Consider the following 55,865-nt stretch of genomic DNA (forward strand, 5'->3'; position numbering starts at 1 on the left):
GACCGCCTTCAGCAGCGAGCCGCTGGCGAGCACCACGGCGCTGATGAGGCCGAGCACCATCATCGAGAAATAGTCGGTCGGTCCGACGCTGAGCGCCACCTTCGACAGCAGCGGGGCGAACAGGAACATGACCAGAGCCGCCACGCAGCCGGCGAAGAAAGAGCCGATGGCGGAGATGCCGAGAGCCGGCCCGGCCCGTCCCTGTCGCGCCATCTGGTAGCCGTCGATGCAGGTGACGACCGAGGTGGATTCGCCGGGAAGGTTGACCAGGATGGCCGAGACCGAGCCGCCATACTGGGCGCCGTAATAGATGCCCGCCAGCATGATGAGCGAGGTTTCCGGCGGCAGGTTGAAGGTCAGCGGCAGCAGCATCGCGATGGTTGGCACCGGGCCGAGGCCGGGCAGCACGCCGATCAGCGTGCCGAGCAGGCAGCCGACGAAGCAGTAGGCGATGTTCATCGGCGTGAGCGCGACGGTCATGCCGAGAACGAGGTGGGAGAGCGCGTCCATCACGTCACCACGCCGGCCAGAGCGGCAGGTGCATGCCGAGCGCCCAGTCGAAGACGGCGACCGAGAACACCGCCAGGGCGAGGGTGAGGGCGGCGACCTCGTGCAGGCGGAACTCGTGGCCGGCGCAGGCGCCCACGACCGTGAGGACGACGATGGCGGGCACCAGCCCGCCGCTCGTCACCGCGAGCGCGAACAGGGCGACGGCGACGAGCACGAGGAACGGGCGCAGCGCGGTGCCGGTGATCTTCTCGCCGTCGGCGATCAGCCCGCGCAGGGTGACCAGCGCGCCGATGCCGCACAGCAGGAAGCTCAGCAGGTCCGGGAAGAATCCCGGGCCCATCGACGTGGCGGTGCCGGTCGGATAGTCCCGCCCGATCCACAGGGCGGCGATGCCGACGCCGAGGAACATCAGCCCGGCCCAGGTATCCTGCCTTCTGAAAGCGCGTTGCAACATTCGTCCACCTCTGGTTCTCGGTGCTGTCCGCCGGGTCCGCGCATCGCTGACGGATGCTTTGTGCGGGGCGGTCCGGTTGTCGAAAAGCTTCCTCGCTAGCCCGCGTCCCCCGCGAGCAGGATGCGCGCGTCGACGACGGCGCAGCCCTCGGCATTGACGATGACCGGGTTGAGATCGATCTCGACGAAGTCCGGCGCGGACATCGCCAGTGCCGACACCTCAAGCAAGAGTTCGACCAGTCCCTCCCGGTCGACCGGCGCCATGCCGCGCGCACCCTCGAGCAGCGCCCGGCCGCGGATCTGGTCCAGCATCTCGCGGGCGTCGGAACGGCTGACGGGAAGGGTGCGGAACACCACGTCCTTCATGATCTCGACGAACACGCCGCCGAGGCCGAACATCAGCAGGCGGCCGAACTGGGGATCCTCGGTCACGCCGATCACCACCTCGACCCCCTTGCCCGCCATCGGGGTGACGAGCACGCCGGCGATGTCGGCACCGGGGCAGGTGGCGCCGATATGGGCGAGCAGCGCGGCGCTCTCGGCCTCGATCGCAGCTGCGCCGGAAATGCCGAGCCGCACGCCGCCGACGTCGGATTTGTGCAGGATGTCGCGCGAGACGATCTTGAGCGCGACCGGACCGGCGAGGAGCTCAGCCGGCAGGCGCGCGGCGTCCGCGGGCGCGCGCAGCAGCGCGAAGGGCGGGATGGCGACGCCGGCGCCGGCGAGGGCCTGCATCGCCTCCGGCTCCAGCAGCGCGCTGCGGCCCTCGGTGCGGGCGGCGGCGGCAAGCTGCGCCGCCTCTGCGCTCGCCGGCGTGGGCGCGCTCGCCTCGTCCATCGGCGCCGTCGAGACCTCGTGGAAGCGCTGCGCGGCGGCGAGGGCGGCGGCGGCGATCTCGATCGAGCGGACGACGACGATGCCCCCTTCGCGCAGGATCGCGATCGCCTCGGTCGGGAACTCGGCATAGTGGCACTGCACCACGACCGGCTTGCCGTGCTCCCGGGCGAGCGCGACGAGCTGGTGGGCCGCCTCGTTCTCGATCTCGCGCAGCGAGGCGCCGTAGCGCACCTGGTAGCCGCCGAAATAGCCGACGATAAGCAACGCATCGACGGCTAGGTCGGCGAGGATCTCTCGGGCGCAGGCGGGCATGTAGCGCGGATGGGGATCGGTGCCGCCGCCGGCGTCGATCGGGTTGGAGAGCTGAGAGGCGTTGGGCGTGATCGTCTGCAGCGCCGCCACCGTCGCTTCCGCCAGCGGCGGCAGGTCGAGGCCGCGCTCGGCCAGCGCGTCGGCCGCCTGCGAGATCGGGCCGCCGCCTTCCGACAGTACGGCGACGCCTCGGGTCGGGCGCCCGCCGGTGCGCGAGACGAGGTCGGCGACGACGAACATCTCGTCGGAGCGCTCGACCTGGATCACGCCGGCCTGCCGCAGCGCGGCGCTGGCGGCGACATAGTTGCCGGCGAGCGAGCCCGAATGCGAGCGTGCCGCACCCTCGCCCTGGTCGGTGCGCCCCGCCTTGTAGAGGACGACCGGCTTGCGGCGGGCGACCTCGCGCGCCGCCTCGAGGAAGGCGCGCCCGTCCTTGAAGCCCTCGGCATAGACGATGACCGCCTTGGTGTTGGGGTCGTCGCCGAAGAAGCGCAGATATTCGTGGAACCGGATGTCACCCTCATTGCCGACGCCGACGAAGGTGCTGAAGCCGGCATGGCCGTTCTGGTGGCTCTGGGCGAGCAGCGACAGCGCGACATTGCCCGACTGCGACAGCACGCCGAGCCCGCCGGCGTAGACGCTGGGCCAGCCGGTCAGGTTGAGGCCGGTATGGCCGTCGAACATGCCGTTGGTGTTGGGCCCGATCAGCCGGACATTGCCCTTGCGGGCGGCGGCGAGCGTGCGGGCCTCGAGCTCGGCACCGGCCGGACCCGCCTCGCTGAAGCCGCCTGCGAGCACCAGCGCGCCGTGCACGTCGCGCTCGCCGCACAGGGCGATCACCTCGGGGGCGACGCGCGCGGGCGTGCACACCATGGCGAGGTCGATCTCCCCCGGCGCGGAGGCAAGGTCGGGGTAGCAGGGGAGGCCGAGGATCTCGGTCTCCTTCGGATTGATCGGCAGGATGGTGCCGGCATAGCCGCAGTCGAGCAGGGTCTGGATCGCCCGGTTGCCGCGCTTGGAGGGATCGCGCGAGGCGCCGATGATGGCGACCGAGCGCGGCTTGAGGAAGTCGAGGGCGGCGGGCATGTCGGCTCCGGCTTGGGTAACGATCGAGGGGGCCTTCGCGAGCGCCGTGCTCATGTCATCGTCCTCGTGAAACGCACCGTCTGGGCGCGGGCGTCGTGGTCGGTGACGACGTTGACGAGGGCGGTGCGCCCCTGCGCGACGGCGGCGGCGGCGCGCTCCAGCGCCGGGCGGATGTCCTCGGGGCGCTCGACATATTCACCGACGCAGTCGAGCGCCTTGGCGAAGTCGTGGAAGCGGGTGTAGCCGAGGTCGCGGCCGGGCTTGATGCGCTCGGGGTCGGCGGTCCAGCCGCCATTGAGGCTGATGACCACGATCACCGGCAGCTTGTGGCGCACCGCGGTGTCGAGCTCCATGCCGTTCATGCCGAACGAGCCGTCGCCGTGCAGCACCAGCACCGGCGCGTCCGGCTTGGCCGCCTTGGCGCCGAGGCCGAAGGGCAGGCCGACGCCCATGGTGCCGAAGGTCCCCGAATTGAGGCGGTGGCGGGCGACATAGGTCGGGATCGACTGGCGGCCGTAATTGAGGATCTCCTGGCCGTCCACGGCGAGGATGGCGTCGCGGGGCAGGAAGTCGCGGATCTCCTTGCACAGGCGCAGCGGGTGGATCGGCACTTGGTCGGTCGCGAGCTGGGTCTCGAACTTCGCGGCCTTCTCCTCCTCGACGGCGGACAGGCGTCCGATCCAGGCGCCGTAGCGCGCGGCGGCGACCCGCTCGCCGGCGCCGTCGATGAGCTGGCCGAGCACGGTGTGCGCATCGCCGACGATGCCGAGCTCCACCTGCGGGGTGGAGGCGATCTCGCCGGGATCGATGTCGATGCGGATCAGCTTGGCGCTGCGGGCGAAGCGCGGCGCCTGGCCCTGGCCGAACACGTAGTTCAGCCGCGTGCCGACCACCAGCACCACGTCGGCCTCGCGCAGCGCGGTCGAGCGGGCATTGGGGAACAGGCCGGGGTGATCCTCCGGCACCACGCCGCGCCCCTGCGGGGTGGTGTAGAGCGGCATGCCGGTATGGGCCACCCATTCGGCGAGCCTCTCCGACGCGTCCGACCAGAGCACGCCGCTGCCGGAGATGACGACCGGGCGCTGCGCCCCGGCGAGAAGGTCGAGCGCCTGTGCCACCAGCGCCGGATCGCCGGCCGGGCGGCTGCGATGGCCGTCGGGCGGGATCTTCGGCCACACCACCTTCGCCTCGTCGACCTCGGCGTAGAGGATGTCGCTCGGGAAATCGAGATAGACCGGGCCGGGCTTGCCGCTCAGCGCCTGGCGGAAGGCGAGGTTCACGATCTCGGGGATGCGGTGCGCCTCGTAGACCCGGTCGGCCCATTTCACCAGCGGGCGCATGGCGGCGAGCTGGTCGAACTCCTGGAACGCGCCGCGGCCATATTCGCCGATCGGGCTCGAGCCGCCGAGGGCCACCACCGGCACGCCGTCGACCAGCGCGGTGGCGAGGCCGGTGCCGAAATTGAGCGTGCCGGGCCCGGAGCAGGCCATGCACACGCCGGGGCGGTTGGCGACGCGGGCATAGGCATGGGCCATCATCGCCGCCGCCTGCTCGTGGCGCACGTCGATGCCGCGAATGCCGAGATTGATCGCCGCCTTCTCGCCGGACGACATCGGCGCGCCCATGATGAAGAAGAAGGTGTCGACGCCCTGCTGCTTGAGGGCCTGCCCGAGCAGGTCGTGTCCCATCACGCCCATGAGGAGACCTCCCGGGCCGATGCCGTGGACGGGTCGAGATTTACCGAAGGGGGCACGATGGACACTCCATTTCACTGGGCAGGTCGGGCACGGCCCGCGCGGCGGACGGGGCCGCCCGGCGCGGCTCGGCCGGCGGCGCCGCGGATCCGGCGCGGGATGCGAAGCTTCATGCTGAATTGTTCAACTATCGATATTTTCATACATTTTTCGCATTAATCGAAGGCATTCCCGCCTGTCACTCTGCCGATCGGGGCGCCGGCCGGACCTGGCGGCGCCCCGGCCGGGCGTCACAGGGCCGCGGCGATCGCGGCTCCGACCTCCTGCGTCGAGGCGCTGCCGTGAAGGTCCGGCGTTCGCGGACCCTCGGCGAGCACGGCCTCGATGGCGGCGACGATGGCGGCGGCGGCGTCGGGCTCGCCCAGATGCTCGAGCATCATCGCCCCGGACCAGATCTGGCCGATCGGGTTGGCGATGTTGCGCCCGAAGATGTCCGGCGCGGAGCCGTGCACTGGCTCGAACATGGAGGGATGCAGCCGCTCCGGATTGATGTTGGCCGAGGGCGCGATGGCGATGGTGCCGGTGCAGGCCGGGCCGAGATCGGACAGGATGTCGCCGAACAGGTTCGAGGCGACGACGACGTCGAACCATTGCGGGTTGCGCACGAAATGCGCGGCCAGGATATCGATGTGGAACTGCGCCGTGGTGATGCCGGGATACTGCGCCGCCATCTCCGCGAACCGCTCGTCCCAATAGGGCATGGTGATCGCGATGCCGTTGGACTTGGTGGCGGAAGTGACGCTGGAGCGCCGCTTGCCGGCGGCCTCGAAGGCGTATCTGAGGACGCGGTCGACGCCCTTGCGGGTGAAGATGCTCTGCTGGACCGCGCGTTCCTCCGGCGTGCCGACATTCTCGCGCCCGCCCACGGCGGAATATTCGCCCTCCGTGTTCTCGCGCACGATCAGCATGTCGATGTCGCCCGGCTTGCGGTCGGCGAGCGGGGAGCGCACGCCGGGCATCAGGCGCACCGGGCGGACATTGGCGTACTGGTCGAAATTGCGGCGGATCGGGATCAGCAGGCCCCAGAGCGAGACGTGGTCCGGCACGCCGGGATAGCCCACGGCGCCGAGATAGATGGCGTCGTGGCCGGCGATCTCATCGAGGCCGTTCTCGGGCATCATCTGCCCGGTGCGGTGGAAGCGCTCGCACGACCAGTCGCGTTCGTCCCAGGTGAGGGTGAAGCCGAAGCGCCGGGCGGCGGCCTCCAGCACGCGCATGCCCTCGGGCATGACCTCGTGGCCGATTCCGTCGCCCGGAATGGTGGCGATGCGATACGTCTTCATGCTGCTGACTCTCTGTGGCACGGGGGGCGAGCGACCGGCCGCAGCCGGCCGCTGCGCGTCACTCGACCGTCAGTTTAGCGTGATGTGCGCTTCGGTGATCAGGGTGTGGAAGCTCGCGATCTCCGAATCGAGGAAGCTCGCGAACTCGGCCGGGCTGGTGCCCTGCACGACGAGGCCGAGCTCGGTCAGGCGCTTCGCCACCGCCGGCTCGGCCAGCGCCTTGACCACGGCGGCGTTGAGCTTGTCGATGATCGGCTGCGGGGTGCCGGCGGGCGCCGCCATGCCGAGCCAGCCGCGGGCGACGAAGTCGGTGACGCCGGCCTCGGCCATGGTCGGCACGTCCGGGAGCTGGGCCGAGCGCTTGTCGACCGTCACAGCGAGCGGGCGGAGCTGGCCGGAGCTGATGTAGGGCATCGCGCTCGGGATGGTCTCGAACATCAGCTGGATGCGGCCGGCCACCAGGTCCGTCATGGCCGGGCCGCCGCCGCGATAGGCGACGTGCACCATGTCGACGCCGGTGCGGCGCTTGAACAGCTCGCCGGCGAGATGCTGGGAGGCGCCGAGGCCCGAGGAGCCGAAGTTCAGCTTGCCGGGATTGGCCTTGGCGTAGGCGATCAGCTCGGCGACGCTCTTCACCGGCAGCTCGGGATTGACCACCAGCACGTTCGGCTGCAGCGCGACCAGCGAGATCGGCGCGAAGCTCTTCACGGGGTCGTAGCCGAGCTTCTTGTAGAGGCTGACATTCACCGCCAGCGGCGAGGAGGCCATGAGCAGGGTGTAGCCGTCGGGTGCCGCCGCGGCGACCGCCTCGAAGCCGATATTGCCGCCGGCGCCGGCGCGGTTCTCGACCACGATCGACTGGCCGAGCTCCTTGGTGAGCTCCTGGCCGACGATGCGCGACACCGTGTCGACGCTGCCGCCGGGGGCGAAGGGAACCACCAGCTTGATCGGCTGGGTCGGGTAGTCGGCAGCGTGCACGGGCGCGGCGAACAGGCATAGGGACGCGCCGAGCGCGCAGATCATCTTCCGCATAGTTTCGTCCTCTGGATTGTTTGTTCGGCCTTGTCCTTGCCCGAGCCGGCGCTTCTTCGACGCCTGACAGCGGGCAATCAGTCTCGCGGCCGTCGGGGCATGCCGCCCGACGGCAAGATCCGTGTTTGCCGGCGGCGTCCCGCCGGGCCGGCGCCGCTCTCAGAGGCGGCCGGCGTAGGGGGCGATGATCGCCTGCACGCTCTTCACCGCCTCGTCGAGGGCGGCGGTGTCGGCGGCGCTCCAGTCGCGCGCGCCCTTGCTGTAATGGACCGAGATCCAGCCCTGCAGCGCGTCCTTGACGATGATCGGCGCCAGCATCTGGGCGCGCGCGCCGTAGATCTCGATCAGCGCCTGCGGGGCGGGCACGTCGGTATTGGACAGGTCGCCCTGGATCAGCGGGCGGCGCTCGCGGTCGAGCCACTTCACGGTCTCGACGGCGCGCTGGTCGATGCCGGTCTCGCCGCGCAGCGACTTCTCCTCCGGCCGCCGCGCCTCGCCGGCGACGTCGTTCACGTGGAAGCCGAACTCGGGCAGGTCGATCCGCAACGTGGTGCGGCTGCCGGCGGTGCCGTCGAGCAGGGCGGAGAGGACCGCGTCGAACCGTCCGCCAATATCCTGCGCCGCTTTCATCGTCCCTCCACCCGCATCCCCGGAACCGTTCCAGGGATGCTAGGTGGCGGTGTTCTTCATATCAAATAATTTCTGATACCGTTTACTGATGCGATTTTCGCATATATCTCTCGGATCTCGCCGCTCCCGCTCCGACGGACCGCCGCCATGTCAGACATCCCGGACCTGTCCATCCGCCAGCTCAAGGCGATCACGGCGGTGGCGAAGTATTCGAGCTTCATCGCCGCCGCCTCGGAGCTGCAGCTCTCGCAGCCGGGCCTGTCGCGCATGATCCGCTCGGCGGAGGAGGAGCTCGGCATCGCGCTGTTCGACCGCACCACGCGCCATGTCGCGCTGACGACGGCCGGCGCCGAGTTCGTGCCGCTGGCGGAGCGGATCCTGCACGATCTCGAGCTCGGCTCGGAGGCGATACGCGAGCTGCGCGACCAGACGCGCGGTCATCTGGCGATCTCGTGCCCGATGTCGTTCGCCACCAACATGCTCTCCAACATGGTGATCGAGTACAAGCGCGCGAACCCGAACGTCATCATCCAGATCTTCGAGGGCATCCAGAGCAACACGATGGGGATGATCCGCTCGGGGCAGGTCGACTTCGGCATCGGCACGCTGAGCGAGCCCTATGAGGACCTGTTCGTCGACAAGCTGTGCCAGCACCACTACCACGTGGTGTTCGCCAGGGGCCACCGCTTCTCGCGCTATGAGCGGGTGAGCCTGCAGGACCTGAAGGATGAGCCGCTGGTGTCGATGCCGCCCTCCTCGAACCTGCGGCGCATCTTCGACGGCGCGGCGGCGAGCGCGGGGTTCCGGCTGAACTACACCATCACCGTCAACACCTACAGCGCGGTGTCCCAGTTCGTGCGCGCAGGCGTCGGCGTCACCATCCTGTCGAGCACCTCGCTGCCCGAGGACGACCGGCTGGAGACGCGGCCGGTGGACCCGGCCGTGTTCGGCGGCACGCTGGCGATCATGCGCCTGCGGGGGCGGCCGATGTCCTCCGCCGCGACCGGTTTCCAGTCGCTGATCCGGCGCCATTTCGCCGAGGCGTCGGGCCTGCCGGGCGGCGCCTAGCGGCGCCCGCCGACCCTGCCGGAGGGAGCCGGACACCTCTTTGCAGCAATACTTTACCGCCGGCCGATTAACCGGACGTTAACCAAGATTAACCGAATCTATCCCTCCAAGAGGGGGGAGATTCGAGCCGTGAACGCAGTGAGCCAGACCGGACCGTCGATCCGCTTCCGTGGGCGCTCCTTCATGGCGCTGACGCTGGTGGCCGACACCCCGCTTCAGCCCTGGCTGGCCGATTTCGACGTCTGGGTGCAGCGCTCGCCCGGCTTCTTCACCGGCCGCACCGTGGTCCTCGATTTCGCCGACACCGCGCAGAGCAAGGCGGATGTGGAGCGCTGGATCGGCGAGCTCGCCGCCCGCGGCGTCCGCCTGACCGGCCTCGAGGGCGTGCGCCCCAGCCTGGTCGACGCCTCGATGCCGCCGGTGCTGCGCGGCGGGCGCGATTCCTCCATTCCCGTCGCCGAGGCCGCGGCGGCCGCCGAGGTCGCGACGCCGGCCCCGGCCGAGCCGCGCAAGCCGGCGACCCCGGTCAACATGCTGGTCGAGCGGCGCATCCGCTCCGGCCAGTCGCTCATGTGCCTCGAGGGCGATGTCACCATCATCGGCTCGGTCGGCGCGGGCGCCGAGATCATCGCCGGCGGATCGATCCACGTTTACGGGACCCTCGCCGGCCGGGCGATCGCGGGCGCGACCTTCGGCGCCGAGTCCCAGATCTTCTGCACCCGGCTGGAAGCCGAATTGCTCGCCGTCGACGGCATCTACCGGACGGCGGAAGACATCGACGACGCCTTCAGGGGGAAGGCCGTGCGGGTATGGACTGCCGACGACACATTGCGGATGGCCGCACTTTAGGAGCGAAGCGAGGCATGGCTAAGATCATCACAGTCACGTCGGGAAAGGGCGGCGTCGGCAAGACCACGACGACGGCCGCCATCGGTGCCGCACTGGCCCGGACCGGCGACAAAGTGGTCGTCGTCGACTTCGACGTCGGTCTGCGCAACCTCGACCTGATCATGGGGGCGGAGCGGCGCGTGGTCTATGACTTCGTGAACGTCATCCAGGGCGACGCCCGGCTGCCGCAGGCGCTGATCAAGGACAAGCGGCTGGACTCGCTGTTCCTGCTGCCGGCCTCGCAGACCCGCGACAAGGACGCCCTGACCGAGGAGGGCGTCGACAAGGTGATCGGCGATCTCTCCCGCCATTTCGACTGGGTGGTCTGCGACAGCCCGGCCGGGATCGAGCGCGGGGCGACGCTCGCCATGCGCCATGCCGACATTGCCATCGTCGTCACCAACCCGGAAGTCTCGTCGGTCCGCGACAGCGACCGCATCGTTGGCATCCTCGACGCGAAGACGCTCAAGGCCGAGCGCGGCGAGACCGTCGACAAGCGCCTGCTGCTGACACGCTACGATGCCGTCCGCGCGGCGCGCGGCGACATGCTGAAGACCGAGGACGTGCTGGAGATTCTCTCCCTGCCGCTGCTCGGCATCGTGCCGGAGAGCTCGGACGTGCTCAAGGCCTCCAACATGGGCGTTCCGGTTTCCATCCACGAGCCGAACAGCGCGCCGGCGCGGGCCTATCACGACGCGGCGCTGCGCCTCAAAGGCGAGGAGATCGCCATGGAGGCGCCGAAGCAGCGCCTCGGGCTGTTCGGCAAGTTCCTGCGGAGGGCGGCATGACGTTGTGGAAGCGCCTGTTTTCAAACACCAGCGCGCCCCAGGCGCGTGAGCGGCTGCAGATCCTGCTCTCGCATGAGCGCCAGGTGCTCGGCGGCAACGACCTGCTGTCGAGCCTTCGCGAGGACATCCTCGCCGTGGTCGCCAAGCACGTGCCCTGCGAGCGGGACAATGTGAAGGTGCGGCTCGAGCGCGGCACGCCGATGTCGGTGCTCGAGATCGAGGTCGAGGTGCGCGGCAACATCGAGCTCGGGATCAGCCAGGCGGCCTAGCCGCACATTTGGCCGCACGCTTGGCCACACATCAGACGGCGGCGGCGGGCCGCCCGCTTCCGGCCCGTCCGCCGCCGCCGTCCCTAGGCGCGCACGCCGCGTCTCCCGCTTCCGCCGCCCACGAATGCTGTGCCGGCTGGCCATTCGCCGGAACGGCGAAGCGATCCGACCGATCCCGCGATGCGTAGAGGGTACAGCCCCTAGCGTCCCGTCGGGAGGATCGTCATGCATCGCCGCCTCGCGCCTGTCCTGGCGCTTGCCCTCGCCCCAGCCCTCGCCACCACCCTCGTCCCGGCCCCGGCCCGCGCGGGCTCGCCCGATCCCTTCGGCGTGTGGAACCGTGGCGACGGCAATGCGCGGGTGCGCATCGCCCCGTGCGACGACAAGATCTGCGCGGTCAATCTGTGGATCGGCGACACGTCCGGCGGGGAAGCCGTGGGCGACCGGCTGGTGCTCGCCCTCCAGCCGCAGGACGCCGACACGCTGACGGGCACGGCCTACGACCCCCAGCGCGACCTGACCTATTCGATGCGGATGACGGTCGGCAAGGACCAGCTCGAGACCCGCGGCTGCATTCTCGGCGGCCTGATCTGCCGGTCGGTCTCCTGGTCGCGGGTCGAGTGAGGGCCTAGCCCTTCAGCCGGTAGAGCCCGACATCGATGGCGCCGGCGCGGAAGCCCCCCTCGCAATAGCCGAGGTAGTAGTCCCACAGGCGGTGGAACTCGGGATCGAAGCCGAGCTCGTCGATCTGCGCCCGCGCGGCGACGTAGCGGGTGCGCCACTGCTCCAGCGTCTGCGCATAGCCGGACCCGAAGAACTGCGTCTCGATCAGCTCCAGCCCCGCCGCCGCGGCATGGCGGGCGATGTGGGCCTTGGTCGGCAGCATCCCGCCCGGGAAGATGTGGCGCTGGATGAAGTCGGTGTTGCGCCGGTAGCCCTCGAACCGGGATTCGTCGATGGTGATTACCTGCAGCACCGCCGTCCCGCCGCTTGCGAGGCACTCGCGCAGCTTGGCGAAATAGACCGGCCAGTAGGCTTCGCCCACCGCTTCCAGCATCTCGATCGAGACGATGCGGTCGTAGCGCCCGGTCACCTCGCGATAGTCCTGCAGGCGGAACTGGGCATGGGCCGCGAGATGCGGATCGGCGGCGACGAGCGCGTTCGCATGGGCGAGTTGGGCGCGCGAGAGGGTGATGCCGGTGACGTCGACCCCGCGCCCCGCCAGCGTGGCGGCGAGCGTGCCCCAGCCGCAGCCGATCTCCAGCACGCGCTGGCCGGGCGCGACGTCCAGCATCGCGACGATGCGCTCCAGCCGCGCTAGCTGCGCCGCCTCCAGGCTCTGGCCCGGGGCGATGGCGATGGCCGAGGAGTAGCTCATGCCGGCGTCGAGCCAGAGCCGGTAGAAATCGTTGCCGAGATCGTAGTGGAAGGCGATGTTGCGCCGGCTGCCGGCCCTCGAATTGCGCCGGAACAGGTGGCGCAGCCGGTTCCACAGCCTTATCGGCGGCAGGGCGGCGATGCGGTCGGCGATCGCGGGAAGGTTGTGCGCCGCGAGCTCGATGAAGGTCGGCAGGTCCGGGCTCGACCAGTCGCCGGCGACATACGCTTCGGCGAAGGCGACGTCGCCGCCGACGATCAGCCGGCGAAGCGCGCGCCAGCGGTGCAGCACCAGCGTCGCCTCCGGCCCCGGACGGCGTCCCTGTCCGCACAGGCTGCGCCCGTCCGGCGTCACCACGGTGAGCGCGCCCATGGCGAGGTGCCCCAGCACGCGCGCCAGCACGGCCTCGCGCAGGCGCAGCGGCGGGGCGGCCGGCGCTTCGCGATGGCGGGCAAATTGGGTGGCGCGATTGGCGTCCATGCGCATCGGCATCTGTCCTCAGGAACGGTGCGTGGGCGAAACGGTGACGGGGTGCTCGGGCGCCGGCGGGCGCGGGCGCAGCCGGATGCCTTTCAGCCAGATCCGCAGCGCCTCCCAGTGAATGCCGGCGATCACTTTCAGCGTCAGCAGCGGCTGGCCGAGCAGCACGCGGGCGAGCCCGGCATCATCCAGCGGGCGGCGGCGGGCGGTGTGGACCGCGCTCAGCACCGGCCCCTGCGCGTCGCTGGCGAGGATGGCGATGCGCAGCGCCTCGCCCGGCGGGTCGACGCGGAAGGCATAGGAGAGGTCCATGTCCATGAAGGGCGAGACGTAGAAGCGCTTCTCCGCCTTCTGGCGCAGCGGCGCCTCTTCTCCCCGGGCGACCGGGATCAGATAGGCGTGGCGCTGGCCGAACGTGTTGTTCACCTCGTAGAGCAGCGCCAGCAGCGAGCCGTCGCGACGGTGGCAGAAATAGACGCTCAGCGGATTGAAGGCGTAGCCGAACAGGCGCGGCATGGTGAGCAGCCGCACCGGTCCGCCATCCGCCTCCAGCCCGGCCTCGCCGAGCAGGCGCTCGACATGGGCCTTGAGCGAGCGGCCGTCGCCGTTCCCATAATCGCGCTCGAAGAGGCTGAAGACGTTGAAGCGGTTGAGCGAGAACAGGCGCAGCTCGCGGTCGAGCGCGCCGAGCTCGTCGAGGTCGAGCAGCAGCGAGAACAGGCGGTAGGCCAGCCGGTGACGCTTCGGCCGCACCCGCACATGCATCACCGAGCCGACATAGAGGGCGGAGTGCCAGAGGGCGGAGTGCCGCGCGCTCATCAGGCGAACTCCCGCATCGGCGACAGTGCCGGGATCCCGGGCAGCGTGATGCGCCCGGATTCCTCCGCCACCGTCCACGGCCGGCGCACGCCGCCCAGCGCCTCGGCGACGGCGAGCCCGGCCTGCAGCCCGTCCTCGTGGAACCCGGCACCGAAATAGGCGCCGCAGTACCAGACCCCGCCCTCGCCCTGGAGCGACCACAGGCGCGCCTGCGCGGCCATCGCCCGCGCGTCGAACATGGGGTGCCGATAGGTGGTGCGGTAGGCGACGGCCTGCTCGGCCGGCGGCGCGACCGGGTTGAGGGTGACGAAGAGCGGACGCTCCTGCGGCAGGTGCTGGAGCCGGTTCATCCAGTAGGTGACGCAGAGCTTCCCGCCGCCGGAGACGGTCTCACCGGGTTCCGCCGCGCCGCGCCGGTCGGCGAGGTAGTTCCACGCCGACCACGCTGCGCGCCGGCGCGGCATGAGCCGGGCGTCGGAATGCAGCACCGCCTCGTTGCGGCTGTAGCGAAAAGCACCGAGCAGCTCGCGCTCGGCCGCCGTCGGCGCCTCCAGCATCGCCAGCGCCTGGTCGGCATGGGCGGCGATCACCACGTGGTCGAACGCGTGCTCGGTGCCGTCCCGCGTGCGCAGGAAGACGCCGCCCGCGAGCCGCCGGATCCACGTGACCGCGTGACCGGCGGCGACCGTGCCGCGATAGTCGTCGCGCAGCCGCGCGACATAGTTGCGGCTGCCGCCGGTAACGGTGCGCCAGGCCGGGCGGCCGGTGAGCTGCAGAAGGCCGTGATTGTCGCAGAAGCGCACGAAGGCCGCCGCCGGATAGCGGCCCACATCGGCCGCCGGCGTCGACCAGATCGCCGCCGCCATCGGGTAGAGATGGTCGTCCCGGAACGCGCGGCCGTAGCCGTTGGCGTCGAGATAGTCGTCGAGGCTGGCCAGCCCGAGCGCGGGCAGGTCGCGCGGGGCCTGCCGGTAGAAGCGCAGCAGGTCCTTCAGCATCGAGGCGAAGCGGGGCGAGGCGAGGTTGCGCGGCTGCGCGAACAGGCCGCGCAGGCCCGAGCCGGAATATTCCAGCCGCCCCCCGTCCAGCGACACGGCGAACGACATGTCGCTCGCCCGCGTCGCGACGCCGAGATGGGCGAACAGCGCGGTGAGATTGGGATAGGTCGCCTCGTTGTAGACGATGAAGCCGGTGTCGACCGGGGTGCCGTGCGCCTCCACCGTGTTGGAGTGCCCGCCGAGCCGGTGCTCGGCCTCGAACAGCGTGACCTCGTGGCGGCGCGAGAGAAGCCACGCCGCCGAGAGGCCGGAGATGCCGGCCCCGACCACGGCGATGCGGCGCGACGTGCCGGGCGCGAAGTCCTGACGAATGTTCATGGCGCGCGGTTTCCTGGCCGGTGGAGCGATCGGGCGAGCTTGTCTAGTCTGTACGCAGCGTCCCCGGCGCCGGATCACCCGTCGGATCGACCGGCGGTGAATGATCCGGCCGCGCGGGCCGTGCGTAGAAGAGGTCATGAATGCCCTGCTCGACCATGCCCGATCCGCCATGCCTACCGGCGCCCCGCCGGCGCGCCGGGGGACGGTCGTGACGCATCTCATGGAGGACGAGGCGGTGCCGGACGGCGACGAACTCGCCGGGCTGATCCGCAAGGTCGCGCAGGATCGCGACCGCCAGGCCTATGCGCGGCTGTACAGCTATTTCGCCCCGCGCGTGAACGCCTTCCTGCGCCGATCGGGCCTGCCCGCCAACACCGCGCAGGAGGTCGCGCAGGAAGCGATGCTCAATGTCTGGCGCAAGGCGTCCTATTTCGATCCGGCGCGGGCGGGCGCGTCGACCTGGATTTTCACCATCGCCCGCAACCAGCGGATCGACCATCTGCGGCGCGCCCGCGTGGCGAGTTCCGCCGAGGGCGAGGTGCCGGTGGAAGACGAGCCGGCGCCTTCCGGCGAGACGCTGCTGCTTGCCGCCGAGCGCGAGGCCAGCGTGCGGGCGGCGCTGAAGGCGCTCTCCGACGAGCAGGCGCTCGTGGTGCGGCTCGCCTTCTTCGGCGACAAGGCCCATTCGGAAATCGCCCGCGAGCTGGGCCTGCCGCTCGGCACGGTCAAGTCGCGCGTGCGTCTCGCCCTCGGGCGGCTGCGTGCGCTGCTGGAAGCCCAATCATGACGATCCATCATCACGCAACGGACGAAACCCTGATGCGCTACGCCGCCGGCGACCTCGACGCCGGCCCGGCGCGCGTGGTGGCGGTGCATCTGGCGGGCTGCCCGGCCTGCAGCGCCCGCCTCGCCCAGTTCGAGGCCGTGGGCGGCGCAGTGCTGGAGCAGATGGAACCGGTGCCGATGGCGCCGGACGCCTTCGCCGCCGCGCTCGGCATCATCGAGGCGGAAGAGGCGGGGAGGGCGGCTCCCCGCAAGCCGGCGGCCGCGCGTTCCTCGTCCGGCCGCGCGCCGTCGCTGCTGCCGGGCGGCATCCCCATTCCCGCGCCGCTCGCCGATTGCGAGTTCGGGCCGTGGCGCTGGATCGGCATCGGCGTGCGCGCCAGCGCCGTCCGGCTGCCGGAGGACCCGGAAGCCCGGCTGACGCTGCTGCGCGTCGGGCCTGGCCGCAAGCTGCCCGAGCACGGCCATGTCGGCACCGAGTTCACGCAGGTGCTGGTCGGCTCGTTCTCCGACGGCTACGGGCGCTATCTGCCCGGCGACCTGAGCGAGATGGGCCACGAGATCGAGCACCAGCCGATCGTCGATCCCGAGGGCGAGTGCATCTGCCTCGCCGCGCTGGAGGGCGGGATGCGGCTCACCGGCTTCTTCGGCCGCCTGATCCAGCCCTTCATCAAGCTCTGAGGCCGCCATGCGCGAGCTTGTGCTGGTCGCGCTCACCATGCTCGCCGGCGGCACTGCGACCGCCGTCGTCGCCCCGGTCGCCGCGCTCAATACGCTGTCGCGGCTGGAAGACGTCGTGGCGACCACGGGGCTCGCCTATGCGGACGGCCCGCGCCACGGCATCGACGTCTACGCTCCGCGTGGCGCGAGTGAGGGCGACGGCACAGGCACCGGCCGGCCGGTGGTGGTGTTCTTCTATGGCGGCGGCTGGGAGGAGGGCGAGCGTGCGCTCTACCGCTTTGTCGGCGCGGCGCTGGCGAGCCGGGGCATCGTCACCTTCATTCCCGACTACCGCGTCTACCCCGAGGTGCGCTTTCCCGATTTCCTGAAGGACGGGGCGAGGGCGGTGCGCTGGGCGCGCGACCACGCGGCCCGGTTCGGCGGCGACCCAGGACGGCTGGTGCTGGCCGGCCATTCGGCCGGCGCCCACATCGCCGCCATGCTGGCGTTCGACCCGCAATGGCTGGCCGGCGAGGGGCTCGACGCGCGGCGCGACGTCGCCGGCCTTGCCGGGATCGCCGGACCCTACGACTTCCTGCCGCTGCACAGCGCCACGCTGAAGGCGATCTTCGGCCCGGAGCCGGAGCGGGCGCTGAGCCAGCCGATCAACTTCGTCACCGGGCGCGAGGCGCCGGCCTTCCTCGCCACCGGCGCGAATGACGACACAGTCGAGCCGGCCAATACGCAGCGCCTCGCCGCCCGCATCCGCGAGCGGGGCGGGCGGGTGACGACGCGGGTCTATCCGCGCGTCGACCATCGCACCGTGCTCGGCGCCTTCGCCTGGCCGCTGCGCCTGCTGGCGCCCGTGCTCGACGATGTGAGCGTCTTCGTGCACCGCGTCACGGACGGGGAGGGGGCGACATGAGCCCGCTCGCCGCCATCCTCCTCATAGCGGCCGGGCTTTCGCTTGCCATGGCCGGCGCCTGGCTCACCGCCGAGCGCAGCGGCAATCACGGCTGGGTCGACACGGTCTGGTCCTTCGCCACCGGGGCGGGCGGGGTCGCCGCCTGCCTCCTGCCGACCGGGCCGGGCTGGCCGCCGCGCCGGATCGTGGTGGCGGCGCTGATCGCGCTGTGGGCGCTGCGCCTCGGCGGCCATATCCTTCAGCGCACGCTGCGCGGGCACGACGACCCGCGCTATGCCGAGCTGCGCCGTGAATGGGGCCCGCACGCCTCGCGGCGCCTGTTCGTGTTCCTGCAGATCCAGGCGCTGGCCTCGCTCGTGCTCGTGCTCGCGGTGATGGCCGCGGCGCATAACCCCGCGCCGTCCTGGCGCTGGGGCGACGGGCTCGGCGTCGTGCTGGCGCTGGCGGCGGTGGCGGGCGAGGCGGTCGCCGACCGCCAGCTCGCCCGGTTCCGCGCCGACCCGGCCCGGCGCGGGCAGGTGTGCGACATCGGCCTGTGGGGGCTGACGCGCCACCCCAATTATTTCTTCGAATGGCTCGGCTGGCTCGCCTATCCCGCCATCGCCATCAGCGTCACCGGCACCCATCCCTGGGGTTTCGCCGCCTTCCTCGCCCCGCTCCTCATCTATGTGCTGCTCGTCCACGTCTCCGGCATCCCGCCGACGGAGGCGCACATGCTGCGCTCGAGGGGCACGGCGTTCCGCGACTACCAGCGGCGGGTCAACGCGTTCTGGCCCGGTCCCCCGGGCCGCCAGCGGAGCTCGAGAACATGACCCTCATCGCCACGGCCGGCCGCGTCGCCGAGCGCCTGCCCCTGCCGGATTCCCTCACGCGCCTCGGCATCGACATGCTGGTCGGGCGCACCCGCCGCGCGCTCGCCGCGCAGCCGCCGGGCACGGAGCGCCGCTTTGCCGAGGAGATGGCGGCGCGGCCCATCGCCGAGCATCCCGAGCGCGCCAACGACCAGCATTACGAGCTGCCGCCGGAGTTCTTCGCGCTCACCCTCGGGCCGCACCGGAAATATTCGTGCTGCCTCTATGACAAGGGCGCCGCGACGCTGGCCGAGGCCGAGCTGCACGCGCTGGAGGAGACCTGCGCCCATGCCGGGCTCGAGGACGGCCAGCGCATCTTGGAGCTGGGCTGCGGCTGGGGCTCGCTCAGCCTGTTCATGGCCGAGCGCTTCCCGGCCGCGCGGATCGTGGCGGTCTCGAACTCGGCTCCCCAGCGCCTCCACATCGAGGGCGAGGCGCGGGCGCGCGGCCTTGCCAATCTCGAGGTGCTGACGGCGGACATGAACGCCTTCGACACCCGCGACATGTTCGAGCGCATCGTATCGGTGGAGATGTTCGAGCACATGGCCAACTGGCGCGCGCTGCTGGAGCGGGCGCGGGGCTGGCTGGCGCCGGAGGGGCGGCTGTTCCTCCACGTCTTCACCCACCGCGCCGTGCCCTACCGCTTCGACCATGCGGACGAGGAGGACTGGATCGCGCAGCACTTCTTCACCGGGGGCATCATGCCGAGCGAGGGGCTGGTGCGCTGCGTTAGCGACAGCTTCGCGGTCGAGGGCGAATGGCGCTGGAGCGGGCGCAACTATGCGCGCACCGCCGAGGACTGGCTCGCGCGTTTCGACGCCAATCGTGGGCGGATCGACGAGGTGCTGCGCGACGTCTATGGCGCGGAGGGCGGGCTGTGGCGGCGGCGCTGGCGCCTGTTCTACCTCGCCACCGCCGGGCTGTTCGGCCATCGCGGCGGCGAGGAATGGGGCGTCAGCCACTATCTGCTGCGCCCGCGCGGATGACGTGCGGGCGGGCGGCGGCGTCCGGGCGTCAGCCCGCGCCGCCGGCCAGCGCCCGCGTGACCAGCATGCCGGCAGTGGCGGAAATGCCGGTGAGCACCGCGCCCCAGGCGAGGTCGGCCACGGTGATCAGCGTCGGCCAGTTGCGCAGCGTCGCCTGGTTGGTGAGGTCGTAGGTGCCGTAGGCGACGAGGCCGAGGAAGGCGCCCAGCATCAGCGCCGTGGTCCAGCGGCCCGAGGCGAGCGCGGGCTGCACCGCGAAGACGACGACGCCCGCCACGTAGAGCAGGTAGAACAGCACGGCCGGGGCGGGGCTGATCCGGTCGGCCATCAGCTCGCCGATCATCGGCCGGTAGAGCCGGCTCGCCATCAGGCCGAGCCAGACGGCGTCGACCGCCAGCAGCACGATGCCCGTTGCCAGATAGCTGATGAGGAATGCCATGTGTCCGACCACCCGATCCGTTGCCTGAAACCTCTACGAACGGGGCCGGCCGGCGGATCAGGCGGGTGGAGGAGGCTCGCGGCGGGGGGGCGGAACTAGCCGGCCGCCTGCTCCTCCAGCGCCGCCAGCCGCTTCTTCAGCGCCTTGGTCTCCTCGAAGCGGGCGGTGACGTCGCGCACGGCGGCGACCATGCCGGTAACCTTGCCGGCGGCGTCCTTGAGCAGGACGATGGTGAACTCGATGGAGAGGCGCCGTCCGTCGCGGTGCAGGCCCGGCACGGCGAGCAGGTCGCCGGCGCCGTAGCGGCTGCTGCCCGTGGCGACGGTCTCGCGATAGCCCTCCCAGTGCCGCGCGCGGAACGGCTCGGGGATGATGATGTCGAGCGAGCGGCCGAGCGCCTCCTCCTCGGCGAAGCCGAAGATGCGCTCCGCCCCCGCGTTCCACAGCACGATGTCGCCCGCCGCGTCGCTGGCGACGATGGCGTCGCCGGCGCTGTCGAGCAGGGCGTCGCCGATGGCCTCGCGCGCGAAGCCGGCCAGCGCGCGTGCATGGCGGGGGCCGGGCGCCGCCGGCGACGGCGCGGCGGCGGGCCGGCCCTCGGAAGGCTCGCCCATGAGGTCGTCGACGGCGCCGAAGAATTCGTAGTGCACGCGCGCCGCCGGCACGCCGGCCTCGATCAGGCCCGGCACGAAGGTCCGCATGAAGTCGAGCGGGCCGCAGACGAGATAGTCCGCCTCGGCGACCGGCGTGTGGGCGGCCAGCCAGTCGAGCGACAGGCGCCCGGTGAGGTCGAAGTTGCGGCCCTCGATCTCGCCCTCCTCGGGGCGGGTGTGGAAGAAGGTCGTCGTCGCCCCGGCCTTGGCGGCGAGGTCGCGCACATGGTGCTGGAACGCCTGCGTGCGCCGGCTCCTCGTGCAGTGGACGAAGTGCAGGCCCGGCCTGCCGCCCGCCGCGCCGGCGACCTCGAGCATGGCGACCATCGGGGTGAGGCCGACGCCCGCGCTCACCATGACGACAGGGCGCGTCCCCTCCGGCAGGATGAAGCTGCCCGAGGGCGGCGCCACCTCGATCCGCGCGCCGGGCGCGGCCTTGTCGTGCAGCCATTGCGAGACCAGCCCCTGCGGCTCGCGCTTCACCGAGATGCGGTAGCCGGCGCCGTCCGGCGCGCTGGAGATGGTGAACTTGCGCTTGTGCCGGCCCGCTTCCGGCAGGTCGACCAGCAGGGTGAGGTGCTGGCCGGCGACATGGGGAAGGGGCGGGCGGCCATCGGCCGGCACCAGCACGAAGGAGGTGATGACGTCGCTCTCGGCATGGCGGCTCTCGATCACGAAGGGACGCGGCGCGCCTTCCTGCGCGAGCTCCGCGCCGCTGGCGCCGGCCACCCCCGTCCCGGTCGTGCCCCTGCTCTCAACCATCGCTTGGCCTCCGTATAAATCATGTATATGGTATACATGTTTCCATCGCCTGGAAAGCTTCCAGACAGGCCGCCCATGCAGCTCACCCTCTATTCGGACTACGCCATGCGCGTGCTGCTCTATCTCGCCGCGCATCGCGATAAGCTGTGCTCGATCTCCGAGATCGCCTCGGCCTACGGCATTTCCCACAACCACCTGATGAAGGTGCTGAACGATCTCGGCAAGGCCGGCTATGTCTCCAGCGTGCGCGGGCGCGCCGGTGGCTTCCGGCTGGCGCGGCCGGCCGGGCAGATCCGAATCGGCGCTCTGCTGCGCCACACCGAGGACGATTTCGATCTCGTCGACTGCCCGCATTGCGCGCTGTCGAGCGGGTGCGGCCTGTCCTCGGTGCTCGACCGGGCGATGGCGGCCTTCTTCGCGGTGCTGGACGGCTGCACGCTGGCCGACCTTGTCGAGCGCGAGGAGGGCTTCCGCAGCCTGATCCTGACGCTCGACCGCGCGCGGGCGCAAACGCCCGCCCAGGCCTGAGCCGGTCCATTCCTCCCTTCCCGACCACATACCGGAGATAACCTTGTCCACCACGGCGCGTTCCAAGCTGTTTCGACCCATGCTCGCGGGAGCGACGCTGCGCGACCGTCTGTTCGCCAGCCTCGGCGCGCTGTTCGGCATCGGCATGACGGCGCTGATCACCGGCCTCGCCGCGAAGGAAGGCACGCCGCTGATCTGGATCGTCCCGCCCATGGGCGCGTCGGCGGTGCTGCTGTTCGCCGTGCCGGCGAGCCCGATGGCCCAGCCCTGGGCGGCCATCGGCGGCAACATCATCTCGGCCTTCATCGGCGTCGTCATCGCGCATTACATGCCGCTGTCGGCGCTCGCCGCGGCGCTGGCCGTCGGCGGCGCCATCGCCGCCATGTCGCTGCTGCGCTGCCTGCATCCGCCGGGCGGGGCGGCCGCGCTGGTCGGGCTGTTCGCCGGCAGTTCGTCGAGCTACCTGCTGCCGCTGCTGCCGGTGGGCGCGAACGCGGTCGTGCTGGTCGCGTGCGCGTGGCTCTATCATCGCGTGTCCGGCCACGCCTATCCGCACCGGCCGCCGGCGCCGAAGCCGGCCGACACGCCGGCCTGGACCTTTGATCGCGGCGACGTCGCGCAGGCGCTAGAGGAGATGGGCGAGACCTTCGACATCAGCCCCGAGGATCTCGAGACCCTGCTGGCGGTGCTGAAGCAGCGCGCGCTGGTGCGCGCCTATCGCCAGCTCGCCTGCCGCGACCTGATGAGCGCGAACGTCGTCTCGGTGCCGGCCACCGCGACCGCCGAAGAGGCGCGCGCGCTGCTGGTGGCGAAGGATGTGCGCCGCCTGCCGGTGCTCGACGCGGGAGGGCGCGTGGTCGGTGCGGTGGGGCTGCGCGAGCTCGACCCTTCCGCGCGGACCGTCGCCGACATCATGTCGCCGGCCTCGACCGCGGCGCCGCACACGCCGGCGATCAACCTGCTGACGCGCTATGCCGAGGAGCGGGTCCATGCCGTCTTCATCGTCGATCCCGAGGGCCGGCCGGTCGGGGTGGTGACGGAGGCGGACTGGCTGGCGGTGCTGACGCGTGGCTTAAACTAAGGCGCGCTGGCGGGACGGTTGCGCGGGAGGCGTGCGGCGTCTACCCAGAAGCGTCCGCGTTCGCGGTGCGGCGCGGCCGGAAGACCATCGCGAGGGACGCATGACCGATCAGGATTCGTCGTCGGCCCGCATCGACGCGAAGCTCGCCAGCCTCGGCGACTGGCGCGGCGAGGCGCTGGTGCGGATGCGCGGGCTGATCCACGAGGCCGATCCCGAGGTGATCGAGACGGTGAAGTGGGTGAAGCCCACCAACCCCTCCGGCGTGCCGGTGTGGGAGCACGCCGGGATCGTCTGCACCGGCGAGGTCTACAAGGCCTATGTCAAGCTGACCTTCGCCCACGGCGCGGCGCTGCAGGACCCCGCCGGGCTGTTCAATGCCGGCTTCGGCGGCGGCACGCGCCGGGCGATCGACATCCGCGAGGGCGAGGCGGTCGACGCCGCCGCCTTCAAGGCGTTGTTCCAGGAAGCGGTGGCGTTCAACCTCGGGAAGAAGAAGCCCGCCGGCAAGTCCGCGCGCGGCTGACGGCGGCCTATCGCCCGGCCGCCGTCCGGCGCCGGTCGACATTCGGCAGCAGCGCGGCCAGCACGCCGATCGCCGGCAGGAAGGCGCAGGCGCGGTAGACGAAGTCGATGCTGGTCCAGTCCGCCAGCACGCCGAGCACCGCGGCACCGACGCCGCCCATGCCGAAGGCGAGCCCGAAGAACAGGCCCGACACCATGCCGACCCGCCCCGGCATCAGCTCCTGCGCATAGACCACGATGGCCGGGAAGGCGGAGGCGATCAGCAGGCCGATGACGACGCTGAGGGCGACGGTGGCCGGCAGGCTGACATAGGGCAGCGCCAGCGCGAAGGGCAGCACGCCGAGGATCGAGACCCAGATCACGGTCTTGCGGCCGATCCGGTCGCCGACCGGCCCGCCGATCAGCGTGCCCGCCGCCACCGAGGCGAGGAAGACGAAGAGATAAATCTGCGCCTGCGCGTCGCGGATGCCGAACCGGCCCACCAGGAAGAAGATGTAGTAACTGGTGAAGGTCGCGAGGTAGAACCACTTCGAGACCATCAGGCAGAACAGCACCGACAGCGCACCGCCGACCTGCCTCATGGTGAGGTCGGGGTGGATGACCGCGCCGCCGCGCGCCGCCGGCCGGGCGTGGCCGTTGCTCGTGTACCAGCGGCTGAGCGCGGTGAGGACGAGCATGCCACCCAGCGCCGCGAGCGCGAACCAGGCGAGGCTCGCCTGGCCGTGCGGGAGCACGAAGAACGCCACCAGCAGCGGCCCGAGCGCCGCGCCGAGATTGCCGCCGATCTGGAAGATCGACTGCGCGAGGCCGTGCGCACCGCCCGAGGCGAGACGCGCGAGACGCGAGGATTCCGGGTGGAAGATCGACGAGCCGATGCCGAGCAGCGCGGAGGCCGCGAGCAGCATCGGGTAGCTGGAGGCGACGGCGAGCACCAGCAGCGCGACCATGGTCACGCCCATGCCGAAGGGCAGCGAATAGGGCTGCGGGCGGCGGTCGGTATAGATGCCGATCAGCGGCTGAAGCAGCGAGGCGGTGAGCTGGTAGACCAGCGTCAGCAGGCCGATCTGCGCGAAGCTGAGATCGAAGCCGCCCTTGAAGATCGGGTAGGCCGCCGTGAACAGCGACTGGATCATGTCGTTGAGCAGGTGGCAGAAGCTGGCGCCGGCGAGCACCGGGAACACGGTGGCGCCGGCCGTCCTCGGCCGCTCCAGACTGACCTCGCTCATGGGGAATTTCCTCGCCACCATCGCGCCGGGCAGCCGGCGCCTCGGCCGCCAACATAGTGGGTGGCCGCCGGCCCGCTACTTCGTTAGGGTCAATATCTTACGCGAGTGGGCCACGAGATGGGACGGAACGAGACCACGCTTCGGGAGGACGTACCGCGCCCGGTGATCGCGTTTGGCTCGGAATATCCCGACGGCCACGTCATCGCGCCGCATCACCACCGGCGCGGCCAGCTCCTGCATGGCTCGACCGGCGTGGTGCTCGCGACCACCCGGCACGGCACCTGGATGATGCCGCCGCAGCGCGGCATGTGGATTCCGCCCGGCGTGGTGCACGAGGTGCAGATGCTGGGCGAGGTGCGGATGCGCAGCCTCTATTTCGCGCCCGAGGCGATCCACGGCATGCCGGAGCGCTGCCAGGTGGTCGGCATCTCGGCGCTGATGGCGAGCCTGCTGGCGGAGGCCGTGGCGCTGCCGGCGGAATACGAGCTGGAGGGGCGCGACGAGGCGCTGATGACGCTGATCCAGCACGAGATGCGCCATCTGCCCTCGCTGCCGCTGTCTCTTCCGCTGCCGGCCAGCCCGGCGCTGGCCGCGCGCTGCCGGCGCTTCCTGCGCAGCCCGACGCCGCACGACACCATCGATGGCTGGTGCGAGGCGCTCGGCCTCAGCCGGCGCAGCTTCACCCGCCTGTTCCGGCGCGAGACGGGCTTGAGCTTCGTCGCCTGGCGCCAGCAGGCGTGCCTGATGGCGGCGCTGCCGCGCCTCGCCGCCGGCCAGCCGGTGACGACGATCGCCATCGACCTCGGCTACGACAACCCGGCGGCGTTCACGACCATGTTCAAGAGGGTCCTCGGCGCGTCGCCCCGCGCCTATCTGCGCGTTTCCTGATCCGCGCGGCGATATCGGCGAGCCGAAATGGCGGGCGTGGCGTTCCGCCCGGGCGCCTTGCCCGCCGGGGGGACTGGGGACATAAGGGGCGTGCGCCGGTGCCGCATCCCGTCCCGAAACCACGCTCAAGGTGAAACAAGGTGACCTCGCCCGCCAGTCTTGAGGGCCCGCTCGACCGTGCCTTTGCCGTGCTGGAGTTCGTCGCGGGGCAGCTCAAGGCGGTGTCGGCCGCCGAGATCGCCAAGAATCTCGACCTGCCGCTGCCGACGGCGCACCGGCTGATCGGCAATCTGGAGGCGCGGGGCCTGCTGCAGCGCGCGGCGGGCACGCGGCGCTATGTGGTCGGCAACAAGCTGGTGGTGCTGGCGGGAAAGACCATCGGCTCCGCCTTCCGCTCGGCGCGCCGGCACGCGGTCCTGCAGAACGTCGCGGCGGAAATCGGCGAGCAGTGCGAGATCGGCATCGTGCGCAGCAATCTCGTCGTCTATGTCGACAGCGTGCGCGTCACCGCCCCGCAGGGCCTGCAGTTCGACCCCGGCAACGGCGCGCCGCTGCACTGCACCTCGACCGGCAAGATCTATATGAGCCTGCTGCCCGCCCGGGCGCGGGAGAAGCTGGTGCGCGCGCTGGCGATGGAGCGGCACACGGAGCGCACCATCGTCGACCCGGACCGCCTGCTCGCGGTGCTGGAGGAGACGCGGGCCGCCGGCTGGGCGCGCACGAACGAGGAGTTCGTGAAGGGTGTCGTCGGCTGCGCGGTGCCGATCAAGGCGCCGGACGGCACGCTGCTCGCCTGCCTCGGCGTCTCGGTCCCGGTGGCGCGGGTGAGCTTCGAGGAGCTGGAGCGCTTCCGCGAGCCGCTGCTGCGGGCCGCCCGGCTGCTGTCGGACACGATCCTGCAGGTGGACGCCGACTTCGACGGCGCCTAGCGCCGCGCGACCGTCGAGACCTTCCCGGAAAGCTTGACCACACAGGCACTTCGCCCTCATGGCCGTGCGCCCTCTTGCGTGCGGATCCCGCGGCAGAGGTCGTCGCGCATCTAATAAATTCTCATAAATCGGAATAAAAACTACTCATAAAATGACATTCATATGGACGGAACGATGCCTTCGCCTATCCTTTGATCGGCGGCACCGGGTGGTCCGTTTTTGTGCAGTGCGGCCGCTCCCCGCGAGCGCCCGCGGTGAGTGCATCGGCATCGGGAAGGCGACGCCCGCGCGGCGGGGCCGGTCCGCCGGCCGATTGGAGACGATGATGACGAAGCATTACGACGTCGAGGCCGTGAGGAAGCTGTTTCCCGCCGCGGAGAGGCTGACCTACCTCGACTCCGGCTTTCAGACCCCGATGTCGACCCCGGTCCGCCGGGCGCTCGAGACCTTCATCGACGAGGCCTACGAGACCGCGGGGCCGAAGTCGGTCTGGATCGAGCGGATGGAGGCGACGCGGGCGAAGCTCGCCGCGTTCCTCAACGCCGTACCGGAAGAGGTCGCCTTCACCAAGAACACCTCCGAGAGCATGAACATCGCCGCCAACGCGCTGCCACTGGCCGCTGGCGACAACGTGCTGATGGTCCATGGCGACCACCCCAACAACGCCTACGCCTTCCTCAACCTCGCCCGGAAGGGGGTCGAGGTCCGCTTCGTGCCGATGACGGAGACGGTGAACGCGGAGAGCTTCCGGCCGCACATCGATGCCCGCACCCGGGCGATTTCGATGTCGCAGGTCACCTTCCATGCGGGCCATCGCTTCGACGTCGAAGGCGTCGGCCGGCTGTGCGCGGAGGCGGGGCTCTACTATGTGCTCGACATCATGCAGGGCGTCGGCGTGGTGCCGATCGACGTCAGGCGGGTCGGCGCCACCTTCATCGGCTCGGGCACCCATAAGGGCCTGCTGGTGCCGCAGGGGCTCGGCCTGCTCTACTGGGACCGGACCCGCACCGAGCTCGAGCCGGCCTATCTCGCCGCCATCAGCCTCGCCCGTCCGCCGGCGGACCTGATCGCCCGGCCGGACGACCTCGAGCCGGCGCCCACGGCCGCCCGCTTCGAGATCGGCAATTTCAACCTGCCGGCGACGCACGCGCTCGGCGCCGCGCTCGATCTCATCGGCTCCATCGGCGTCGAGAACATCGCCGCCCACTGCTTCGACCTCGGCGACCGGCTGATCGAGGGCCTCGACGCGTGCGGCGTCGCGCTGGTGGGGCCGCGCGCGCGCGCCCACCGGGCGCCGCACATCTATGTCGCCGCGCTGCCGGCCGAGGAGTGGCTCGACTATTTCGCCAGCCGCGGCGTGCGCCTGTCGCCCGAGCGCGACGGCGTGCGCATCTCGTTCGGCATGTTCAACACCGCCGCCGACGTCGACCGCTTCCTCGACGTGGTCCGCGAGCGCGGCGTCCGGCCCGGACGCTCGCCGAGGGCCGCCTAGCCGCAACCGGACGCGGTCCGCCCGCTCCCGCCGTCAAGCCAATGCCCTATAACCAACCAGAGGGAACCAAACTGATGAAACTGGCCACGTTCCTTTCCGCCGCCGCCCTGTCGGTGCTGACGCTCTCGGCCGCGCAGGCCGGGCCGACGCTCGACCGCATCAAGTCCAACAAGGCGATCTCCATCGGCTATCGCGACGCCTCGATCCCGTTCTCCTATCTCGGGGCGGACCAGAAGCCCATCGGCTTCTCGCTCGACCTCTGCTCGAAGCTCGTCACCCGGCTCGAGGCCGATCTCGGCGAGAAGATCGCCGTCAATCTGGTGCCGGTGAACTCGTCCAACCGCATCCCGCTGATCCAGAACGGCACCATCGACATCGAGTGCGGCGGCACCTCCAGCAGCAAGAAGCGGCTGGAGCAGGTGAGCTTCAGCGTGTCCACCTTCGCCAGCCAGCCGTCCTGGCTCACCATGGCCGACAGCGGCATCACGTCCGCCGCCGACCTGAAGGGCAAGACCGTCGTCGTCACCCAGGGCTCGAACGCGGTCGGCATCGCCCAGGGCATTTCGCAGAAGGAGGGCCTCGGCCTCAGCATCGTCCAGGCCAAGGACCACGCCGAGTCCTTCCTGATGCTCACCTCCGGCCGCGCGGCGGCGTTCATGGAGGACGACATCCTGCTCGCCGGCCTGAAGGCCCAGTACAAGGACCCGGCGAAGCTCGCCTTCCTGTCCGACCAGTACCCCAAGACCTATTACGGGCTGATGTTCTCCAAGGACGATCCGGAGTTCAAGGCGACGGTCGACGACGTGCTGGGCAAGCTGATGGCTTCGGGCGAGTTCACCAAGCTCTACGACAAGTGGTTCGTGTCGCCGATCCCGCCCAAGGGCATGAACCTCAACTTCCCGATGAGCGAGGCTCTGAAGGAGCGCGTCGCCAAGCCGAGCGACGTCGTGGATTACTGATCCTGCCGGCGGCGCGGTCCCCCGACCGCGCCGCGCCACGGCGGGCGGAAGGAGGCGCGCGATGTTCACCGTGCTATTCGACCAGGGCTCGGACGGGCGCATGTACGGCGTCTGGCTGCTGTCCGGCCTCGGCTGGACGCTGAGCCTCGCCTTCTTCGGCTGGTGGCTCGCCTTCGCGATCGGGCTGGTGGTCGGTATCGGCCGCACGGTCGAGAACCGGACCATCGCCATCCTCTCGCGCGTCTATGTCGAGGTGTTCCGCAACATTCCGGTGCTGGTGCAGATGTTCCTCTGGTACTTCGTGGTGCCCGAGCTGCTGCCGGCGAGCCTCGGCACCTGGATCAAGCAGATGCCCCCGCCCTGGGGCGCGTTCTTCCCCGCTTTGGTGTGCCTGTCCTTCTACACCGCCGCGCGCGTCGCCGAGCAGGTGAGGGCGGGCCTCGAGGCCCTGCCGGCCGGCCAGCGCGAGGCCGCCGCGGCGCTCGGGCTCACCGAGCGCCGGACCTACTGGCTGGTGCTGGTGCCGCAGGCGCTGCGCCTGATCGTGCCGAGCCTGACCAGCGAGGTGATGGGCATCTACAAGAACACCTCGGTGGCGCTGACCATCGGCCTGCTCGAGCTCACCGCCGAGGCCCGCCAGATCAGCGAGGAGACGTTCCAGACCTTCGCCGCCTTCGGCGCGGCGACGATCATCTACCTCATGCTCGCGCTCGCCGCCTACCAGCTCATGAGCTGGATCGACGAGCGGGCGCGGATCCCCGGCACGGCGCCTCCCGCCCGCAGGAAGAGCCTGCGGCTGCTGGCGCGCCGGCTGCCGGAAGGAGCCTCCCCATGAGCCAGCTCGACTTCAGCGTCGTCTTCGACAACCTGCCCTATCTGTGGCAGGGGCTGCGCTTCTCGCTGCTGCTGACGGCGGTCGCCTTCGCCGCCGGCATGGTGCTGGGCACCGGCCTCGCGCTGCTGCAGCATCTCGAAGTGCCGGTCGGCGCCCAGCTCGCGCGCGGCTATGTGGCGCTGATCCGCTCGATCCCGCTCATCCTCGTGCTGTTCTGGTTCTTCTTCCTGGTGCCGCTGATGCTCGGCGCGCTGATGAATGGCGGGCGGCCGATGCCGATCGGCGGGGTCTGGACCGCCTTCATCACCTTCTCGCTGTTCGAGGCCGCCTATTACTCGGAGATCATCCGGGTCGGGCTGCGCTCGGTCAGCAAGGGCCAGTACGAGGCGGCGCAGGCGCTCTCGCTGTCGACCTACAAGACCTACCGCTTCGTGATCCTGCCGCAGGTGGTGCGGGTCACCAGCCCGATCATTCTCAACCAGACCATCATCCTGTTCCAGGACACCTCGCTGGTCTACGTGCTGTCGCTGACGGACCTGGTCGGCGCCGCCTCGAAGCTGGCGCAGCTCAACGGCCGGCTGGTGGAGATGTATCTCGCCGTTGCCGCCGTCTACCTCGTCATCTGCTGCACGGCCTCGCAGCTCGTCGCCTATCTGCGCCGCCGCACCCAGCTCAACCAGAACCGGTAGCCGCACCGATGAACATGCACCTGCCCACGCCGAGGCTCGCCGGCCCCGCGCAGGCCGAGCCGGCCATCGTGCTGGAAGGCGTCACCAAGTTCTATGGCGGCTTCCGGGCCCTGAACCATGTCGATCTGGAAGTGGCGCGGGGCGAGACCGTCATCATCTGCGGGCCGTCGGGCTCGGGAAAGTCGACGCTGATACGCTGCCTCAACCGCATCGAGACGCACGACAGGGGGCGGATCGTGGTTAATGGCCACGAACTCACCGACGCGCTGAAGGACATCGCCGCCGTGCGGCGCGAGGTCGGGATGGTGTTCCAGAGCTTCAACCTGTTCCCGCACCTCACCATCCTCGAGAACTGCATGCTGGCGCCGGTGCAGGCACGCGGCATCTCCCGCCGGGAGGCGCGCGAGACCGCGATGCACTTCCTGTCGAAGGTGCGGATCCCCGACCAGGCCGGCAAATATCCCGGCCAGCTTTCCGGCGGGCAGCAGCAGCGTGTGGCGATCGCCCGCGCCCTGTGCATGCGCCCGCAGGTCATGCTGTTCGACGAGCCGACCTCGGCACTCGACCCGGAGATGGTGAAGGAGGTGCTCGACACCATGGTCGGCCTCGCCGGCGAGGGCATGACCATGGTCTGCGTCACCCACGAGATGGGCTTCGCCCGCGAGGTCGCCGACCGCGTCGTGTTCATGGACAAGGGCGCGGTGGTCGAGCAGGACACGCCGGAGCGCTTCTTCTCGGCGCCGGCAAGCGAACGGGCGCGGGAATTCCTGCGGCAGGTGATCCACTAGTCGGCGCGGACGCCGTTAGCGCGCGCCCGCGCGCAGGGTGTCGGGGCGGGCGCGTTCGCCGCGAAGCTTGGCCTGCCAGGTGCCGGCGCTCACCATCTCGGCGATGACGTCGGCGAGAACCTTGGCGACGGCCTCGCTGCCGCGCGGGTTCATCGTGCGCTGGGAGACCACCACCGAGAGCCGCCAGGACGGGGTGGGGTCGATGATGGGAATAGCGACCATCTCGCCGCGCTCCATCTCGTCGCCGAACGCGAAATGCGGCATCACCGCGAGCGCGCGCCGCGCGCCGACCATGCGCGCGATCGCCGGCAGGCTGTCGCAGGCGGTGGCGTGGGGCACGACGTCGTGGCGGGCGGCGAACTGCTCGATCACCGTGCGCATCACGTTGGGCGCGCCGGGCAGCACGATCGGCAGCTTGAACATGTCGCGGAAGGCGATCTGCCCCTCGCCGGCCACCGGATGGTCGGGCGGGGCGAACAGCATGAGGTCCTCGACCATCATCTCGGTCCAGGCGACGTGCTCGAACGCCTTGTGGTCGTAAAGAAGCGCGACGTCGAGCCGGCCCATCTGGATGAAGTCGTCGAGATAGCCGGTCATGGCCTCGACGAGGTGCAGCGTGATGTTGGGCTGGCGCTCGGCCATGGCGTTGATGAGGGGCAGCGAAAGCCCCCGGCAGGCCGAGGTCGGCAGCCCCACCGAGACCTTGCCGGAGGGGTTCTGCGACTGCGAGCGCACGACCTCGCGGGTGCGCTCGACCTCCTGCAGGATGCGCCGGGCGTGGTCGTAGAACTGCTGGCCCATATCGGTCGGCGTCACGCCGCGGGCATGTCGCAGCAGCAGATCGACGCCGAGCTCGTCTTCGAGGTTCTTCATCTGCTGGCTGAGCGAGGGCTGGGCGATGCGCAGCACTTCCGCGGCCCGGGAGAAATTGCCGCTTTCGGCGATCTGGACGAAGTATTTGAGCTGACGCAAATCCATGGAGGCGGCCTTTCCCGGCCAACTCTGCCGCCGCCCGGCCGTTTGTCAAACGACTAAAAAATAGGCCATATGCACAAACTATTGACAGGTAATATGAAACTATGAAGCGAAATCAGTGGCTTGGGAAGAATTGGCGCTCATAGTCGCTGCCTATGTTTCGCTGTAATAGCTCAAACCTATATGAGCCATCGGAAATTAATCTTTGTCGATAGGCGCCACTTATATTTAGCCTGATTAGGCACCCAGAAGATCCGGGCCACGACGCTCGCCGAACCGCGAATCCTGCCGACGACAGGAGAATAAATCGTGTCTTATCAAGGTTTTGGGCGCGGCCAGCCGCTGGTCGCGACGCTGCCGCTCGGCCTCGAGAGCCCGGCGCCGGCTGCCGGGCGGGGCAGGGGAGTGGATGTCGCCCGCGCGTGCCGTGCGGTGCGTTTCCGTTCAATCGTGAAGGAGTGACCATGTCTCGCGTCATCGACCTGAGCTTGCTCATCGAAGACAACATGCCGGCGCACAAGCTCTTCCAGCGCCCGGTCATTACCACTCATCTGAGCCATGACAGCTCGAAGGCGCTCGGCCTCGGCGTGCCGGGCGACGCGATGACGTTCCAGACCAACTTCATCGCCATGCTCGACCACGTCGGCACCCATGTCGACGCCTTCCGCCATGTGAAGCCGGACGGCGCGCCGATCGACGAGATGCCGCTCGAGATGTTCATGGGCAAGGCGGTGTGCTTCGACCTCAGGCACATTCCCGATCTCGGCGACATCGGCGCCGAGGACATGAGCGAGGCCGAGGCGAAGGCCGGGGTGAAGGTCGACGGCCACATCGTGCTGCTCTGCACCGGCTTCCACCAGCGCAACTATCCGCGCCTCGATTCGGTCTGGAAGAACCCGCTGCTGACGGCCGAGGCGACCCGGTGGCTCTATGAGCGCGGCTCGCGGATGCACGGCGTCGAGGGGCCCTCGACCGACAAGCCGACCGACGACATCTTCGCCCAGCACCGGCTGTGCCGCGAGCTCGGCATCAGCCACTGGGAGTGGCTGGTCAATCTGGAAGAGCTGATCGGCAAGGGCGAATTCCAATTCTTCGGGGCGCCGCTGAAGTTCAAGGGCGGGTCGGGCTCGCCGGTGCGCGCCTTCGCCATCGTCGACTGAAAGTGCCGGCCGTATGCCGGCCTGACGGTCCGGCATACGGCACCCTTCTTGCTACGCGGTAGGCGATGATGTCCCGTTTGCTAGCACATGCTCCCTTTACCCGGCTGGGCGCGCGCGAGGCCCGCGCGCGCATCGCCCGGCGCGAGGTCTCGCCGGTGGAGCTCACCCGCGCCGCGCTCGACGCCGCGCGGGAGACGCAGGCGAGCCTCAACGCCTTCTTCCTCATCTTCGAGGAGGAGGCGATGGCGGCCGCGCGGGAGGCGGAGGCGGCGGTGATGCGGGGCGAGGCGACCGGCCCGCTGCACGGGCTGCCGTTCTCGGCCAAGGACCTGATGGCGGTGAAGGGCGCGCCCTATGCCTCCGGCTCGCGCGCCATGGCGGACAACATTGCCGGCGTCGATGCGCCGGCGGTCGAGCGCGCGAGGGCGGCCGGCGCCATCCTGATCGGCAAGACTACGACCAGCGAATTCGGCTGCAAGCCGGTCGGCGACAGCCCGTTGACCGGCATCACCCGCAATCCGTGGAACCTCGACAAGACGCCCGGCGGCTCCAGCGCCGGCGCGGCGGCCTCGGTGGCGGCGGGCGTCACCCCATTTGCGCTCGGCACCGATGGCGGCGGCTCGATCCGTATTCCCTGTGCCTTCTCCGGCCTCGCCGGCATCAAGGGGCAGTTCGGCCGGGTGCCGGTGTGGCCGACCTCGGCGACGCCGACGCTGGCCCATGTCGGCCCGATCGCGCGGGACGTCGCCGACGCGGCGATGCTGTTCGCCGCGATCGCGGGCTATGACGCGCGCGATCCGTTCAGCGTCGCCGGGCCGGTGCCCGACGTCGAGGCGGCGGTGGACGCGCCGGTCGCCGGCATGCGCATCGCCTGGAGCCCGACGCTCGGCTACGCACGGCCGGACTCGGAGGTGCTGCGCGTCACGCGGGCGGCGGTGGAGCGCCTCGCCGGGCTCGGCGCCGTCGTGGAGGAGGTCGAGACCGTGTTCGGTTCCGACCCCGCCGATCTGTGGGCGGCCGAGTTCTATGCCGGCGTCGGCACGCGCCTGCGTGAGGTGGTGGAGACCCGGCGCGAGCTGCTCGACCCTGCGGTGGCCGAGGTGCTGCAGGCCGCGCTGTCGCAGGAGATGCGCGCCTATTACGAGACCGTGTTCCGCCGCTACGCGCTGCGCGAGGAGATGCGCGCCTTCTTCGAGCGCTACGACGCGCTGGTCTCGCCGGTGCTGCCGGTGACCTCGCTCGATGCCGGGCTCGACATGCCCGCGCACCTGTCCGAGCGCAACCTCCTGAGCTGGGTCTTCTACACCTACCCGTTCAACCTGACCGGCCAGCCGGCCGCCAGCGTCTGCGCCGGGCTCGACGCGGACGGCATGCCGGTCGGGCTCCAGATCGTTGGCCGCGCGCTCGGCGAGGCGCATGTGGTGCGCCTCGCGGCCGCGCTCGAGCGCGTCCGGCCCGCCTTCGATCCCGTTCCTCCCGCCTTCCGCCCCGTACCCGTCGAGGTCCTCCAATGAGCACGCCAGAAGTCTTCATGCGCCGCGCCATCGACATCAGCCGCGACAAGATGCGGGCGGACGGCTGCGCGCCGTTCGGCTGCGTCATCGTCAAGGACGGGGTGATCGTCGGCGAGGGCGTCAACAACGTCGTCAACAACCACGACGCCACCTCGCATGGCGAGATGGAGGCGATCCGCGACGCCGGCCGCAACCTCAAGACCTGGGACCTGTCCGGCTGCGAGCTCTACACCTCCTGCGAGCCCTGCGAGATGTGCGCCGCCGCGATGTTCTGGGCCAAGATTTCGAAGATGTACTACGCCAACACGCTCGGCGACTGCGAGCAGATCGGCCTCGACTGCGCGCCGCTGCGCACCATGGTCCGCTCCGATGTCGAGGAGCGCGCGCTGCCCGCGCGGCGCCTGCTGGGCCCCGAGGCCCGCGAGGTGCTCGACGAGTGGGCCGCCATGCCGAGCTTCGACCCGTTTCTGTGACGTGCCGCGCCTTCCGCCCGCGTCGACCGGAAAAAGCGTCGGCACGGTTTCAAACAAACAACCTTCCCGATGGAGCCTTCGTCCATGACTGAGTTCGACGGAAAGATCACGGATTTCCGCGGCCTGCTTCACCCGCTCAACCGCCGCCGCTTCCTGCAGGGCGCCAGTGCGCTGGCCGGTGCCGCCGCGGTCGGCGCCGCGAACGCGCCCGCGCCGGCCTATGCCGACGACAAGGTGCTGAACCTTTTGAGCTGGCCGGGCCACGGCGATCCGGCCTTCGTAAAGCCGTTCGAGGACAAGTACGGCGTCAAGGTCGTCGCCAAGGAATATGTCGGCGGCGAGCCGATGCTGGCGCTGATGAACCAGTCGCCGCCCGGCTCGTTCGACGTGGTGCTGGCCGACGCCGAGTACATCCACATGCTCCAGGAGGGCGGCTTCATCGACAAGATGAACCCCGCCGACTACCCGCTCGCCGACTACTGGCCGGAATTCCAGCACTTCCCGCCGCACTGGGTGGGCGAGGACCTCTATTCGGTGATGATCCGCTTCGGCTATCTCGGCATCGCCTACCGCACCGACGTGCTGAGCGCGCAGGACGTCGAATCCTACAAGGTGCTGTGGGACGAGAAGATCAAGGGCAAGGTCGGCTTCTTCGACTGGTACCTGCCGACCATGGGCTGCCTCAGCCTCTATGACGGCAACAGCAAGCCCTTCGACATCTCCGCCGACGCCTTCGACAAGCTGAAGAAGACGATGTTCTCGCTGAAGCCGCAGGCGTCGGGCTTCTACTCGATGGCCGACCAGTTCTCGATGCTCACCAACGGTACCGCCGCCGCCATCCCCGGCATCGGCGACTGGGTGGTTCTGCTCCTGCAGAAGAACGGCGTGCCGGTCTCCGCCACCGTCCCCAAGGAGGGCGGCATCCAGTGGACCGAGTCGATGTCGATCGTCTCCTCCTCCACCAAGAAGGACCTCGCCAAGGCGTTCATCCAGTACGCCTCCTCGCCGGAAGGCCAGGCGCGCTCGGCCATCCTGCCGGCTTACTGGGCCTCGATCCCCAACAAGAAGGGGTGGGAGGTGCTGAACAAGGAGCACCCGGCCGACGCCAAGGCGCTGCGCCTCACCTTCGACGAGCGCAACGTCATGGACGAGTACAAGGACGGCAAGATCCACATCCGCCAGACGCCGGTGCAGCAGTCGATCGAGGACTGGAACGACGCCTGGTCCGAATTCAAGGCGATGTGAGGCGACGGCATGAAAGCCGCGCCGGACGGCCCCCCGGGCCGCCCGGCGCGGCGCTGTCAGCCGCCGCTCCCCATCCGTCACCCCCCACGCTTGCACAGGCCGCCGCGACCCTTCATGTCCGATCAAAGCGCCCCTCCGGCCCCCGCGCCGGCCTCTCCGGCGAGAACGACCTCCTCGGCCAGGGCGACCCGCATGCGCTTCGCGGCGGTGTGGGGGCTGCCGCCGCTGCTGTGGCAGCTCGCCTTCTTCGTGACGCCGCTCGGCTTCCTGGTGGCGATGACCTTCTGGTCGGTGAAGAACTTCCGCCTGATCCCGGACGCGACGCTCGCCAACTGGCGGTTCATCCTCAATGCCGGCTTCTTCCGCAGCGCCTACGTCTACACCTTCTGGCTGGCGGCGCTGACGGCCCTGATCGCGAGCCTCGTCGCCTTTCCCGCCGCCTACACGCTCGCCTACCGGCTGAAGCCGGCGACCCGCCGCTTCCTCATCTTCATGCTGGTGGTGCCGTTCTTCACCTCCTACCCGGTGCGCATCTACTCGACGCAGATCTTCTTCAGCCCGGAAGGCATCATCAACGCGCTGATCGCGCCGCTCGGCTTCGGCCCGGTCTCGGTGCTGAACACGCCGACCGGCACCGTGGTCGGCTATCTGGTGCTCACCCTGCCGCTGGTCGTGCTGCTGCAGACCTTCGCGCTGATGAACGTGCCGAAGACGCTGATCGAGGCCGCGCACAATCTCGGCTGCGGACGCCTGCGCACCATCCTCACGGTGATCGTCCCCTCGGCCCGCGTCGGGCTGATCGTCGCCGCCACCTTCACCTTCGTGCTGGCCTTCGGCGACTATGTGGCGCCGCTCTATCTCGGCGGCTCCAAGCCGCCCACCCTGTCGATCCTGATCGCCGATCAGGTGAAGTCCGGCAATCACTGGCCGCGCGCCTCGGTGGTGGCGGCGATCATGATCCTCACCCTGATCGTGGTGATGACCGGCATGCTCGGCCTCGCCTATGGCCGCAGGGGAGGCCGGCGATGAGCGCCAACCTGCTGCGCCGCGCGGCGCTCATCGCCTGGACAGCACTGGTCTTCGCCTTCATCTTCGCGCCGATCGTGTCGACGGTGGTGTTCTCCTTCAACGCCGACCGCTTCCCGAGCCTGCCCTGGGCCGGGTTCAGCCTGCGCTGGTACGAGGCGATCTTCGCCGATGCCAGCATCCAGCGCGGGCTGACCAACAGCCTGATCGTGGCCGGCGCGACCTCGGTGCTCGCCACCTTCCTCGGCTTCGCCGCCGCCTATGTCGACTATCGCTACCGCTTCGTCGGCAAGATCGCCTACACCGCGCTGGTGGCGCTGCCGCCGACCGTGCCGGTGGTGATCCTCGGCGTCGCCATGCTCACCTTCGAGGGGCGCGTCGGCCTGTCGGGTACGCTCACCGGCGTCACCGTCGGCCATGTGGTGCTGGCGGCGCCCTTCGCCATGGCGCTGGTGCGCATGCGCCTCGCCGACCTTGATCCCGACATCGAGGGCGCCTCCGCCAATCTCGGCGCCACGCCGTGGCGCACCATGACCGGGGTGGTGATCCCCTTCTGCCTGCCGGCCATTCTCGCCTCGCTGTTCCTCACCGCCGCCGTCTCCTTCGACGAGTTCATGATCGCCTGGTTCGTGTCGGGCGTGAACGAGACGCTGCCGGTGCGGGTGCTCGCCATGCTGCAGGGGCAGGTGAGCCCGCGCATCAACGCCATCGGCGCCATCGTGTTCATCGTTTCGATGACGCTGGTCGTCCTCGCCCAGATCCTGATCGGCCGGCTGCTCGGCCGCCGCAGCAAGGAAGCCTGACATGACCGGAAGCAAAGCCGGCCCGATGCTGGAGATCGACCGCCTGGCCAAGCGCTACGGCGACACGGTCGCGGTGGCGGACGTCTCGTTCGGGATCGAGAAGGGCGAGTTCATCGCGCTGATGGGCCCGTCCGGCTGCGGCAAGACCACCACGCTGCGCATGATCGCCGGGCTCGACACGCCGAGCGGGGGCGAGATCCGCCTGTGGGGCCGGCGCATCAACGAGGACGCGCCGTGGGAGCGCGAGGCGCCGCTGGTGTGGCAGCACTACGCGCTGTTCCCCTTCCTGTCGGTGGCGAAGAACGTCGAGTTCGGGCTGAAGCAGCGCGGCCTGCCGGCGGCCGAGCGGCGCCGCAAGGCGATGGAATGGATGGAGCGGCTGGGCATTGCCGGCTTTGCCGAGCGCGGTGTCGACCAGCTCTCCGGCGGCCAGCGCCAGCGGGTCGCGCTCGCCCGTGCGCTGGCGCTCGAGCCCGAGATGCTGCTGCTCGACGAGCCGCTCTCCGCGCTCGACCCGCATCTGAGGGTGCGCATGCAGTCCGAGCTGGTGCGGCTGCACCGCGAGCTCGGCATCACCTTCGTCTGCGTGACGCACAGCCATTCGGAGGCCTTCGCCATGGCCGACCGGGTCGTCATCATGAGCGAGGGGCGGGTGCAGCAGATCGGCGCGCCGCGCGAGATCTATCGCCGCGCCGCCAACCGCTTCGTCGCCGAGTTCGTCGGCGGCAACAACCTGTTCTCCGGCACCGCCGCGGCGGCAGGCGAGGGGCTGCTGCGGGTCGAGGGCCCGTTCGGCACCGCTCTCGCCCCGCGCCCCGCCGACGTCGCGCTGCGCGAGGGCGGCGAGGTGACGCTGGTGGTGGCGGCCGACCGGATCGACCTCGGCGCCGCGCGCTCGGGCGCGGGCAACGAGATCGAGGCGAAGGTGGTGACGCTCGAATTCGTCGGCTCCTCGGTCACGGTGTTTTTGGAGACCGCCGGCGGGGCCGAGCTGCGCATCCAGCGCTCGCTGCGCCAGATCGAGAACACCCCGCTCAGCCCGGGCGACGCCGTCATCGCCCGCTGGCCGCAGGACGAAGGCTTCTTCCTGCCGGCCTGACCGCGCTTTCCAGCTTGCATCCAGTCATGGAGTGATCCGATGTCGACCTTTATCCGCGGCGCCACCGTACTCGCCATGGGCGGGGCGTCCGGCAGCACGCCCTTCACCGGCGACGTCCTCATCGAGGGGGACCGCATCGCGGCGATCGGTCCCGACCTGCCGGTGCCCGAAGGCGCGACCATCATCGAGGGCGCCGGCAAGCTGGTGATGCCCGGCCTCGTCAACTCGCACCTGCATTCCGGCGAGGCGCTGTTCAAGGGCCGCTACGACAACCTGCCGCTCGAACTGTGGATGCTCTATTCCTACCCGATCCTCGGGGCCAAGGCGCTGGCGGAGCGGATGATCTATCTGCGCTCCATGGTGGTCGCCATCGAGTCGCTGAAGACCGGCGTGACCTGCCTCACCGACGACATCTTCGAGGCCCCGCGCCAGTCGCTCTCCCAGCTCGGCGCGGCGGTGCAGGCCTATGACGACGCGGGCATCCGCGCCACCGTCTCCGGCCATGTGATGGACAAGGACTTCCTCGATTCCATCCCCTTCTCGCGCGAGCACGTTCCCGCCGAGCTGCAGGCCGAGGTCGCCAGGCTCGGCGTGCCGACCACCGCCGAATATGTCGATTTCGCCAGGCAGGCCTACGCCGAGTTCCATGGCCGCTCGGGGCGCATCCGCTTCATGCTCGCCCCTTCGGCGCCGCAGCGCTGCACCGCCGAGCTGATGCAGGCGGCGAACGAGCTGGCGCTCGAATGGAAGGTGCCGTTCCACACCCACATCGTCGAGACCAAGGTGCAGGGCGTCACCGGGCCGGTGCTCTACGGCAAGACGCTGATGCGCTACATGGCCGATCTCGGCCTGATGCACCGCGGAACCACCATCGCCCATTCGGTCTGGGTGACGCCGGACGACATCGCGCTGATGGGCGAGGCGGGGGTGTCGATCGTGCACAACACGATCTCGAACCAGAAGCTCGGCGCGGGCATCGCGCCGGTGCGCCAGCTCCTCGACGCCGGGGTCAACGTGGCGCTGGGCTCCGACGGCATCTGCTCCAACGACACGCCGCGCATGTTCGACGTGATGCATGCCTGCGGCCTGATCCACAAGGTGACGACGCCGGATTACAGCCAGTGGGTGAGCGCGCCCGAGGTGCTGCACGCCTGCACGCTCGCCGGCGCCCGCAGCGCGCTGATCGAGCACGAGACCGGCTCGCTGGAGGCGGGCAAGAAGGCGGACCTGCTGGTCATCAACCTCGACACGGTGAGCTTCACGCCGCGCAACGACATCCTCAACCACCTCGTCTATTGCGAGAACGGCTCCTCGATCGAGAAGGTGATGGTGAACGGCGAGATCGTGGTCGAGAACGGCCGCCTGACCAAGGTCGACGAGGAAGCGCTGCTCGCCGAGCTGAGGGCGGCGATGCCGGGCTTCAACGAGTACCATTCGGGCGTGGAGCGGGCGAACAAGGCGTTCGAGCCCTATTTCGACGCCATCCACCGGCGCTGCAACCAGATCGACATCGGCGTGCACCGGCTGATCGGCAACAGCGACATGTGGCCCGCCACGCCGTCGGGAAACTTCTGACATGGCCGCGTCCCCGACCCAGATCGCCGACCTCACCTGGTACGACTTCGTAGAGCGGGTGAAGGCGAACCCGATCGTGTTCCTGCCGATCGGATCGGTGGAGCAGCACGGCCCGCACCTGCCGCTCGCCACCGACACGCTGCTGCCGCAGGCCCTCGCCACTGCGGTCGCCGAGCGGGTCGGCGGCCTCGTCGCGCCGCCGGTCGCCTATGGCTACAAGTCGCAGCCGAAATCGGGCGGCGGCAACCATTTCCCCGGAACGCTCAGCCTCGACGCCAATGTTCTGATCGGCCTCGTGCGCAACATCGTCAACGAGCTGGTGCGCCATGGCGTGCGCCGGATCGTGCTGTTCGACGGCCATATGGAGAACCAGTGGTTCCTCGTCGAGGCCGCCGACCTCGCCCTGCGCGACCAGGCGATGCTGGGGCGCGACGACGTGAAGATCATCAAGCTCGGCTATTGGGAGTTCATCACCAAGGCGACCGAGCAGGTGCTGTTCCCGGACGGCTTCCCGAGCTGGGAGCTGGAGCACGCGGCGGTGATGGAGACCTCCGTCATGCTGCATGTCCGGCCCGATCTCGTGCGCAGCGCGCTCATTCCCGATGGGCCGGCGGCGGCGTTCCCGCCCTATGACGTCTATCCCTTCGATACCGGCCCGATCCCGGACACCGGCGTGCTGTCCTCGGCGGCCGCCGCCTCGGCGCAGAAGGGCGAGGTGGTGCTGGCGCAGGTGGTGCCCGACATCGCCGCCGCGCTGCGGGAGGCATTCGGCCCTGAATGAGGCTGCCAGGTCGCCACCGGCGCGCAAAAAGGGCCCCGGTGCGTCACCGGAGCCCTTGTGGTCGGAGCTCTTGCGTTCGGAGCCCTGCGCCTCAGACCTGCGCCAGGCCGCCGTCGACGAACACCTCGCCGCCGGTCATGAAGCTGCTGTCCGAGGAGGCGAGGAAGGCGGCCACCGCCCCGGTCTCGGACGGGTCGCCCACGCGCCCGAGCGGCGTCGTGGCGCCGAGCGCCTCCAGCACGTCCTGGCCCACCACTTCCATCGCCAGCTCGGTGCGGGTCGGCCCGGGCGAGAGCACGTTGACGCGGATGCCGGTGTCGCGCAGGTCCAGCGCCCAGCTTCGCGCCAGGTTGCGGACCGCCGCCTTGGTGGCGCTGTAGATGCTGAACTGCGGCGTCCCCATCACCCCCGTGGTCGAGCCGGTGAGGATGATCGACCCGCCCGACGACATCAGCGGCAGCGCCTTCTGCACGGTGAACAGAAGCCCCTTCACATTGACGTCGAAGGTCTGGTCGTAATGCTCGGGCGTGATCTCGCCGAGCGGGGCGATGATGCCGGTGCCGGCATTGGCGAACAGGATGTCGAGCCCGCCGCGTTCGTCCTTCACCACCTGATAGAGCCGGTCGAGATCGGCGAGATCGGTCACCGAGCCCCGTACCGCCCGCGCCGACGTCCCGAGCTCCGCGAGCGCGGCGTCGAGCGCTTCCTGCCGGCGGCCGAAGATGTAGACGAACGCGCCTTCCTCGACGAACCTCTTGGCGGCACCGAGGCCGATGCCGCTGCCGCCGCCGGTCACCACCGCGGTCTTGCCTTGTAGCCTGCTCATGATGTGCTCCTTGTTTAAGGTTGCACTGAGTTGGCCGGGTGCCTACCTATCTACAAGTATGCACCTTTTGGTAAGTACCTGAAAATGTCATCCGATCGCACAGACCCGACCGTGCCGGCATCGACCACTCCCCCGTCGACGGTTCCCCCGTCGACCCTTGCCTGCACGCCCACGCTGCCGGGCTTCACCTGCGGGCTCGACGCCACGCTGCGGGTCATCTCGGGCAAGTGGAAGCCGCTGATCCTGTACTTCCTCGCCCAGGGCGGCCCGACCCGCTACGGCGAGCTGCGACGCTCCGTGCGCGACGTCAGCGACAAGATGCTGATCCAGCAGCTCAAGGAGCTCGAGGCCGACGGGATGGTGAAGCGGACCGACTACAAGGAGGTCCCCCCGCGCGTCGACTACAGCCTCACCCCGCTCGGCGTCAGCCTCGCCGGCGCCCTCGTGCCGCTGTGCACATGGGGCACGGAGAACATGGCCGAGGTCGCCCGCGTCTTCGCCCAGCGCGAAGCCTGGAACGGCCGCGCGCGCTAGCTTTCCCGGCCCCGCGGGGACGAAAATACCCGCTCGCTCCCCCCCGATCCCGGCTTCCGCCCCGGAATAAAGCCGCTGCGAAAATCGCGAGCGGGCTTGGCAGCCGACGCGTGTGGTTTCAGGTTATGGCCCGGCCACGACGAAGATCGGCGGCCCAATGATGTGGGGGAAACCATCCATGAACGAGGACAACGCCATCACGCCGCCGGGCGGGCCGGGCGGCCCGGCGCGCTGGACGTCGAGCGCCAAGGTGGGCGTCGGCACCGCCCGCACCGCCGCGAGCCGGCTGTGGTTCACGCTCAGCCACGGCATTCTCAACGAGATCTACTATCCGCGCGTCGACGCCGCCTGCACGCGCGACTTCGGCTTTCTCGTCACCTCGTCGGACGGCTATTTCGCCGAGGAGAAGCGCGACGCCGACCACGAGGTCGGCGTGCTCGAGCACGGCGTGCCGGCCTATCACCTGCTCAACACCGCGCAGGACGGGCGCTGGCGCATCCAGAAGCAGATCATCACCGACACCCGCCGCGAAGCACTGCTGCAACAGGTCACCTTCGAGGCGCTGATCGGCGACATCTCGGACTACCGGCTGTTCGCGCTGCTCGCCCCGCACCTCGTCAATGCGGGCGCGGACAACACCGCCTGGGTCGGCGAGTACAAGGGCACGCCGATGCTGTTCGGCTCCGGCCGGCAGGGCGTCTCGCTCGCGCTCGCCTGCTCGGTGCCGTGGAAGGCGCGCTCGGTCGGCTATGTCGGCGCGTCGGACGGCTGGCGGCAGCTGCGCAACGACGGCTGCCTCGACGAGCGCTACCAGCGCGCTGAGCACGGCAATGTCGCGCTCAGCGCCGAGATTGACCTCGCCGCCTGCGACGGCACGATGCTGATCGCGCTCGGCTTCGGGGTGCGCCCGGAGGAGGCGGGCTTTCGCGCCGTCTCCAGCCTGCTCGACGGCTTCGAGGAGTTGCGCCGGGACTATGTGCAGGGCTGGCGCGCCTGGCAGGGCACGCTGCTGCCGCTCGACCATCCGCAGAACCGCTCCAACATCAACACCTACCGCGCCAGCACCATCGTGCTCGCCACCCACCAGCCGCGCTCGGTCGCCGGCGCCATCATCGCCAGCCTGTCGATCCCGTGGGGCTTCAACAAGGGCGACGAGGACCTCGGCGGCTACCATCTCGTCTGGCCGCGCGACCTGGTGGAGAACGCGGGCGGGCTGCTCGCCGCCGGCGCGGTCGACGAGGCGAAGTCCGTGCTCGGCTATCTGCGGGCGATCCAGGAGGAGGACGGCCACTGGTCGCAGAACGTCTGGCTGGACGGCTCCGCCTATTGGGGCGGCGTGCAGATGGACGAGTGCGCCTTCCCCATATTGCTGACCGACATGATCCGGCGCGGCGGCCATTTCGGCCATGGCGAGCTCGCCTCCTACATGGACATGGTGGCGCGCGCCGCCGCCTTCATCCTGCGCAACGGCCCGGTCACCGGGCAGGACCGCTGGGAGGAGGATGCGGGCTATTCGCCCTTCACGCTGGCGGTCGAGATCGCCGCCCTGCTCGCCGCCGCCGACATGATGGAGATCGCCGGCCGTCGCGACGAGGCACGCTATCTGCGCGAGACCGCCGACGCCTGGAACGACTGCGTCGAGCACTGGACCTTCGCCACCAATACCGAGCTCGCCGAGAAGCTCGGCGTCGAGGGCTACTATGTGCGCATCGCGCCGGTCGAGACGGCCGACGCGGCCTCGCCGCTCGACGGCTTCGTGCCGGTGAAGAACCGGCCGCCCGCCGACACCGACAAGCCGGCGGCGCAGCTCATCAGCCCCGATGCGCTGGCGCTGGTGCGCTTCGGCCTGCGCGCGCCGGACGACCCGCGCATACTCGGCACCATCAAGGCCATCGACGCGCTGCTGAAGGTGGAGCTGCCGCAGGGCCCGCTCTGGTACCGCTACAACAGCGACGGCTATGGCGAGCACGAGGACGGCGCGCCCTTCGACGGCACCGGCATCGGCCGCGCCTGGCCGCTGCTGACCGGCGAGCGCGCGCATTACGAGATCGCAGCCGGCAATCTGGTGCGCGCCGCGCAGCTTCTCGTCACGCTGGAGGATTCGGCCGGGCCCGGCGGGCTCCTGCCCGAACAGGTCTGGGACAGCGAGGACATCCCCGAGCGCGAGCTGTTCAAGGGCCGGCCTTCGGGCAGCGCCATGCCGCTGGTATGGGCGCATTCGGAGCACATCAAGCTGATGCGCTCGCTGCGCGACGGGCGGGTGTTCGACATGCCGCCGCAGACCGTGCAGCGCTATCTGGTGGACAAGGTGACCTCGCCGCGCCGGACCTGGCGCTTCAACGAGAAGCTCCGCTCGATCCCGACCGGCCTGATCCTGCGCATCGAGCTTCCCGCGCCGGCGGTGATCCACTGGTCGGCCGACGGCTGGGCCACCACCCACGACACGCCGACCGCCGCCAACGCCTTCGGCCTCCACATCGCCGACCTGCCCACCAGTGGGGCGGCGCATGGCCGGCACCTGCGCTTCACCTTCTTCTGGACCGGGGCGGACACGTGGGAGGGCACGGATTTCGCGGTGGCCATCGACGGCGAGGGCACCATGTTCCACGGCAGCCAGGACCCGCAGGCGCCCGACGCCAGCCGGCGGGTCGCCGAACCCGCCGAAACGGCGCAGTGAGGGAGTGAAGAAGATGGCCAGCAAAGCGGCAGGCATTCTCGCCGTCGACATCGGCGGAACCGGGCTGAAGGCCGCGGTGATCGACAAGGACGGGGCGATGCTCTCCGAGCGCGAGCGCGTCGAGACGCCCCATCCCTGTCCACCGCCGGCGCTGCTCGACGCCTATGCCGGCATGGCGGGCCGGCTGCCGGCCTTCAACCGGATCTCGATCGGTTTTCCCGGCGTGGTGCGCCACGGCACGGTGCTGACCGCGCCCAATCTCGGCACCGACGCCTGGGCCGGCTTCACGCTGGCCGACAGCATGTCGAAGCAGCTCGGCGGTCACCCGACCCGGCTGATCAACGACGCCGAGATGCAGGGGATGGGCATCGTCTCCGGCAAGGGGCTGGAGATGGTGCTCACCCTCGGCACCGGTGCCGGCACGGCGCTGTTCCGCGATGGCGAGCTGATGCCGCACATGGAGCTGGCGCACCATCCGGTTCACCACAAGAAGACCTATGACGAGTATCTCGGCGTCGCGTCCTACGAGAAGCACGGCAAGAAGCACTGGAACAAGCATGTGAAGCGGGTCATCGAGCTGCTCTACGTGCTGCTCCACTACGACCGGCTCTATCTCGGCGGCGGCAACGCCAAGCATGTCGAGATCGACCTGCCGGACAACGTCACCATCGCCTCGAACGACGCCGGCCTGACCGGCGGGGCCGCGCTCTGGCGCAAGCGCTGAGCGCCGGAGCGCGGCTCCGCCGGCGCGCCCGGCTTTTCTCGGGCACCTCCCCGGTCGATACTCCCCCGGCAATCGCCGGGGGAATTTCGGGGGGCGAGATGTTCAAATTGAGCGAAACCACCCGTCCGTGGTGGGTGCTCGTGGCCGCGAGCGCGGTGCTCGGCCTCGTCGTGCTCGACGAGACCGTGGTCGGCGTGGCGCTGCCGACCATGTCGGCGGACCTCGCCATGTCGCAGGTCGAGAGCCACTGGGTCGTCAACGCGTACCTTCTCACCTTCACCTGCTTCCTCGCCGTCGGCGGCAAGCTCGGCGACATGCTGGGGCGGCGCGTCGTGTTTCCCGCCGGTGCGGGGGGCTTCCTCTTGGGCTCGCTGCTCGCGGGCCTCGCCCCCTCGGGCGGATGGCTGATTGCGGCGCGCGCGGTGCAGGGCATCGGCGCCGCCGTGACCTTCCCGGCCTCGATGGCGATCGTCACCCACACCTTCCCGCCGGAGCGGCGCGGCATGGCGTTCGCCGTGCAGACGACGCTCGCCGGCTGCTTCATGGCTTCCGGGCCGCTGGTCGGCGGCGTGTTCGCGCAGACCATCTCCTGGCGCTGGATCTTCCTCATCAACCTGCCGATCGTGCTGCTCACCGTCGGCGTCCTGTGGTTCGCCTATGTCGAGAAGCCCGTCGTCCGGCCCCCCGGGCTCTTCGCCCGCTTCGACCGGGCCGGGCTGGTGCTGCTGGTCGGCGCCCTCACCGCGATCACCATTGGGCTGATGCAGGCCACCGAATGGGGCTGGTCGTCGCCCGCGATCCTAACGCTGCTGGCGGGCGGTCTCGTGCTGCTCGCGGCCTTCGTCGGTGTCGAGCTGAAGCGCGCCGCGCCCCTCATCGAGCTCGACCTGCTGGCGATCCCGACCTTCACCGGCGGCAACATCGTCTTCGCCGTGTTCCAGTTCGAGAAGACCATCGTCTTCATTTTCGTCGCGCTCTATCTGCAGCACGTGCTCGGCCGGACGCCGATCGCGAGCGGCCTGCTGGTCTCGATCGCGATCTTGCCCACCCTGCTAACCTCGCGCCTCGCCGGGCGGATCCGCGACGCCCGGGGAGCGCGCGGGCCGCTGACGCTGGCGCTCTTCCTCACCGCGCTCTGCGTCATGGCGATCGGCATCGGCACGGTGCTGCGCAGCGAGGTGCTGATCGGCGCGGTCATGATCTTATGGGGCGCGGTGATGCCGGGCATCGCGGTCACCGCGCGCCCGGCTCTGATGAGGGCGGTAGCGCTCGACAAGCAGGGGCAGGCGAGCGGCGTGAACCTGTCGATCCAGATGCTCGGCGGCACGGTGGCGATCGCCGTCTGCGGCACGCTCTTGGTTGCTACCGGCGCCTACTGGCTGGTGTTCCTGGTCACCGGCCTGTGCACCCTCGCCGCGGCGGGGGCGGCGTGGCTGCTGGTCGAGCGGCCGGGGTAGGGAAGACGGGCCACCGTCCGGCGCGCCGAGGTAGGAGGCCGCCATCGCGGCCACCGATCCTGTGTCCGGCCGGGTCGGCTTCCCCGACCCGCCACCGTATCGGTTGCCCGCCGTTCCGGCGGCGGGCCTCGACCGTCAGAAGTTCACCTTCAGCGTCGCGTTGAGGCCATTCTGGGTGGTGCCGTCGCCATACTGGCCGGAATAGGCGACGCTGAGGTTCGCCCTTTCCGACGTCGCCAGCCGCAGCCCGGCCTCCACTACCGCCGCGTCCTCGGCGATGGGCAGTCCGCTTGTGATGAAGGAGGCGCCGCCGAGGGCGAAGTAGGACACGTCGGTCGGCGTCGTGTCGCCGAAGGCGTGCTGCCAGCCGACGCTGCCATAGAACGACATGTCGGCGCCGGCGACGGCGAGCGGCAGCGAGGTGCGGATGCCCAGCGTCGTGAAGCCGGTCTCGCTGGTCGACCCCTCGGTGACCAGCGCGGCGCTGCCGCCCTGTTCGCCGTAGCTGTCGGTGTGCAGGTTCACATAGGCGAGGTTGGCGAAGGGCTCGAAATGAGCGAGGGCGGTGTCGATGCCGTAGCCGAGCTCGCCGAAGGCCTGGAAGGTGCCGGCGTCGTAGTCGGATTTGAGCGTGTCGGTATAGCCATTGAACGCCAGCGACCGCGTCGTCTCGAGGCCCTGCCAGCTATAGGCGAGGCCGGTGCGCAGGGCGAGCGCGCCCCATTTGCGCCCGGCATAGGCGCCGCCATGCCAGTTGTCGCTGTCGCCGGAGGAGGCGCGGGCGTCGACGTCGATGCTGCCCGAGCTGTAGCCGCCGAGCACGCCGAGCCGCCAGCCCTGGAACTCGCCATCGGCGCCGATGAAGAAGCCGCCGATGGTGCTGTCGAGCCCCGCCGCGTCGCCATTGCCGTTCATCGACGACCAGTTGCCGAAGCCGCTCGCCCACAGCGTGCCGGGCGAGGCCTCGGCCGGGGCGGGGGCCGCCTTCGTCGGGAAGGGCGCGCTCGCCGCCGGGGCCGGCGCCGGCGCGCCGTAGAACAGCGGCGCGACGGCGATGTCGTTGGCGCCGCTGTTCCCGTCCATCGTGCGCAGCCGGTCGAACACGGCGCGGCGCACGAACTGGCTGTCGGTGATCATCACGCTCTTGGCCGAGGCGTTGATCTCCGGCGAGAGAGAGGAGAAGGCCGCCGGAGCGGTGCCGGCATTGAGCGAGAGCAGGGCGTCGTCGAGCGGCGTGCTGCCCGCTTGCATGGTGTCGCGCGCGGCGGCGACGGCGGTCTGGTTCGCGGTGTTCGCGAGCGCCACGAAGGGAACCTCGCTGCGCACCGTGTCCAGCGCCACGCCGTTGGCGATGTAGGACACGACGGCGTCGAGCAGGGGATAGGCGGTGCCGAACGGGTCATTGACGCCGGCAAAGGCGCCGTTGACGCCGCCCGCCGCGCCGAGGATCTCGTAATGGCGCAGGCCCATATACGGGCTGGCGAGGCTGAGCTGAAGGTTCGCGCCCGCGACCGCGACGGTGCCGCCGGCGGTGATCAGGTCGGCGGTGCCGTCCTGGGCGAATTCGGCCTGGTAGGTCGTGCCCGGCGCCAGCGTGACATTGCCGCCTACGGTGACGGTGCCGACCGAATTGCCCGGGGCGATGGTGCCGGCGGTCACCATGAGGTCGCGCTGCACCGTGCCGGTGCCGAAGAACAGGCCGCCCGTCTCGACGCTCCCGGTGACGGTGCCGTTATTGCCGAAGGCGCCGGTGCTTTTCACATTGCTGTCGACCAGCGCGTCGTTGATCAGGACGCCGTCATTGTGCACGGCCGAGCCGCCGCGCGCCGAGACCGTGCCGGCATTGTAGAAGGTGCCGGCCTGGCCGATGGAGAGCGGGCCGACGATCGAGCCGGTCAGGGCCAGCGTGCCGCCCTCGACGGTGGTGCCGCCCGTGTAGAGGCTGTTGCCGGCGAGGACGAGCGTGCCGCTGCCCCGCAGGGCCAGGCCGCCATCGCCGGTCATGTCGTTGGCCCAGACGTCGAAGGCGTTGTAGCCGCCGCGCGCGGCGTTCATCGTCACCGTCTGGATGCACCCCTGCGAGCCTTCGCCGCCGCAATTGAGCGCGCCGAAGCCGTCGGCGGCGGCGTACAGGTTCAGCCGCGCCCAGCCCATACCGTTGTCGAACACGTTGCCGGACGGCAGTTCGGTCGTCCTCAGCACCTCGCGCCGCTGGTCGGCGGTGAGGTAGGGGAAGCGGGTGGACAGCAGGACCTCCGCTCCCTCCGGCACGACGGGCGCCTCGGTGGTGGAGGTGAGGTCGGGCAGGTTGTAGGTGAGCAGATTCAGATAGTCCTGCCGGTCCTGCGCGAACCGCGCGGCGGTCGGGATGACGCCGGCGCGGATGCACCCGATGACGTTGTTCTCGCAGCTCGCGGCATAGGGCGAGCCTCCGCCCGAACCGATATAGGCCTGCAGCGACGCGCTGGCCGCCGCGAGGTCCACGGGCTGCAGGGACAGGGTTCCCGGGTCGCCGTCCGGCACGACGACGCCGTCGTAATTCACGCCGTTGAGCCACTGGGCGATGTTGTAGGTGGCGAGGATGCGGCCGCTGATGACGTCCAGCGGGTAATGCACGCCGAAGATGTTGCGGCTGAGGCCGAACTCCACGCCGGCCCTGAGGAAGTCCTTGAAGTACTCGGGGGCCATGATGCCCGTGAGCAGGGCAAGGGTGTTGCCCATGGTGGAATGGCCGCTGGGAAAGGCCGAGCTGTCGATATAGGTTCCCCAGTCCTGGGCCTTATAACCCTGCGGCACGTTCGAGGATTGCTGGATCGTCACGGCCAGCGGCGATGCCTGGTCGGTGGTCCAGGGATTGCTGTGGATCTCGGACGACACCACGAAGGGGCGGGGATCTCCGGCGGCCTCACCCGCGTATGTGGGTAGAGTCGTATATTGCTGGCCATAGCTGTTCAGGGTGGAGCTGTTGCCGAAATAGCCCTTTAGCCCGCCGGCAATGTCGACGAATGCGTTGACCGCATTGAAGGTGTTGGCGATGTAGGCCCCGTGCGTGTCGGGAAAATTCGTTCCCGGTGCGAGCAGGTTGCCCGCGTCGAACAGGTAGCTGAGCTGCGGGACCGCGTGGTTCCAGATGTTGTAGTACAGCGTCGGGGACTGGAGCTGGCTGTCGAGCGCCGCCGTCTGCTTCTGTGTCGAGGTGGAGGTGGAATAGATCTCGACCTCGGTCGCGAGGTTCTGTTTCAGGATATCGATGCCGGCGCTCGACTGGGTGAGCGTGCCGAAATTCGACAGGAGCTGGGTGTTGCAGTCCCACACGCCGCAGCCCGAAGCCTGCGCGAAGGCCGCCGAGCCGCCGATTGCCGAGAGACACATCATCGCGGCCGGAGCCACGGAAACTGCAATAATTAGCCGACCGAACGGCTGCCGGATCCCCACCACGGCTCTGTCCCTTTTCTAAAGGCGTCCCCTGCACGCCGTCCCGCCCCACCTTCAGCTAAAACGCATTTCGTGATGAGTTGAAGTCATTTGTCGCGCTCGGGGCGCTTTCTTGGAAGGTGTCATCCTACCGCAACACTGCCGTGGCCGGGGGTGCGTCAGCTTTCGGGCGCGGCGGGCGCAAGCGCGTGATCGGCGCCGTCGCGCCCGCGCGGGGGAGCGGATCGGTGCTATCCTCCCGCCGCGCCTCATGGCGGGCGCGACGGGAGTCCGCTCCGTATTCGGGATCTTCAGCATGTCGACGCATATGCCCGCACGGCGCCTCGGGCGCAGTGGCCTGACAGTCTCGCGCCTCGCGCTGGGCGCGATGAATTTCGGTGCCCGCACCGATGAAGCCGAATCCCTGCGCATGATCGCGGCGGCGGCCGAGGCGGGCGTGAACTTCATCGACACCGCCGACACCTATGCCGGCGGCCGCTCGGAAGAGATCGTGGGCAAGGCGATCGCCGCCGACCGCGACGCGTGGGTGCTGGCGACGAAGCTCGCCAATCGCAACGGGCCCGGCCTCAACGACCGCGGCCTGTCGCGCAAGTGGATCCTGCACGAGGCGCATCAGAGCCTGCGCCGGCTCGGCACCGACTACGTCGATATCCTGTATCTCCATATGGAGGATCCGCTGACGCCGATGGAGGAAACGGTGCGCGCGCTCGGCCAGCTCCAGCGCGACGGCGCGATCCGCTATTTCGGCGTGTCCAACCACAGCGCCTGGCGCATCGCGGCGCTCTGCGCCCTCTGCGACCAGGAAGGGATCGACCGTCCGGTCGTCTCCCAGCCGCTCTATCACGCGCTGGACCGCACGGCCGAGCGCGAGCTGCTGCCCGCCTGCCGGCATTTCGGCCTCGGCGTCGCCGTCTACAGCCCGACGGCCCGGGGCATCCTGTCCGGGAAGTACCGCCCCGACGCGCCGCCCCCGCCCGATAGCCGGGTCGCGGTGGCGGACAGGCGCATCCTGGAGGCCGCCTATCATCCCGATTCCGTCGTCGCCGCGATGCGCATCGCCGGCTACGCGGCCGAACGGGGCGTGCCGCCGACCGCCTTCGCGCTGGCCTGGGTGCTGGCGAACGACTACGTGACCTCGTGCATCGTCGGCCCGCGGACCTTCGAGCAATGGCAGGACTATCTGGCGGTGCTCGACGTCACCTGGACCGCCGAGGACGAGACGACCGTCGACGCCATCGTCCCGCGCGGCGCCACCGCCGCTCCCGGGCTGGTCGATCCGAAATTCGCGATCGAGGGACGCGAGGGGCCGGCGCGCACGGGGTAGCGGCGACGCAAGGTGCCTGCCCGCGAGGAGCCTGCCGGCGGGGAGCCCGCCGGCCCTTCAAGCGTCCTGCTAGGCCGGCAGGACGACCACCTTGGTGTTGACCGGCGTGCGGTCGTACAGGTCGATCATGTCCTGGCTCAGCAGCCCGACGCAGCCGCTGGTGATACCGGAGCCAATCGTCTCGGGGATGCTGGTGGCGTAGATCGTGTACAGCGTGTAGGTGCCGTTCTGGTAGAGATAGAGCGTGCGGGCGCCGAGCGGGTTGTCGAGGCCGCCCGGCATGCCGCCGGCGTACTTCGCCGCCTCGGGCTGGCGCTGGATCATCTCCTTGGGCGGCGTCCAGATCGCCCATTCCCCCTTGCGCCCGACATAGGCGTCGCCGCTCCACAGGAAGCCCTGGCGGCCGACATTGGCGCCGTAGCGCGTGGCCGAGTTTTCGCCGTCGACGCGGTAGACGTAGTAGTTGGAGGGGTCGACGATGATCGTGCCGGGCTCTTCCTTGGTCTCGTACTGCACGGTCCGCCGGTAGTACTTCGGATTGACCTTGCTGACGTCGACCGCGGGGATCGGGAACTTCTCGTCCGGCACCGGCCCGTAGACCTTCTGCGCCTCGGCGAGGGTCATGCCGCCGGACGCGCAGCCGGCGAGCCCCAGCGCGCCGAGGCTGACGGCCGAGCCGACAAGAAACGACCGGCGGCTGAAAGCGCCTGCCGGGCGTCCGAACGGGGTAAACTCGCCGAGCCCGCGGGCATCGGCATTCCCGCCGTCAATACTCATGATCCTGAACTTCCCCACTATCCCACTGGCCAGCGGGCGCGACCCGCCGGGCATCCTTCGGCGCCGGAGACTGCCGATGCACATTCGTACTGACAGGCTCGGCCTTTGGCTGAGCCGGGTTCGGCGTGCGTCGCGGCCGGCAAGGATCGGTATTCCTAGCCAGCATCATGGCGAAGATGCGTCCTGCGGTGGCGGAATTGGCCGGATTTTCGCTCCGCTTGGCATGTTCCGGGCCTGAGAGGCAACGCGAAGGGCTTTCCGGCTCCAGCCCTCGGCCGCCTTCACGGTGATCGTCAATGCGTTGCGGTATCGAGGCCAGGGCGATCGGCGGGTCCTGCTGACGCCGGCCGGGAACGCGCCGGTGCTTCGGTCATGAAAGAAGTCATCCGGCACTGGCGCCGATGGTCTTTCGATACCTAGGATCTGGCAATACTGAGAGCATGCCAGGTCCTCGCGGCGGTCGACCTGCGGTGCAACAAATCGCCGATCGGCGGCCGGTTGCGGATGCTTCAACATCAATTGGACTTGTCTTTACGTCATCCTCGCCCGATGCTGCGGCCGGCGAAAACGCCAGAGTTCCGTTCATTGATGGAATTCGATTTAAACTCGTCGCGATGTCGAAGAATTACTTGAGGCATCGCGAACGTGTTGAGGGAGGCGAAAATGCGTATTCGAGGGCTACTGGGCGCCGTCATGTTCGCAGCGACCACATCCCTGACGGCCATAACCCCAGCAAAATCGCAGCAGCCACCGGACAAGCCAAATATCCTCGTCATCTTTGGCGACGATATCGGCCAGACAAACCTGTCGACCTACAGCTTCGGCCTGATGGGATACCGGACGCCCAATATCGACCGGATCGCCGACGAGGGCCTCAAGTTCACCGATTACTACGCCGAGCAGAGCTGCACCGCCGGCCGGTCGACCTTCATCACCGGCCAGTCGACCCTGCGGACCGGGCTTTCCAAGGTCGGCCTGCCCGGCGCGGATGTCGGGCTTCAGGCCAGCGACGTGACGATGGCCTCCGCCCTGAAGGACCTCGGCTACGCCACGGGGCAGTTCGGCAAGAACCATCTCGGCGACCGCGACGAGTTCCTGCCCACCGCCCACGGGTTCGACGAGTTCTTCGGCAATCTCTATCACCTCAATGCCGAGGAGGAGCCCGAGAACTTCAACTACCCGCAGGACCCGGAATTCCGGAAGAAGTTCGGGCCGCGCGGCGTGCTCCATTCCTATGCCGACGGCAGGATCGAGGACACCGGTCCCCTGACGCGCAAGCGCATGGAGACAGTCGACGACGAGACCTCGGGGGCGGCCATCGACTTCATCGACCGCCAGGCCAAGGCCGGCAAGCCGTTCTTCGTCTGGATGAACACGACGCGGATGCATTTCCGCACCCATGTGCGGCCGGAGCATCGCAGCAAGCCGGGCCTGACCGCGCTCACCGAATATGCGGACGGGATGATCGAGACCGACAAGGTGATCGGCACCATCCTCGACAAGATCGACCAGCTTAACCTCGCCGACAACACCATCGTCATCTACACGACCGACAACGGCCCCCACCAGAATTCATGGCCGGATGCCGGCACCACGCCGTTCCGCAGCGAGAAGAACACCAACTGGGAAGGCGCCTTCCGGGTGCCGGCGATGATCCGCTGGCCGGGGCACATCAAGCCCGGCTCGGTCGCCAACGGCATCTTCTCCGGCCTCGACTGGTTCCCGACCCTCATGGCCGCCGCGGGCGAGCCCGACATCAAGGAAAAGCTGCTTCAGGGGACGACCATCGGCGGCAAGCAGTACAAGAACCATCTCGATGGCTACAACCAGCTCGACTATCTGACCGGCAAGACCGACACGAGCGCCCGCAAGGAGTTCATCTACTTCAACGATGACGGGCAGGTCGTGGCGATGCGCTACGAGAACTGGAAGCTCGTGTTCTCCGAGCAGCGCGCGACCGGCACGCTGCGGATCTGGGCGGAGCCCTTCACGCAGCTTCGCGTGCCCAAGATCTTCGACCTGCGCTCCGACCCCTATGAGCGGGCCGACCTCACATCCAACACCTATTACGACTGGATGCTGGACCGCGCCTATCTCCTCGTCCCGGCGCAGGTGGCGGTCGGCAAGTTCCTCGAGACGTTCAAGGAGTATCCGCCGGCCCAACGGGCGGCGAGCTTCTCGATCGACCAGATCCAGCAGCGCCTCGAACAGCAGTTCGAAAACGCGGGCGGCGGCCAGTAGCGCCCGCGACCTCGCAGAGGCGGTGTCCCGGCGTGGTGAGCGCGCCGGGACACCGTCCAGCTCCCCGAGCGGGAAGGGCGGGGGCCATGAGTGGCCCCGGGCTTCTTCACCTCTCATGGGTCGAGTGGCCGGCGCGTGGACCGGCGGAAAAATCGTTTGAGGCGGGTCGACATGGCGGCGATTGATGCCGTTCGCGAGATACAGCAGCGCGTGAATGCCTCGATCATCGGGCAGGAACGCGTGGTCGAGCGGCTGCTGAT

General features: G+C 69.5%; 53 protein-coding genes (2 of these 53 cut by a window edge). 36 read left to right on the forward strand and 17 right to left on the reverse strand.

The annotated features are described in order from the left end of the window. The 7 genes from NVS89_RS21665 to NVS89_RS21695 form a co-directional block, all read right to left on the reverse strand. Nucleotides 1-510, reverse strand: the beginning of a protein-coding gene (locus NVS89_RS21665) for a tripartite tricarboxylate transporter permease (RefSeq protein ID WP_258734856.1). It extends 990 nt beyond the left edge of the window; the window shows 510 of its 1,500 coding nt (coding positions 1-510); its start codon is at nt 508-510; the stop codon falls past the left edge of the window. Nucleotides 511-514: 4 nt separating this feature from the next. Beyond that, entirely contained in the window at nt 515-964 is a 450-nt protein-coding gene (locus NVS89_RS21670) for a tripartite tricarboxylate transporter TctB family protein (RefSeq protein WP_258734857.1), read from the reverse strand. Between the two features lie 95 nt (nt 965-1,059). Continuing rightward, nucleotides 1,060-3,252, reverse strand: a complete 2,193-nt coding sequence (locus NVS89_RS21675) for an acetate--CoA ligase family protein (protein ID WP_258734858.1) — start codon at nt 3,250-3,252, stop codon at nt 1,060-1,062. Beyond that, nucleotides 3,249-4,895: a thiamine pyrophosphate-binding protein gene (locus tag NVS89_RS21680; RefSeq protein WP_258734859.1), complete on the reverse strand. Its 1,647-nt coding sequence runs from the start codon at nt 4,893-4,895 to the stop codon at nt 3,249-3,251. Before NVS89_RS21680 ends, NVS89_RS21675 begins: the two co-directional genes overlap by 4 nt. 287 nt (nt 4,896-5,182) lie before the next feature. Next, a complete protein-coding gene (locus NVS89_RS21685; RefSeq protein WP_258734860.1) occupies nt 5,183-6,235 on the reverse strand; it encodes a tartrate dehydrogenase in 1,053 nt (350 codons plus the stop codon). A 69-nt stretch (nt 6,236-6,304) separates the two neighbouring features. Further along, nucleotides 6,305-7,267 (reverse strand): Bug family tripartite tricarboxylate transporter substrate binding protein, encoded by a 963-nt coding sequence (locus NVS89_RS21690; protein WP_258734861.1) that lies wholly within the window; start codon nt 7,265-7,267, stop codon nt 6,305-6,307. 159 nt (nt 7,268-7,426) lie between these two features. After that, nucleotides 7,427-7,897, reverse strand: coding sequence for a GAF domain-containing protein (locus NVS89_RS21695; RefSeq protein ID WP_258734862.1), 471 nt, complete (start codon nt 7,895-7,897; stop codon nt 7,427-7,429). A gap of 147 nt (nt 7,898-8,044) precedes the next feature. On the opposite strand from NVS89_RS21695, the gene NVS89_RS21700 reads away from it, so the two are divergent. From NVS89_RS21700 to NVS89_RS21720, 5 genes are all read left to right on the forward strand, one after another. Next, entirely contained in the window at nt 8,045-8,965 is a 921-nt protein-coding gene (locus NVS89_RS21700) for a LysR family transcriptional regulator (protein ID WP_258734863.1), read from the forward strand. A gap of 129 nt (nt 8,966-9,094) precedes the next feature. Next, nucleotides 9,095-9,814: a septum site-determining protein MinC gene (minC, locus tag NVS89_RS21705; protein WP_258734864.1), complete on the forward strand. Its 720-nt coding sequence runs from the start codon at nt 9,095-9,097 to the stop codon at nt 9,812-9,814. A 14-nt stretch (nt 9,815-9,828) separates the two neighbouring features. Then, complete coding sequence (minD, locus tag NVS89_RS21710) at nt 9,829-10,641, forward strand: septum site-determining protein MinD (RefSeq protein ID WP_258734865.1); 813 nt, start codon at nt 9,829-9,831, stop codon at nt 10,639-10,641. Continuing rightward, nucleotides 10,638-10,910 carry a cell division topological specificity factor MinE gene (gene minE, locus NVS89_RS21715; protein WP_258734866.1) on the forward strand — a complete coding sequence of 91 codons (273 nt, stop codon included), beginning with the start codon at nt 10,638-10,640 and terminating at the stop codon, nt 10,908-10,910. Before minD ends, minE begins: the two co-directional genes overlap by 4 nt. A gap of 225 nt (nt 10,911-11,135) precedes the next feature. Then, nucleotides 11,136-11,534, forward strand: coding sequence for a DUF2147 domain-containing protein (locus NVS89_RS21720; protein WP_258734867.1), 399 nt, complete (start codon nt 11,136-11,138; stop codon nt 11,532-11,534). 4 nt (nt 11,535-11,538) lie between these two features. Here the strand turns inward: NVS89_RS21720 and NVS89_RS21725 are convergent, their stop codons facing one another. The 3 genes from NVS89_RS21725 to NVS89_RS21735 are packed head-to-tail and all read right to left on the reverse strand — an operon-like array spanning nt 11,539 to nt 14,963. Next, nucleotides 11,539-12,780 (reverse strand): SAM-dependent methyltransferase, encoded by a 1,242-nt coding sequence (locus NVS89_RS21725; protein WP_258734868.1) that lies wholly within the window; start codon nt 12,778-12,780, stop codon nt 11,539-11,541. Nucleotides 12,781-12,786: 6 nt separating this feature from the next. Continuing rightward, nucleotides 12,787-13,587 carry a DUF1365 domain-containing protein gene (locus tag NVS89_RS21730; protein ID WP_258734869.1) on the reverse strand — a complete coding sequence of 267 codons (801 nt, stop codon included), beginning with the start codon at nt 13,585-13,587 and terminating at the stop codon, nt 12,787-12,789. After that, a complete protein-coding gene (locus tag NVS89_RS21735; protein ID WP_258734871.1) occupies nt 13,587-14,963 on the reverse strand; it encodes an NAD(P)/FAD-dependent oxidoreductase in 1,377 nt (458 codons plus the stop codon). Before NVS89_RS21735 ends, NVS89_RS21730 begins: the two co-directional genes overlap by 1 nt. 220 nt (nt 14,964-15,183) lie before the next feature. Between NVS89_RS21735 and NVS89_RS21740 the strand changes: the two genes are divergently transcribed. The 5 genes from NVS89_RS21740 to NVS89_RS21760 are packed head-to-tail and all read left to right on the forward strand — an operon-like array spanning nt 15,184 to nt 19,168. Beyond that, on the forward strand, nt 15,184-15,750 hold the full coding sequence (locus tag NVS89_RS21740; RefSeq protein WP_374114624.1) for a sigma-70 family RNA polymerase sigma factor: 567 nt from the start codon (nt 15,184-15,186) through the stop codon (nt 15,748-15,750). Continuing rightward, nucleotides 15,747-16,427 carry a ChrR family anti-sigma-E factor gene (locus tag NVS89_RS21745; RefSeq protein ID WP_258734873.1) on the forward strand — a complete coding sequence of 227 codons (681 nt, stop codon included), beginning with the start codon at nt 15,747-15,749 and terminating at the stop codon, nt 16,425-16,427. Before NVS89_RS21740 ends, NVS89_RS21745 begins: the two co-directional genes overlap by 4 nt. 7 nt (nt 16,428-16,434) lie before the next feature. After that, the gene (locus NVS89_RS21750; RefSeq protein WP_258734874.1) at nt 16,435-17,331 is read left to right on the forward strand and encodes an alpha/beta hydrolase; all 897 of its coding nucleotides are present in this window, start codon (nt 16,435-16,437) and stop codon (nt 17,329-17,331) included. Continuing rightward, a complete protein-coding gene (locus NVS89_RS21755) occupies nt 17,328-18,143 on the forward strand; it encodes a DUF1295 domain-containing protein (RefSeq protein ID WP_258734875.1) in 816 nt (271 codons plus the stop codon). Before NVS89_RS21750 ends, NVS89_RS21755 begins: the two co-directional genes overlap by 4 nt. After that, nucleotides 18,140-19,168, forward strand: coding sequence for a cyclopropane-fatty-acyl-phospholipid synthase family protein (locus tag NVS89_RS21760; RefSeq protein WP_258734876.1), 1,029 nt, complete (start codon nt 18,140-18,142; stop codon nt 19,166-19,168). The genes NVS89_RS21755 and NVS89_RS21760 overlap by 4 nt, the downstream gene beginning before the upstream one ends. A 28-nt stretch (nt 19,169-19,196) precedes the next feature. On the opposite strand, the gene NVS89_RS21765 is transcribed toward NVS89_RS21760, so the two are convergent. Beyond that, nucleotides 19,197-19,607 carry a DUF2177 family protein gene (locus tag NVS89_RS21765; RefSeq protein WP_258734878.1) on the reverse strand — a complete coding sequence of 137 codons (411 nt, stop codon included), beginning with the start codon at nt 19,605-19,607 and terminating at the stop codon, nt 19,197-19,199. 95 nt (nt 19,608-19,702) lie between these two features. After that, nucleotides 19,703-21,022, reverse strand: a complete 1,320-nt coding sequence (locus tag NVS89_RS22965) for a PAS domain S-box protein (protein WP_309486577.1) — start codon at nt 21,020-21,022, stop codon at nt 19,703-19,705. Nucleotides 21,023-21,097: 75 nt separating this feature from the next. Between NVS89_RS22965 and NVS89_RS21780 the strand changes: the two genes are divergently transcribed. The 3 genes from NVS89_RS21780 to NVS89_RS21790 all read left to right on the forward strand — a co-directional run bounded on the left by NVS89_RS21780 (nt 21,098) and on the right by NVS89_RS21790 (nt 23,154). After that, complete coding sequence (locus NVS89_RS21780; RefSeq protein ID WP_258734879.1) at nt 21,098-21,550, forward strand: RrF2 family transcriptional regulator; 453 nt, start codon at nt 21,098-21,100, stop codon at nt 21,548-21,550. Nucleotides 21,551-21,593: 43 nt separating this feature from the next. Continuing rightward, on the forward strand, nt 21,594-22,631 hold the full coding sequence (locus NVS89_RS21785) for an HPP family protein (RefSeq protein WP_258734880.1): 1,038 nt from the start codon (nt 21,594-21,596) through the stop codon (nt 22,629-22,631). A 100-nt stretch (nt 22,632-22,731) separates the two neighbouring features. After that, entirely contained in the window at nt 22,732-23,154 is a 423-nt protein-coding gene (locus tag NVS89_RS21790; protein WP_258734882.1) for a DUF1801 domain-containing protein, read from the forward strand. Between the two features lie 7 nt (nt 23,155-23,161). Here NVS89_RS21790 and NVS89_RS21795 read toward each other — a convergent pair whose 3' ends face one another. After that, a complete protein-coding gene (locus tag NVS89_RS21795) occupies nt 23,162-24,379 on the reverse strand; it encodes an MFS transporter (protein WP_258734883.1) in 1,218 nt (405 codons plus the stop codon). A 117-nt stretch (nt 24,380-24,496) separates the two neighbouring features. Between NVS89_RS21795 and NVS89_RS21800 the strand changes: the two genes are divergently transcribed. The 7 genes from NVS89_RS21800 to NVS89_RS21830 all read left to right on the forward strand — a co-directional run bounded on the left by NVS89_RS21800 (nt 24,497) and on the right by NVS89_RS21830 (nt 30,959). Beyond that, entirely contained in the window at nt 24,497-25,267 is a 771-nt protein-coding gene (locus NVS89_RS21800; protein ID WP_258734884.1) for an AraC family transcriptional regulator, read from the forward strand. A gap of 140 nt (nt 25,268-25,407) precedes the next feature. Continuing rightward, on the forward strand, nt 25,408-26,196 hold the full coding sequence (locus NVS89_RS21805; protein ID WP_258734885.1) for an IclR family transcriptional regulator: 789 nt from the start codon (nt 25,408-25,410) through the stop codon (nt 26,194-26,196). 325 nt (nt 26,197-26,521) lie between these two features. Further along, a complete protein-coding gene (locus NVS89_RS21810) occupies nt 26,522-27,688 on the forward strand; it encodes an aminotransferase class V-fold PLP-dependent enzyme (protein ID WP_258734886.1) in 1,167 nt (388 codons plus the stop codon). 74 nt (nt 27,689-27,762) lie between these two features. Further along, complete coding sequence (locus tag NVS89_RS21815; RefSeq protein WP_258734887.1) at nt 27,763-28,647, forward strand: amino acid ABC transporter substrate-binding protein; 885 nt, start codon at nt 27,763-27,765, stop codon at nt 28,645-28,647. 61 nt (nt 28,648-28,708) lie between these two features. Next, nucleotides 28,709-29,482, forward strand: a complete 774-nt coding sequence (locus NVS89_RS21820; protein ID WP_258734888.1) for an amino acid ABC transporter permease — start codon at nt 28,709-28,711, stop codon at nt 29,480-29,482. Beyond that, a complete protein-coding gene (locus tag NVS89_RS21825) occupies nt 29,479-30,171 on the forward strand; it encodes an amino acid ABC transporter permease (RefSeq protein ID WP_258734889.1) in 693 nt (230 codons plus the stop codon). The genes NVS89_RS21820 and NVS89_RS21825 overlap by 4 nt, the downstream gene beginning before the upstream one ends. A gap of 14 nt (nt 30,172-30,185) precedes the next feature. Then, nucleotides 30,186-30,959, forward strand: a complete 774-nt coding sequence (locus NVS89_RS21830; RefSeq protein WP_258734951.1) for an amino acid ABC transporter ATP-binding protein — start codon at nt 30,186-30,188, stop codon at nt 30,957-30,959. Nucleotides 30,960-30,974: 15 nt separating this feature from the next. On the opposite strand, the gene NVS89_RS21835 is transcribed toward NVS89_RS21830, so the two are convergent. Further along, nucleotides 30,975-31,937, reverse strand: a complete 963-nt coding sequence (locus NVS89_RS21835) for a LysR family transcriptional regulator (protein ID WP_258734890.1) — start codon at nt 31,935-31,937, stop codon at nt 30,975-30,977. A gap of 461 nt (nt 31,938-32,398) precedes the next feature. Here NVS89_RS21835 and NVS89_RS21840 point away from each other — a divergent pair, with 461 nt between their 5' ends. From NVS89_RS21840 to NVS89_RS21880, 9 genes are all read left to right on the forward strand, one after another. Then, on the forward strand, nt 32,399-33,094 hold the full coding sequence (locus tag NVS89_RS21840) for a cyclase family protein (protein ID WP_258734891.1): 696 nt from the start codon (nt 32,399-32,401) through the stop codon (nt 33,092-33,094). A gap of 77 nt (nt 33,095-33,171) precedes the next feature. Beyond that, a complete protein-coding gene (locus NVS89_RS21845; RefSeq protein WP_258734892.1) occupies nt 33,172-34,608 on the forward strand; it encodes an amidase family protein in 1,437 nt (478 codons plus the stop codon). Continuing rightward, entirely contained in the window at nt 34,605-35,081 is a 477-nt protein-coding gene (locus tag NVS89_RS21850) for a nucleoside deaminase (protein ID WP_258734893.1), read from the forward strand. Before NVS89_RS21845 ends, NVS89_RS21850 begins: the two co-directional genes overlap by 4 nt. A gap of 84 nt (nt 35,082-35,165) precedes the next feature. Next, on the forward strand, nt 35,166-36,326 hold the full coding sequence (locus tag NVS89_RS21855) for an ABC transporter substrate-binding protein (protein ID WP_258734894.1): 1,161 nt from the start codon (nt 35,166-35,168) through the stop codon (nt 36,324-36,326). Between the two features lie 192 nt (nt 36,327-36,518). Continuing rightward, nucleotides 36,519-37,355, forward strand: coding sequence for an ABC transporter permease (locus tag NVS89_RS21860; RefSeq protein WP_258734895.1), 837 nt, complete (start codon nt 36,519-36,521; stop codon nt 37,353-37,355). Further along, complete coding sequence (locus NVS89_RS21865) at nt 37,352-38,155, forward strand: ABC transporter permease (RefSeq protein ID WP_258734896.1); 804 nt, start codon at nt 37,352-37,354, stop codon at nt 38,153-38,155. The genes NVS89_RS21860 and NVS89_RS21865 overlap by 4 nt, the downstream gene beginning before the upstream one ends. Before the next feature lies 1 nt (nt 38,156). Next, nucleotides 38,157-39,254: an ABC transporter ATP-binding protein gene (locus tag NVS89_RS21870; RefSeq protein WP_258734897.1), complete on the forward strand. Its 1,098-nt coding sequence runs from the start codon at nt 38,157-38,159 to the stop codon at nt 39,252-39,254. 39 nt (nt 39,255-39,293) lie between these two features. After that, nucleotides 39,294-40,829, forward strand: a complete 1,536-nt coding sequence (locus NVS89_RS21875; RefSeq protein WP_258734898.1) for an amidohydrolase family protein — start codon at nt 39,294-39,296, stop codon at nt 40,827-40,829. A gap of 1 nt (nt 40,830) precedes the next feature. Next, a complete protein-coding gene (locus tag NVS89_RS21880) occupies nt 40,831-41,610 on the forward strand; it encodes a creatininase (RefSeq protein ID WP_258734899.1) in 780 nt (259 codons plus the stop codon). 91 nt (nt 41,611-41,701) lie between these two features. Here NVS89_RS21880 and NVS89_RS21885 read toward each other — a convergent pair whose 3' ends face one another. Next, entirely contained in the window at nt 41,702-42,436 is a 735-nt protein-coding gene (locus tag NVS89_RS21885; RefSeq protein WP_258734900.1) for an SDR family NAD(P)-dependent oxidoreductase, read from the reverse strand. Nucleotides 42,437-42,520: 84 nt separating this feature from the next. On the opposite strand from NVS89_RS21885, the gene NVS89_RS21890 reads away from it, so the two are divergent. From NVS89_RS21890 to NVS89_RS21905, 4 genes are all read left to right on the forward strand, one after another. After that, nucleotides 42,521-42,970, forward strand: a complete 450-nt coding sequence (locus NVS89_RS21890) for a winged helix-turn-helix transcriptional regulator (protein WP_374114621.1) — start codon at nt 42,521-42,523, stop codon at nt 42,968-42,970. A 178-nt stretch (nt 42,971-43,148) separates the two neighbouring features. After that, nucleotides 43,149-45,647: a glucan 1,4-alpha-glucosidase gene (locus NVS89_RS21895; RefSeq protein WP_258734901.1), complete on the forward strand. Its 2,499-nt coding sequence runs from the start codon at nt 43,149-43,151 to the stop codon at nt 45,645-45,647. A gap of 13 nt (nt 45,648-45,660) precedes the next feature. Beyond that, entirely contained in the window at nt 45,661-46,371 is a 711-nt protein-coding gene (locus NVS89_RS21900) for an ROK family protein (RefSeq protein ID WP_258734902.1), read from the forward strand. A 107-nt stretch (nt 46,372-46,478) separates the two neighbouring features. After that, complete coding sequence (locus NVS89_RS21905; protein WP_258734903.1) at nt 46,479-47,828, forward strand: MFS transporter; 1,350 nt, start codon at nt 46,479-46,481, stop codon at nt 47,826-47,828. Nucleotides 47,829-47,963: 135 nt separating this feature from the next. Here the strand turns inward: NVS89_RS21905 and NVS89_RS21910 are convergent, their stop codons facing one another. Then, nucleotides 47,964-51,200, reverse strand: coding sequence for an autotransporter domain-containing protein (locus NVS89_RS21910; protein WP_258734904.1), 3,237 nt, complete (start codon nt 51,198-51,200; stop codon nt 47,964-47,966). 370 nt (nt 51,201-51,570) lie between these two features. Here NVS89_RS21910 and NVS89_RS21915 point away from each other — a divergent pair, with 370 nt between their 5' ends. Beyond that, nucleotides 51,571-52,587, forward strand: coding sequence for an aldo/keto reductase (locus NVS89_RS21915; RefSeq protein WP_374114625.1), 1,017 nt, complete (start codon nt 51,571-51,573; stop codon nt 52,585-52,587). 69 nt (nt 52,588-52,656) lie between these two features. On the opposite strand, the gene NVS89_RS21920 is transcribed toward NVS89_RS21915, so the two are convergent. Further along, nucleotides 52,657-53,364: a L,D-transpeptidase family protein gene (locus NVS89_RS21920; RefSeq protein ID WP_258734906.1), complete on the reverse strand. Its 708-nt coding sequence runs from the start codon at nt 53,362-53,364 to the stop codon at nt 52,657-52,659. 693 nt (nt 53,365-54,057) lie between these two features. On the opposite strand from NVS89_RS21920, the gene NVS89_RS21925 reads away from it, so the two are divergent. Both NVS89_RS21925 and NVS89_RS21930 read left to right on the forward strand, forming a co-directional pair. Further along, the gene (locus tag NVS89_RS21925) at nt 54,058-55,605 is read left to right on the forward strand and encodes an arylsulfatase (RefSeq protein WP_258734907.1); all 1,548 of its coding nucleotides are present in this window, start codon (nt 54,058-54,060) and stop codon (nt 55,603-55,605) included. Nucleotides 55,606-55,776: 171 nt separating this feature from the next. After that, nucleotides 55,777-55,865 carry the 5' end (the start) of an AAA family ATPase gene (locus NVS89_RS21930; RefSeq protein WP_258734908.1) on the forward strand. Its footprint extends 883 nt past the window's final position, so only the first 89 of its 972 coding nucleotides appear in the window; the start codon lies at nt 55,777-55,779; its stop codon lies off the right edge, out of view.

Source organism: Ancylobacter mangrovi, assembly GCF_024752355.1.
Classification (GTDB): Bacteria; Pseudomonadota; Alphaproteobacteria; order Rhizobiales; family Xanthobacteraceae; genus Ancylobacter; species Ancylobacter mangrovi.

What these genes read in the sequence shown, in the direction of transcription:
- NVS89_RS21765 (WP_258734878.1), bottom strand. Translation starts at nt 19,607, where the DNA reads ATGGCATTCCTCATCAGCTATCTGGCAACGGGCATCGTGCTGCTGGCG.
- NVS89_RS21740 (WP_374114624.1), top strand. Translation starts at nt 15,184, where the DNA reads ATGGAGGACGAGGCGGTGCCGGACGGCGACGAACTCGCCGGGCTGATC.
- NVS89_RS21850 (WP_258734893.1), top strand. Translation starts at nt 34,605, where the DNA reads ATGAGCACGCCAGAAGTCTTCATGCGCCGCGCCATCGACATCAGCCGC.
- NVS89_RS21895 (WP_258734901.1), top strand. Translation starts at nt 43,149, where the DNA reads ATGAACGAGGACAACGCCATCACGCCGCCGGGCGGGCCGGGCGGCCCG.
- NVS89_RS21690 (WP_258734861.1), bottom strand. Translation starts at nt 7,267, where the DNA reads ATGCGGAAGATGATCTGCGCGCTCGGCGCGTCCCTATGCCTGTTCGCC.
- NVS89_RS21840 (WP_258734891.1), top strand. Translation starts at nt 32,399, where the DNA reads ATGTCTCGCGTCATCGACCTGAGCTTGCTCATCGAAGACAACATGCCG.
- NVS89_RS21810 (WP_258734886.1), top strand. Translation starts at nt 26,522, where the DNA reads ATGACGAAGCATTACGACGTCGAGGCCGTGAGGAAGCTGTTTCCCGCC.
- minE (WP_258734866.1), top strand. Translation starts at nt 10,638, where the DNA reads ATGACGTTGTGGAAGCGCCTGTTTTCAAACACCAGCGCGCCCCAGGCG.
- NVS89_RS21890 (WP_374114621.1), top strand. Translation starts at nt 42,521, where the DNA reads ATGTCATCCGATCGCACAGACCCGACCGTGCCGGCATCGACCACTCCC.
- NVS89_RS21695 (WP_258734862.1), bottom strand. Translation starts at nt 7,897, where the DNA reads ATGAAAGCGGCGCAGGATATTGGCGGACGGTTCGACGCGGTCCTCTCC.
- NVS89_RS21900 (WP_258734902.1), top strand. Translation starts at nt 45,661, where the DNA reads ATGGCCAGCAAAGCGGCAGGCATTCTCGCCGTCGACATCGGCGGAACC.
- NVS89_RS21880 (WP_258734899.1), top strand. Translation starts at nt 40,831, where the DNA reads ATGGCCGCGTCCCCGACCCAGATCGCCGACCTCACCTGGTACGACTTC.
- NVS89_RS21825 (WP_258734889.1), top strand. Translation starts at nt 29,479, where the DNA reads ATGAGCCAGCTCGACTTCAGCGTCGTCTTCGACAACCTGCCCTATCTG.
- NVS89_RS21735 (WP_258734871.1), bottom strand. Translation starts at nt 14,963, where the DNA reads ATGAACATTCGTCAGGACTTCGCGCCCGGCACGTCGCGCCGCATCGCC.
- NVS89_RS21700 (WP_258734863.1), top strand. Translation starts at nt 8,045, where the DNA reads ATGTCAGACATCCCGGACCTGTCCATCCGCCAGCTCAAGGCGATCACG.
- NVS89_RS21680 (WP_258734859.1), bottom strand. Translation starts at nt 4,895, where the DNA reads ATGGGCGTGATGGGACACGACCTGCTCGGGCAGGCCCTCAAGCAGCAG.
- NVS89_RS22965 (WP_309486577.1), bottom strand. Translation starts at nt 21,022, where the DNA reads ATGGTTGAGAGCAGGGGCACGACCGGGACGGGGGTGGCCGGCGCCAGC.
- NVS89_RS21790 (WP_258734882.1), top strand. Translation starts at nt 22,732, where the DNA reads ATGACCGATCAGGATTCGTCGTCGGCCCGCATCGACGCGAAGCTCGCC.
- NVS89_RS21685 (WP_258734860.1), bottom strand. Translation starts at nt 6,235, where the DNA reads ATGAAGACGTATCGCATCGCCACCATTCCGGGCGACGGAATCGGCCAC.
- NVS89_RS21780 (WP_258734879.1), top strand. Translation starts at nt 21,098, where the DNA reads ATGCAGCTCACCCTCTATTCGGACTACGCCATGCGCGTGCTGCTCTAT.
- NVS89_RS21720 (WP_258734867.1), top strand. Translation starts at nt 11,136, where the DNA reads ATGCATCGCCGCCTCGCGCCTGTCCTGGCGCTTGCCCTCGCCCCAGCC.
- NVS89_RS21755 (WP_258734875.1), top strand. Translation starts at nt 17,328, where the DNA reads ATGAGCCCGCTCGCCGCCATCCTCCTCATAGCGGCCGGGCTTTCGCTT.
- NVS89_RS21725 (WP_258734868.1), bottom strand. Translation starts at nt 12,780, where the DNA reads ATGCCGATGCGCATGGACGCCAATCGCGCCACCCAATTTGCCCGCCAT.
- NVS89_RS21865 (WP_258734896.1), top strand. Translation starts at nt 37,352, where the DNA reads ATGAGCGCCAACCTGCTGCGCCGCGCGGCGCTCATCGCCTGGACAGCA.
- NVS89_RS21920 (WP_258734906.1), bottom strand. Translation starts at nt 53,364, where the DNA reads ATGAGTATTGACGGCGGGAATGCCGATGCCCGCGGGCTCGGCGAGTTT.
- NVS89_RS21760 (WP_258734876.1), top strand. Translation starts at nt 18,140, where the DNA reads ATGACCCTCATCGCCACGGCCGGCCGCGTCGCCGAGCGCCTGCCCCTG.
- NVS89_RS21800 (WP_258734884.1), top strand. Translation starts at nt 24,497, where the DNA reads ATGGGACGGAACGAGACCACGCTTCGGGAGGACGTACCGCGCCCGGTG.
- NVS89_RS21745 (WP_258734873.1), top strand. Translation starts at nt 15,747, where the DNA reads ATGACGATCCATCATCACGCAACGGACGAAACCCTGATGCGCTACGCC.
- NVS89_RS21675 (WP_258734858.1), bottom strand. Translation starts at nt 3,252, where the DNA reads ATGAGCACGGCGCTCGCGAAGGCCCCCTCGATCGTTACCCAAGCCGGA.
- minD (WP_258734865.1), top strand. Translation starts at nt 9,829, where the DNA reads ATGGCTAAGATCATCACAGTCACGTCGGGAAAGGGCGGCGTCGGCAAG.
- NVS89_RS21915 (WP_374114625.1), top strand. Translation starts at nt 51,571, where the DNA reads ATGCCCGCACGGCGCCTCGGGCGCAGTGGCCTGACAGTCTCGCGCCTC.
- NVS89_RS21815 (WP_258734887.1), top strand. Translation starts at nt 27,763, where the DNA reads ATGAAACTGGCCACGTTCCTTTCCGCCGCCGCCCTGTCGGTGCTGACG.
- NVS89_RS21830 (WP_258734951.1), top strand. Translation starts at nt 30,186, where the DNA reads ATGCACCTGCCCACGCCGAGGCTCGCCGGCCCCGCGCAGGCCGAGCCG.
- NVS89_RS21860 (WP_258734895.1), top strand. Translation starts at nt 36,519, where the DNA reads ATGCGCTTCGCGGCGGTGTGGGGGCTGCCGCCGCTGCTGTGGCAGCTC.
- NVS89_RS21670 (WP_258734857.1), bottom strand. Translation starts at nt 964, where the DNA reads ATGTTGCAACGCGCTTTCAGAAGGCAGGATACCTGGGCCGGGCTGATG.
- NVS89_RS21730 (WP_258734869.1), bottom strand. Translation starts at nt 13,587, where the DNA reads ATGAGCGCGCGGCACTCCGCCCTCTGGCACTCCGCCCTCTATGTCGGC.
- NVS89_RS21875 (WP_258734898.1), top strand. Translation starts at nt 39,294, where the DNA reads ATGTCGACCTTTATCCGCGGCGCCACCGTACTCGCCATGGGCGGGGCG.
- NVS89_RS21870 (WP_258734897.1), top strand. Translation starts at nt 38,157, where the DNA reads ATGACCGGAAGCAAAGCCGGCCCGATGCTGGAGATCGACCGCCTGGCC.
- NVS89_RS21885 (WP_258734900.1), bottom strand. Translation starts at nt 42,436, where the DNA reads ATGAGCAGGCTACAAGGCAAGACCGCGGTGGTGACCGGCGGCGGCAGC.
- NVS89_RS21750 (WP_258734874.1), top strand. Translation starts at nt 16,435, where the DNA reads ATGCGCGAGCTTGTGCTGGTCGCGCTCACCATGCTCGCCGGCGGCACT.
- NVS89_RS21795 (WP_258734883.1), bottom strand. Translation starts at nt 24,379, where the DNA reads ATGAGCGAGGTCAGTCTGGAGCGGCCGAGGACGGCCGGCGCCACCGTG.
- NVS89_RS21820 (WP_258734888.1), top strand. Translation starts at nt 28,709, where the DNA reads ATGTTCACCGTGCTATTCGACCAGGGCTCGGACGGGCGCATGTACGGC.
- NVS89_RS21855 (WP_258734894.1), top strand. Translation starts at nt 35,166, where the DNA reads ATGACTGAGTTCGACGGAAAGATCACGGATTTCCGCGGCCTGCTTCAC.
- NVS89_RS21925 (WP_258734907.1), top strand. Translation starts at nt 54,058, where the DNA reads ATGTTCGCAGCGACCACATCCCTGACGGCCATAACCCCAGCAAAATCG.
- NVS89_RS21835 (WP_258734890.1), bottom strand. Translation starts at nt 31,937, where the DNA reads ATGGATTTGCGTCAGCTCAAATACTTCGTCCAGATCGCCGAAAGCGGC.
- NVS89_RS21910 (WP_258734904.1), bottom strand. Translation starts at nt 51,200, where the DNA reads ATGTGTCTCTCGGCAATCGGCGGCTCGGCGGCCTTCGCGCAGGCTTCG.